The organism is Streptomyces sp. NPDC050433, assembly GCF_044458565.1.
GTDB lineage: Bacteria > Actinomycetota > Actinomycetes > Streptomycetales > Streptomycetaceae > Streptomyces.
Genome location: NZ_JBITIB010000003.1, coordinates 1 through 57,671 on the forward strand (window position 1 = coordinate 1; position 57,671 = coordinate 57,671).

A 57,671-nucleotide genomic window follows, 5' to 3' on the forward strand; every position below is an offset into this window, starting at 1 on the left:
CCAGAACTCAGCACCCAAACCATCAACCACACCCCCACCACGCACACGAGACACCACAGGCCAGAACCGCTCCCGCTGAAACGCATACGTAGGCAACGACAGGAGGGGGTCGCCTGACTGGGTTCCGAGCAGCGTTGCCCAGTCCACGTGGGCGCCGTGCACGTGGGCCCCGGCCAGAGCGGTCAGCAGGGTTTCGGGCTCGTCGCGCTCAGCCCGCAGCAGCGGCAGCCAGACGCCGCTGTCGGCTGTGGCCATGGCACTCAACGTCCCGGCAGGCCCGGCCTCCAGGAACAAGTCCGCACCGTGCTCGCGTAGCTTGAGGACCGTGTCGTGATAGCGAACCGTGTCCCGGACATGCCGAACCCAGTAGGCCAGATCTGTCACATCTGCATCTGGAACACCCGACACGACGGGGATCCGCGGCTCACGCCACGTCACCCGCTCCAGTACCCGCTCAAACGGCTCCAGCATCGGCTCCATCAACGGCGAATGGAAGGCATGACTGACCCGCAACCGCCGTGCCTTGCCACCCCGCTCCCGCCACTTCTCCGCCAGCTCCAACACCACATCCTCAGCACCGGAAATCACCGTCGACTCCGGACCGTTGACCGCCGCGAGTCCCACGCCGGTGTGCTCGCTGATCAAGTCCAGCGCCTCGGCCTCACCCGCCGACAACGCCACCATCGCCCCACCAGCCGGCAACTCCTGCATCAACCGACCCCGAGCCACAACCACCGAAGCCGCATCCGCCAGATCCCACACACCCGCCACATACGCAGCACTCAACTCACCAATCGAATGCCCCGCCACCCACTCCGGCACCACACCCCACGACGAAGTCAACCGGAACAACGCCACCTGCACAGCAAACAACCCAGCCTGCGTATAAAGCGTTTCATCCAGCAGGCCCGCTTCACCATCGATCACATCCCTGACCGGACGCGGCAAATGCCGGTCCAGCTCCCCACACACCTCGTCAAACGCCTCCGCGAACACCGGGAACGACGCATACAACTCCGAACCCATACCAAGGCGCTGACCGCCCTGACCCGAAAACACCACCGCCAACCGCCCAGAACCCACCGACCCGCTCACCACACCCACACCCGACCGACCCTCGGCCAACCCCTGCACACCCTCCACCAAAGCCTGCCGGTCACGGCCCAACACCACCGCCCGATGCTCAAACACCGAACGCGAGGTAGCCAACGCCCGCCCCACCACCACCGGATCGATCCCCGGCTGATCCTCAGCCCACCGACCCAACCGAACAGCCTGATCCCGCAACGCTTCCACCGACTTCGCCGACAACAACCACGGCAGGACCGCCCCACTGGTCGGGGTCGAGGCCTCCTTCGACTCCACCGCAGGGGCAGATTCGGGTTCTTCGAGGATCAGGTGAGCGTTCGTTCCGGAGATTCCGAACGACGACACCCCCGCCCGGCGCGGACGACCATCGGTCTCCCATGGCACCGCCTCGGTCAGCAACTCCACCGCACCCGCTGACCAGTCCACATGCGATGACGGCACGTCCACATGCAACGTCCGCGGCAGAACACCGTGCCGCATCGCGAGCACCATCTTGGTAATGCCCGCCACACCAGCAGCCGCCTGCGTATGACCGATGTTCGACTTCACCGACCCCAACCACAACGGCGCACCCTCCAGCCGGCCCTGACCATAAGTAGCCAACAACGCCTGCGCCTCAATCGGATCACCCAGCTTCGTCCCCGTACCGTGCGCCTCCACCACATCAACATCAGCCGAAGACAACCGCGCACTCGCCAACGCCGCCCGAATCACCCGCTGCTGCGAAGGACCATTCGGCGCCGTCAACCCATTCGACGCACCATCCTGATTCACCGCACTCCCACGCAACACCGCGAGCACCTGATGTCCGTGCCGGCGCGCATCAGACAACCGCTCAAGAACCAGGATCCCGGAACCCTCACCCCAACCCGTCCCATCCGCAGATTCGGAGAAGGGTTTGCACCGGCCGTCGGCGGCCAATCCGCCCTGGCGGGAGAATTCCACGAACACTTCCGGGGTGGACATCACCGTCACCCCACCAGCCAGCGCCATCGAACACTCACCGGACCGCAACGCCTGCGCGGCCAAATGCACCGTCACCAACGACGACGAACACGCGGTGTCCACCGTCACCGCCGGGCCCTCCAAGCCGAGCGCGTACGACACTCGGCCTGTGAGAACACTCCCGTAGTTGCCTGTGCCGTTGAATCCGTCGCTGTCTCCCGGATTCAACGCGGTCTGAGTCGCGTAGTCGTGATACATCAACCCGAGATACACACCAGTCGCACTGCCACGCAGCGAATCCGGCACGATCCCCGCCCGCTCCAACGCCTCCCACGCCGTCTCCAACACCAGCCGCTGCTGCGGATCCATCGCCACCGCCTCACGCGGCGAAATACCGAAGAACCCCGCATCGAACTCCGCCGCATCCACCAGAAATCCGCCGTGGCGGGTGTACGTGGTACCAGGACGAAGCCGGTCCGGGTCATAAAGACCCTCCACATCCCAACCCCGATCAGACGGAAACTCCGCCACCCCCTCACCACCAGCCGCCAGCAACTCCCACAACGCCTCCGGCGAATCCACCCCACCCGGAAAACGACACCCCATCCCCACGATCGCGATCGGCTCATCCAACGCACCGGTCGCCACGCTTCCGTGCGCGGGAACCTCGTCCGCCTGCTCACCCAGTACGCCCGCCAGCACAAACCCGGCCAGCAACCGCGAAGTCGGGTAGTCGAAGGCCAGGGTCGCCGGCAGGCGCAAGCCGGTTACGGCGGTGAGCCGGTTACGCAGTTCCACCGCGGTCAGGGAATCGAAGCCCACATCACGGAAGGTCACATCGGCATCGACCCGAACAGCCGAGTCGTGTCCCAGGACGGTGGCCGCTTGAGCACGTACCAGTTCCAGCACCGCTGAGTGGCGTTCCTCGATCGGCAGTGCGGCAAGACGGGCGGCAAGATCACCTTCACCAGCCGTGGTCGCGGCGGCCCGACGTGCCGGACCACCAGTCAGCCCACTCAGCAACGGCGAGACAGATCCGGCAGCTCGCATCGCCGCCATATCCAGCCGAGCCGCCACCACCAGCGGCCGTTCCACGCGCACCGCCGCGTCAAACAACGCCAGCCCCTGCTCATCCGACAGCGCCCGAACCCCGGCCCGAGCCCACCGGGCCAGATCCGTTTCACCCAGGCGCCCGGTCATTCCCGAGCTCTGCTCCCACAACCCCCACGCCAACGACTGGCCGGCCAACCCAGCCGAACGCCGCTGCTGCACCAGAGCGTCCAGCGCAGCGTTCGCCGCCGCATAACTCCCCTGACCCGCCGAACCCAACGTCGCCGCAGCCGACGAATACACCACGAACAAACCCAAATCCAGATCCAGCTCACGGCTCAGCTCATGCAAATGCCACGCCGCATCCACCTTCGCCCGCAACACCACGGACAGCCGATCCGGCGTCAACGACTCGACCACCGCGTCGTCCAGCACACCAGCCGCATGCACCACACCCGACACCGCGTACTCGGCAAACACCGCAGCCACAGCACCACGATCAGACACATCACAAGCCCGCACCGACACCCGCGCACCCAGGCCGCCCAGCTCGGCGACCAACTCATCCGCGCCTGGAGCTTCCATGCCCCGGCGTGAGAGGAGCAGCAGGTCACGCACGCCGTAGGCACTGATCAGATGCCGGGCGAGCAGCGCCCCCAGCACTCCGGTGCCCCCGGTGATGACCACGGTGCCCTCAGCCACCTGATCCGGCACCGGTTGACCAGCACTGGTAGCTCGCACCAGACGCCGCACACACAACATGCCCGCGCGCAGTGCGATCTCCGGCTCAGCGCTGCGCACCACCGGTGGCAAAACACGCTCGATGTCGACGTCGGCATCGACATCGACGTCCAAGAGAACAAATCGTCCTGGATGCTCGGATTGCGCAGAACGCACCAAGCCGGTCACCGCCGCAGCGGCCAAATCGCTGCCATCAACCGCGCCCTGGGTGAGCAGAATCAGGCGCGAGTCGTCCGTGTTCGGCTCGGCCAGCCACTCCTGGAGCCAGCCCAGTACCGTGGCCGTCACCGTCTGCACCGACTCAAAACCACTGCCAGTCGGTACCTGGGCGACCACCACCGCCGGCACGCCACCATTGACCTGGCCGTGCCAGGCCCAGTCCACATTCATGGGTGTGCCGGGATCGGACAGCGGTAGCCAGTCAACCCCGAACAGCGACCGGGCCGTTTCCCCCGCCGCTGACGCAGCCGGGTCGGTGGTGACCGGTCGCAGCATCAGCGAGTCGGCACTGAACACCGGCTGCCCGGCCGGATCGAACGCCACGACCCCAACCCCGCCGTCCTCACGCCGCAACAACCGCACACGCAGCACCGATGCACCAGTGGCGTGCAAACGAACGCCATTCCACACGAACGGCAAACTCACCCCGTCCCCACCGGGCTGAGCCGTCAAGCCGATCGAGTGCAGGGCCGAGTCCAGGAGCGCCGGGTGCACACCGAAACCGTCAACCTCGGTCCGCTCGGCCAGTGCCACCTCGGCGAAGACATCCGCGCCGGACTGCCACACTCCACGAAGCCCCTGGAAGGCCGGTCCATAGCCGTAGCCGTCCTCGGCCAGGCGCTCATAGGCACCGTCGACCGGCACCGGCCGCGCACCCGGCGGAGGCCATGCCCCCGCCCACACCGGCGCGGGGACAGCGGCCTGGGCACTCAGCACACCGTCGGCGTGCTGAACCCACTCGTCGTCATCGTCGGCGCGCGAGAAGATGCCGATCTCCCGCCGCCCGTCCTCATCGGGCTCGGCGACCCGCACCTGAACCTGCACCCCACCCTGCTCAGGCAACAACAGCGGGGCCTGCAACGTCAGTTCGTCAACCACCGCGCACCCGACACGGTCACCGGCGTGCACCGCCAGATCCAGGAACGCCGTTCCGGGCAACAGCACCGACCCGAGCACGGCGTGGTCGGCCAGCCAGGGGTACGTGGCCAGCGACAACCTGCCGGTCAGCACCACCGCGTCCCCGCCGGCCAGCGCCACCTCCGCGCCGAGCAACCGATGCCCAGGCTCGCCCTGCCCCAATGCCCGAACGTCCCCGGGCCGCACTCCGCCTTGCGTGGGCCAGTACCGCTGCCTTTGGAAGGCGTACGTCGGCAGGGACACCGACCGCCCGCCGGTACCCAGCAGGGAGGCCCAGTCGACTCCGGCGCCGTGCACGTGGGCCCCAGCCACTGCGGTCAGTAGGGTTTCGGGCTCGTCGCGTTCGGGACGGAGAGCGGGGAGCCAGACGCTGCTGTCGGCTGTGGCCATCGCACTCAACGTCCCGGCGGGCCCGGCCTCCAGGAACAAGTCCGCACCGTGCTCCCGCAGCTTGAGGACCGTGTCGTGATAGCGAACCGTGTCCCGCACATGCCGAACCCAATACGAGGGATCACAGACATCCGCATCCGGAGCCCCAGACACCACCGGGAACCGCGGCTCACGCCACGTCACCCCCTCCAGCACCCGCTCAAACGGCTCCAACATCGGCTCCATCAACGGCGAATGGAAGGCATGACTGACCCGCAACCGCCGCGCCTTGCCACCCCGCTCCCGCCACTTCTCCGCCAGCTCCAACACCACATCCTCAGCACCGGAAATCACCGTCGACTCCGGACCGTTCACCGCCGCGAGTCCCACGCCGGTGTGCTCGCTGATCAAGTCCAGCGCCTCGGCCTCACCCGCCGACAACGCCACCATCGCCCCACCAGCCGGCAACTCCTGCATCAACCGACCCCGAGCCACAACCACCGAAGCCGCATCCGCCAGACCCCACACACCCGCCACATACGCAGCACTCAACTCACCAATCGAATGCCCCGCCACCCACTCCGGCACCACACCCCACGACGAAGTCAACCGGAACAACGCCACCTGCACAGCAAACAACCCCGCCTGCGTGAACACCGTCTCATCGAGCAGATCCGAGTCGTTGTTGATCACATCCTTGATCGGACGCGGCAAATGCCGATCCAGCTCCGCACAGACCTCGTCGAAGGCCTCGGCGAACACCGGGAACGACACATACAACTCCGAACCCATACCCAACCGTTGACTGCCCTGACCGGAAAACACCACCGCCAACCGCCCAGAACCCGCCGACCCGCTCACCACACCCGCACCCGACCGACCCTCGGCCAGCAAGCGCAGGCCATCCCTCAACGCCTCCCCGTCCCCACCCAGAACCACCGCCCGATGCTCAAACACCGAACGCGTCGTGGCCAGTGAACGCCCCACCATCACCGGTTCCGTTTCCGGGGTCTCGGCGGTCCAACTAGCCAGTTGAGACGCCTGATCCCGCAAACCTTCCGGCGACCTGGCCGACAGCAACCACGGCACCACGCCAACCACCGGGTTCTCATCGGATTCGGTTGCCGATACCGGCTCGGGTTCTTCGAGGATCAGATGGGCGTTCGTTCCGGAGATACCGAACGACGACACCCCAGCCCGGCGCGGACGACCATCGGTTTCCCACGGCACCGCCTCGGTCAGCAACTCCACCGCGCCCGCCGACCAGTCCACATGCGATGACGGCACGTCCACGTTCAACGTCCGCGGCAACACCCGGTGCCCCATCGCCAGCACCATCTTGATAATCCCAGCCACACCAGCAGCCGCCTGCGTATGACCGAGGTTCGACTTCACCGACCCCAACCACAACGGCCGCCCCTCCGCACGCCCCTGACCATAAGTAGCCAACAACGCCTGCGCCTCAATCGGATCACCCAACCGAGTACCAGTGCCATGCGCCTCCACCACATCAACATCAGCAGAAGACACCCGAGCACTCGCCAACGCCGCCCGAATCACCCGCTGCTGCGAAGGACCATTCGGCGCCGTCAAACCATTCGACGCACCATCCTGATTCACCGCACTCCCACGCAACACGGCCAGGACCTGATGCCCACGCCGCCGAGCATCCGACAACCGCTCCAGCACCAGAACCCCGGCGCCCTCACCCCAACCCGTCCCATCCGCAGCATCCGCGAACGGCTTACACCGCCCATCAGCAGCCAACCCACCCTGACGGGAGAACTCCAGGAACATGTCCGGAGTGGACATCACCGTCACCCCACCAGCCAGCGCCATCGAACACTCACCAGAACGCAACGCCTGCGCAGCCAAATGCACCGCCACCAGTGAAGCCGAACACGCGGTATCCACCGTCACCGCCGGGCCCTCCAGGCCAAGCGTGTAGGCGACTCGGCCCGAAGCCACACTCACCGCGTTGCCGGTCAGCACATGTCCGTCGACCTCGTCCGAACCGGACGCCAGCACCGAACCGTAGTCAGATCCGCCGACACCCACATACACACCGGTGTCCGAACCACGCAGCGAATCCGGGACGATCCCGGCCCGCTCAAGCGCTTCCCACGCCGTCTCCAGCACGAGCCGCTGCTGCGGGTCCATCGCCGTCGCCTCACGCGGGCTGATCCCGAAGAACTCGGGATCGAACATTCCCGCCTCGGCCAGGAAACTGCCATGCCGGGCATAAGTGGTACCCGGACGAAGCCGGTCCGGGTCATAAAGACCCTCCACATCCCAACCCCGATCAGACGGAAACTCCGCCACCCCCTCACCACCAGCCGCCAGCAACTCCCACAAAGCCTCCGGCGAATCCACCCCACCCGGAAAACGACACCCCATCCCCACAATCGCAATCGGCTCATCCAACGCACCGGTCGCCACGGCCGTACTGGATGGCGTCAGATCCGATTCGGACGCTCCTGATATGCGGCGGTGCAGATACGCGGCCAGCCGTGCGGGTGTCGGATAGTCGAACAGCACGGTGGTCGGTAGATCAAGAGCGACATCCGCGATGAGCCGGTTACGCAGTTCCACGGCCATGTAGGAATCCGAGCCCTGTTCCCGAAAGCTCCGATCGGCGTCGACGTCCGATGCGCCACCGTGACCGAGCACCGCAGCCGCGTGCATGCGGACCAGGTCGAGCAGGTACGGCACACTGCCGGCCACGCCAGGCGCCGCAACGACTCCTATACGACCGCGCCGACGCTCATCCCGGCGTGGACCGTCGACAACGGTCTCTCGCAGGTCGCTGCTCAGGTCGGCGACCAGGATGCTCGGGTTGTCGTGTTCAACAGCACTGACCAGCGCCTCGATCTGCAGGGCGGGATCAGTGGGGCGCATCCCCTCGACCGACGGCATCTCCTCGTCGTGCCAGGCCACGAGAGTGCCCGGCAGGCAGTTCGCCCGGCGCAGCCGGATCAGCGCCTCGGCATGACCATTGGAGTCCGGATTCAAGCCCAGTTGCGCACTCGCACGCGACACCACCACGAACGCGGACAACCCGCGGTCGGCACTCTGCTCGTGCAGACGCCAGACGGCCTCGGGATCAGGCGTGCCAGCCGGTTCCGGAAGGTACAGGACCGCTGTGAGGTCCGGATCGGCCGGCAGATCACTGCCCCGGACGACGCGCGCACCGCCACCCTCCAACCAGCGGACCAGCTCGTCGGCCGACTGGCCGGTGCCACCACCGGCGAGCAGTACGGTGCCGGAGGGACGCCAGTCCCGCTGCGGCGCCGTTGTCGGAACCGGCGCTGACCGTACCCGCCAGGCGAACACTCCGGTGGAGCGCAGAGCCAAGCGGTCTTCGCCGTACTCACCGGCCAGAACGGCGCGCAGCCTGCGCGAGGTTGTCGCGTCCCACACAGCAGGAAGCTCAAGACGGCCGCCGACACCGCCCGGAGCCGACGGCCGATCCCAAAGATCACCGGCTACGCGGGTCGTCACGCACCACACCGGAACGTCGGCGACCATGCCGGCTGAAACGTCAGGTGGCAGGAACGACACCACGCCGGCGACCCGTCCCATGTCGCTGAAGGCAGCTTCCGGAAAGGCAGGGTCCACACGAACGAGCAAGGACTCATCCGGGTCGTCCGAGAGCGCGGCGACAACCTGGCCGACCACGTCCTCCTCCGGGCATTGGTCGGCGGGTACCGCCACGACCCATCGACCGGTCAGTGTCCGTTCCAGTACGGGGCCGATCGGCGCCCAGCAGACCTCGTACCGCATCGCGTCGAGTTCGGTGCCTTGAGGCGTTTCATGGGCCGGACTTACGGCTGGTGCATCCGGCAGCCAGTAGCGCTTCCGCTGGAAGGCGTACGTCGGCAGGTCCATGACGCGGCCCGCGTCACCGACCTGTGTGGCCCAGTCCACGTGGGCGCCGGCGACGTGAACACCGGCCAGCGACCGCAACCACCGACCCCGGCCACCGTCATCACGACGCAGCGTGCCCGTCACCGTCAGACCCTCACTGGCCTGCTCAACCGCCATCGCCAGCACCGGATGCGCACTCACCTCAACAAATGACCGATGCCCGGCCTCCACCAAAGTCTCGACCACCTCGGCAAAACGCACCCGCTCACGAAGGTTCCGATACCAATACCCACCATCAAGCCCCGCCGTGTCGACAACCTCCGCGTCCACCGTGGAATGCAGTGGTATGCCCCCGCTCGCCGGGGTGAGGCCGGCCAGATCAGCAGCCAACTGCTCCTCAATCGCCTCCACCTGAGCCGAATGCGACGCGTAGTCGACCGCGATCCGCCGCACACCCTCACCGGAATGCCGGGCGACGAACTCGTCACACGCCACCACGGAACCCGAGACCACCACCTGCCCCGGACCGTTCACCGCAGCCACGGAGAGACCACCGGCCCACGGGGCAATCCACTCCTCAACCTGCGCGAGCGCAGCGGGAACCGACACCATCCCCCCAGAGCCCGCCAACCCCACAATCGCCCGACTCCGCAACACCACCACCCGAGCGCCGTCCTCCAACGACAAACCACCAGCCACCGTCGCAGCGGCGATCTCCCCCTGCGAATGACCCACCACCACGGCAGGCGAAACACCCGCCGAACGCCACAGCCCGGCGAGGGACACCATCACCGCCCACGACACCGGCTGCACCACATCAACCCGCCCCAACAACCCCGCATCACCCAGAGCATCACGCAACGACCAGTCCACCAACGGCCCCAACGCCGCCCCACACCGCTCCATCCACTCCGCAAACACCGGCTCCGAATCCCACAACTCCAGACCCATCCCCACCCACTGCGCACCCTGCCCCGGAAACACAAACACCGGCCCCGACGCAGCCGGCCCCGCCGTACCACGAACCACCGCCGTGGAAGTCTCCAAATCCCGCAACGCCGTCACAAACCCGCGTACGTCCTCCGCCACCACCACCGCACGATGCTCGAACACCGACCGGCTCAACACCAACGCCCGGCCCACCAGACCCGGATCAACCCCCGGACGCTCAGCCACCCACCGACCCAACCGAACAGCCTGCTCCCGCAACGCCTCCGCCGACTTCCCCGACAGCAACCACGGCACCACCCCACCCGCCAAGCCCTCCACCGGCTCCACATCCGGTATCTCAGCTACCTCAGCACTGCCGAAACCGGTCGCTTCGCTCACCACCATGTGGCAGTTGGTACCGCCCATGCCAAAGGAGCTGACCCCGGCCACCAGTGGCCGCTCGCCATCGGGCCACGCGCTGGTCTCCGTCTGCACGCGCAGGTTCAGATCCGTCAGCGGGATCCGCGGATTCGGCTCGCGAAAGTTCAGACTCCGCGGGATCAGACGATGCCTGATCGCCAGCACCACCTTCAGCAGGCCGGTGATCCCCGCCGCCGACTCCAGGTGGCCGATGTTCGTCTTGACCGATCCGACCCGCAGGGGGCCAAGCGCACGCCGAACCTCACCCAACGGGGAACCCACCGGAGCCCCCACCGCCGCACCCAGCGCGACGGCCTCGACCGGGTCGCCAACCGGGGTGCCGGTCCCGTGCAGTTCGACGTACTGCACTTCGGCCGGGTTCACGCCGGCGTGCTCGTGGGCGCGCCGGATGACCTCTTCCTGCGCGGCTGCGCTGGGAACGGTCAGCCCATCGCTCACCCCGTCGTTGTTGACCGCGCTCCCGCGAATCAGGCAGTACACCCGGTCACCGTCGGCCAGCGCCTGCCGCAGCGGCTTGAGCACCAGCACCGCGCCGCCCTCACCGCGGACGAACCCGTTGGCCCTGGTGTCGAAGGTGAAACATCGGCCATCGGGCGACAGCCCACCGAACTTCGACAACTCGACCCCGGCGTGCGGGCTGAGATTGAGGATCACCCCGCCCACGATCGCGCTGGAGCACTCCCCATGGCGCAGGCTTTCGCACGCGAGATGCACGGCGACCAGAGAGGACGACTGCGCGGTGTCCACGGTGATGCTCGGGCCGCTCAACCCGAGCGTGTACGAGACCCGGTTGGCGATCATTCCGCGCTGCACACCGGTGTTGCTGTGTGCGGTGATCGCGTCCAGCCCGCGGCGGTGCAGGAGTGCCGCGTAGTCGTCCTTGTTGGCACCGGCGAAAACACCGACGGGCTCGCCCCGCACCTGATCCGGGACGATCCCGGCGTCTTCCAGGGCCTCCCAGCTCAGCTCAAGCATCAGCCGCTGCTGCGGGTCGATCGCGGCGGCCTCACGTGGTGAGATCCCGAAGAACGCCGCATCGAACAGGTCGACGCCTTCCAGATAGCCGCCGAACTCGGTGCCGGCGGCGTCGGGACTCGGTCCGTCCGCTGTGTCCCAACGAGTGGCGGGAGTCGTCGAGATGGCGTCCACGCCGTCGTGCAACAGGGTCCAGAAGGCCGCCGGATTGGCCGCGTGCGGTAGTCGGCACGACATACCGACAACGGCGATCGGGTCCCGGTCCAAAGAGGATTCAGATTCAGTCATCAGAGTTCTCTCGGGTAGCACTCGTGACAAGGGGACGCGGCAGCATCCGGCCGGCGGCACCGGCCGGCCGGGTCTGCCCGCTGAGAATCGCTTTCGCTTGGAACGTCTAACCGCGGTCCATCGGAACGTCGAATCGCTCGTAGTAGAACTTGAACCGCTCACGCAGCTCGTTCTTGTCGAGCCCGAAGTCGTCCATGGTGAAGCGCTGCTTGCTGCGATGTCCGTCCGCTCTCGCGGTGAAGGCGCGCATTTCTTCCATGGCGGTGTCGTCCGGTTCGTGGCCCACCGCCGACGATATTCGGGTCACCGTGCCCATCGGATCTTTGACCAGCTCACCGAAGGCGACATCGACAAACCGGTCCCCGTTCTCGGTCCCCTCGGCGCTGTCGCGGTAATCCACCATCGAACGCAGGGCTCGTTCGATGTAGTCGGCGCACAACTGGCCGATACGGTGCAGATTGGGGTTCCGCAGCAGCATTCCGGTCGAAAACGTGCTCAGCCCGGCGAGAGAGACCAGTGAGGAGATCGGGTCGCGGTGGGTCTGCACCACTGTCGCGTCGTCGAACACGGTCAGCAAGGGGCGCAGCATCTCCAGGTGTGTGGGTGTTTTGAGCAGCCAGCGGCCACCGTCCGGCCGTTCGGCCTGCATTGCCTGGAGGTATTGACGGAGCAGCCGGTACCCGCCGGAGTGATCGGCGTCGGTGTACCAGCGCGTGTATTCCGGGAAATAGCCGAAACCGAACTGAAGCGACACATGCGCGGCGTCCAGCAGCGGCATTTCCTCTTCGGGCTCGTCGTTGGCTATCTCATGGCTGTCCACGAATCCGGGGAACGACCAGGACATGGCGCGCACGAACCGCTCGCCCGCCCTTACCCGCGGATCGGGCCCGTTGACGCGCCCGTTGCCTCGCTCACTGTCCCGCCGGGTGCCGCCGGCCGGGATCGGCTCCAGCGATTCCCAGAAGGGCATGTGGTACCAGGCGTGGTCCCGCGCCATGGTGCGATGCAGAAAGGTGGTGCCGCTTCGGGGCATGCCCACCACGAACAGCGGTGCGCTGACCGGTTTCTCGAACAGTTCGGGCTGCTGGGCCGCGAGTTCGGTCAACCGCAGCCGGTGGACCATCGGTTGCGTGAGTAGTCGACGGACCATCAGGCGGCCGAAAACGCTGAGGTCGACCTCTTGGTTGGCCGAACGGCACAGGATCTCCAGCGGCGCCTCGAAAGGAGCCAGATCTCCGAAATCGGACAGTCCGGTTTTGGCTCGGGCCTGATCGATGAGTATGGCGGGCTCGACGGGCCACAACCGGGTTCCGACCGGATCGAGCAAGCGGTTGATTGACCGAATCGGCCATGGCAGCCGGTATCCGCCAATGCTTTGGGCTGTCATCGGTGACGTACTGGTACTGCTCTTTGTCGCATCCGAGCGCATTGACCTCAACTGCCTTTCGGGCCGTCATCTGCGGAGAGCAGGGGAAAGTCGATGGGAAGTGGACCGAAGGCCGGGGGTGGGGGTTCCCGAAAACCGATCACCGCCGGGCGCGTCGAACTCGGCGTGCGCGATCCGCACGCCCTCGTCGCCGTCGCCGGCTGAATCGATTTCCGGCCGGTCTAAAAACCGTCCTGCTCGCGTGCCGCTCTCTTACCGTGGCCGTGGGGCAGCTGTGCCGCGTGGGCGGGATCGTACGTCGCTGCGGTCGTCGTCGCGGACATCGTGGGGGGCTCCAGTCCGTATCACGTTCCGGTCTCGGGCCAGTATTACGCGCATTCAGCCCGGTCCCTTGAGTGAGCGGGAAACCTGCTGCCTCGCGCGGTATGAAATCGGGCGTTGGGCACGCACCGCGTGGGATGGCTCCGGGGGCAGGACCAGCTCCGCGCTCAGTCGTGCACGAGCACCGCGTACCCAACCATGCCGATGACCACCAGCAAGGTCAGCACTGCGATCACAATCAGCGGAGCCGCACCCCACCCCTTCGGCGGATCGTTTCTCGGCCCGGCCTCCGACATGCCACCCTCGGCCGGCGGCGCCTCACCTGGCGGCACCCCACCACCACGCTCCGGGTCGGGGGTGTGGTCGGGATCAGAGTCGGGGTGCGAGGGGGGAGTCATGGACTCTGGGTGCCCTTTTCGCGCCCCGGATAATCCATTAGATATAGGCCCAAAGAGACCTCGTGGGTGTCGGGTGCGTTCATCGAGCGCCTGGTGGCTCGCCGATGGTTCACCGGTGGTGCCGGTCGTTGATCTGTCTGTACTCCCGTGCGGTCGGTTTGGGGACCTGCGTGGCTTCGCCGTGGAAACCGCGGCTCATCCTGGCGCGCAGCAACTGCGTACGGGTGGGTGTCGTACCGCTGCCGTTGTCCGCCGCCGTCAGCGGTGTGTACTGCTCGTGCTGGGTGAGGGCGTACAGCTGCGCCTGGCTGAGGGGTTCGTGGATCTCGACATACTCGCCGTGGATGAGACGGGTGAGAGTGCCCGTCTCGCGGCCGTGCAGGATCTTCTCGCGGTCCCGCCGCTGGAGACCGAGCGCCGCCCGTTTCGTCACGACGTACACGATGAGCGGTACGACGAACAGGCCGAAGCGGACTGCCCAGGTCACCACGTTGATGGACACGTGGAGGTGAGTGGCGATCAGGTCGTTCGCCCAACCGACCATTGCCACCGCGTACACGCTGAGCCATGCGGCTCCGAGGGCGGTGCGCACCGGCCGGTTGCGGGGCCGGTCCAGGATGTGGTGTTCGCGGTGGTCGCCGGTGACCCAGGCTTCGAGGACGGGGTAGAGGCCGAGGGCCAGGAAGAAGCCGACGCCGGCCAGTAGCGGGAGGAAGTTGTCCAGGGCGAGGGTGTGGCCCCAGAAGTTGAGCTCCCAGCCCGGCATGACGCGGAGCAGACCGTCGGCGACACCCATGTACCAGTCGGGCTGTGCTCCCGCCCCGACCTGGTTCGGGTGGTAGGGCCCGTACAGCCAGACAGGGTTGATCTGTGCGACGGCACCGAGGATGAAGAGCACGCCGGCGACCATGGCGAGGAATCCCGCCGACTTCACCGCGTACGTGGAGAAGGGGAGCCCGACGATGTTGTTGTTCGTGCGTCCCGGACCGGGGAACTGCGGGCGCTGGAGGCGGGAGGACAGGAATACCAGGGCGGCGAAGAGTGCCGCCATGAGGGCGGGGATGATCAGGATGTGGATCGTGTTGAACCGTGCCACCAGGTCGTCGCCCGGGAACTCTCCGCCGAAGAGGAACATCGACACGTAGGTGCCGACGATCGGCGTGGCGAGGATGGTGCCGTTGACGATGGCGAGCCCGGTTCCGGACAGTCCGTCATCGGGCAGGTCGTATCCGGTCAGGCCGGCGAACATGGCAAGGACCAGGAGCAGGAAGGCACATGTCCAGTTGAGTTCGCGCGGCTTGCGGAAGGCGCCGGTGAAGAACACCCGCATCAGGTTGGCGAGGAGGCTGGCGGCGAGGACCAGGGCTGACCAGTGGTGTACCTGCCGGATGAGCAGGCCGCCGCGGACGTCGAAGGAGATGTCCAGGGTCGAGCTGAACGCCTCCGACACCATCTGGCCACGCAGCGGGGCGTAGCTGCCGTTGTAGACGGTCTGCTCCGACGAGGGGTGGAAGTACAGCGACAGGTACACGCCGGTGAGGAGGAGGACGACGAAAGCGCAGAGCGCGATCTCTGCGAGCAGGAAGGACCAGTGGTCGGGGAAGACCCGGTGCGGCAAGCTCTTGCCGGGGCCTCGCCGGCCGAGGCGGACGGCGGCCCAGCCAGCGACCCGCTCCCCCGTACTCGGGTGCCGCGGCTCGGGCGACCCGGTCTCTTCTGTCGTCATCTTCCACCACTCGCCTCGTGCCGTCGGATGTCGGCAGCGCCCGGGAAAACCCTCAGATGGCCCTCTGGGGAGGGGACCGTTCCCCTCCGTCACCGCTCCACCGGGTGCGCAAAAGGTGCTATCCCACACAGAAATCTCTTGTATAGGACAGACTGCCCGAGATCGCCGGTCCCGCGCGGTTCTCGATCGTGTCGCGGTCCCGAGCGCGGCCCACCACTGGAACGACCTGCGGGCGAGGGAGAATCGTATGACCGAGACGCAGTCCGCACAGGACGAGACCGGCGGGCACGGAACGGCGAACGAGCGACACGCCGTGCGTACTCCCACCCCCGGCCCCTCATCCCCCGCCCCCACCCCCGCTGTGGCCGACCTTCGCCGTGTCGGGATCAATCCCGATTTCTGGTATCCGGTCTCCGAATCACGGAGCGTTCGGAAGAACAGCGCTTTCGCCGCCTCCTTCGCAGGGGAGCGGATCGCGCTGTACCGCGGTGGGAGCGGCACGGTGTACGCACTGGAGGACCGGTGCGCCCACCGCCAGGTACCGCTGAGCATGGGTGTCGTGGAGGGTGAGTCCCTGCGGTGCTGCTACCACGCCTGGGCCTACCGGGGCAACGGCCGGATCTCGCAGATCCCGTATCTGCCCAAGGGAGTGGACCGGCCGCCGCGAGGCGTACGCGCCTACCCGGTCCGCGAGGCGTACGGACTGGTCTTCGTCTTCCCCGGCGACCCGGAGAAGGCCGCCGAGACACCGTTTCCCGAACTGCCCGCGTACGCCTCGGCCAAGCACAGCACCATGACGTTCTCGCGCACCGTGCACTGCCACTACTCGTTCATGCACGAGAACCTGCTCGACATGAACCACCAGTTCCTGCACCGGGGCGTCCTCGGCCGGATCCGGCCGGAACTGCTCGGCTACGACACCGGTCCGCACTCCGTGGAAGCCCGGTACCTGTTCACTCCCGCCGGCGGGAAGAAGGACCGGGGCGCGGGTCTGCTCTCCGCCGAGGGTCTCGGCGGCAGCAAGTCGCCGGACATCGTCACCATCCGTACGGAGTACCCGTACCAGACCCTTCAGGTGGTCCCGGAGAAGGCCGAACTCCCGGCTTTCTCGCTGTGGGTGGCGTACGTACCGGAGGATGCCGAGCAGCGCACCAATCACGTCTACGGCCTGCTCATGATCCAGAAGCCGCCCGTCCCCGGTGCGCTCCGCCTCGCCTGGCCGTTGATCCGGCGCTTCACCGAGCGGGTGTTCGCGGAGGACCGGATGGCGGTGGAATCGGAGCAGCGGGCCTGGGACGAACAGGGCTCGGACTGGAACCAGGAGGTCTTCCCGCTGATCCTCGACGTTCGGAAGGTGCTGCGCTCGAACGGCGTTCCCATTCGGGCGAAAGAGGACCTGTGCCTCGCCGCCACGCTCTGCGGCGACGCATCGCGCTCAGGCCCCGCACCACGTTCCGAGGCCGACAGACGATCACCTTCGTAGCCTCGACCCTCACGCCGGGAATCAAGTGGTCGGCAGAAGCACGACTCCGTCCTGGTCGGCGTGCAGGATGTCGCCGGCCCATCCGTTGACACGCGCCCTCTCGGCCATCAGATCTCCGAGAAGTGCGCTGTGCAGCGAGGCTCCGCCGTCGACAACCGCGACACAGCCCTCGGCGGGTGTCCGGAGCAATGCGCGTGAACGATCTCAGCGGCAGGCCGCGGTGCTCCGCCTCGGCCACCGCCCAACCAGTGGAAGCTCAACCACTCTCCACCACCTCTCTCTGCCTGTGCCGGTGACGCTCCGTATCGATCAGTCGTCGAATGTCAGCACCTCCTCGACGGGGCGACGTGGTGTTTCCGGCCCCCAGGGCCCGTAGCCCAGCCGCAGAACCATCTGGACATGCCCTGAGCCCGAGACCGGATCGCGCAGCAGCCACCGCAGGTCGGACCATTCGAGCGCCTGCGTGGCGAAGGAACTCGCCAGTCCGTGCCGCGTGGCGACGAGGAGCAGGCGTTCCAGCGCCTGTCCCGCTCGCAGCCAGTCGGCCGGTCCGTCCGCCGCCGTGCTGAGCAGCGCCAGTTGGAGCCGGTCCTCGAAATCGGCCGTGGGCCGGCCTCGCACCACGTCGAGCCCGGCGAAGTCGCGAGTGGGGGCGGTTCCACCGCGCTTACGCGGACCAAAGGCGTATTCCGGCACCCCTTCGGTGCTCACGTCGGCCTTCGAGTCCTTGGTCCACCGGGCTCTCTCCGCCTCGCGGGAGGGGTCCATGAGGCTGTAACCCTCGGCGTCCCTGGTCAGGTCGAGCACGGCCTGAAGGTGTGGCGGAGACAGAAACGTCAACTCGGCGTCTTCGAGACGGGCGGCTTGCCCGAGTTCGTCCCGCTCAGCCGTGGGAATCTCCCGCTCCGAGAACGGATATCGGCTCGTGTGCCGTTCGCGAATCGCCGGGTACAGATCGGCGAGCGCATCCACCGTCGTCGGAGAGCCGACGCTCACGGTCGCCAGAAGACGTGGGACGGCCGCATCGGGCAGGAGAGTCGTCCCGGAGCCCCGGCCGAGATGGGCGAGTGCCACCCGAAGGTTGAGGAGCGCGGCCCCGCACCCGACGTGCAGACCCCGTCCGTCCCGGTCCTCGTGCGGCATGGCACGCGCCGAGTCGGCGGACAAGGTGAAGGTGCGCGTGCTCCGGGCGTACCGGAAGAGCCAGGGCTGTGCATTGTGCATCGACGGTGCCCTGGTGGCGTCGGACACGAGCCCTTTCACCGTTCGCTCGTCGAGCGTCTCTACGGACACGATGCCTCCCGGCTTTGTCCTCCTCCCAGCGTGAAGGCTCGACGGCATTCAACGGCAGGGGCCGACCGTCCCCATCGCAGAGCCCGGTCGACCCTTTGGGGGTCCCTGTAGTTCTCGCCGAAAAAACAACGCCAAGGATTGAGCCCCAGGTCAGGCCGTGGGCTGCAGAGTGGCTGCGGCCGTCTGTTCGTCGTGTTCGCGCAGCATGCGCATTACGGTGGCCGGGGCTGGGTGCTGGCCGCGCTTCTTGCCGGTGCGGATAACGAGGCGGGAGGCGATTTCGCGCAGGGACAGGTGTTCCTGGTCGCGCAGTCGGACGGCAGTGGCGAGCATGTCGTCGTCGGAGACCTTGACGCCACCGATGGCCTTGCCGTTCTTGCGGGCGGTGGGTCATGCCCCTCGTACAGCATCCGCTGCCAGGTGGCGACCCGCTGCTGGTGCGCCTCCCACCGGCGCCCCCGCTCCTCGGCGGCCCGCCGCTGCGCGGCGTCCCGCGCGCGGTCGGAACGGTGACGGACACGACGACGATGAACACCCCGGCCAGGATGAGGGAGATCCAGCCGACGGTGATCATCCCAAGCACGGCGATGGCGAACACCACCCCCACGATCTGGCCGGCGCTCAACCGCAGGGAGCTCCGCTCCTCCAGGCGGGCCAGCTCGGGAAAGTACGGCTCGACCCACACGGGCGGATTCCCCGCATCAGGATGCGCCACCACCCCACCCGGCACAACGGACTCCCACCCCCAGCGCTCTACCCCACGAAACACCCCCGTCTGCTATTGCGTCAAAGCGGCCCTCACCTGCGTTCATTCAATCCCCCGCACGCACGCGTGATCGAGACTAGAGTTCCAGCAGATCGTCCAGATATTCGACCAGGTTTCCCGGAAGCGAGCCTTTGTCGATGTCACGGAGGCGCTCCAGGGAGGCAGCCTCCAGCATTCCGCCGGAACCCAGCTCCAGCAGAGCGTTCAGTTGGGATTCGAGGGCGGCCGGATCCTGTTCACAGGCCGCCGCGATCGACAGCGCTCCCGCCAGCAGCATGACATCGGATCGCGAGTAATGACGTAGCCAGTCCACCGACGAGTCGGCGCTGAGCTCTCGCCGGCGGGGATCCGGGTCTGTCACCTGTCGGATCAACTCCACCATCTGAGCAGGCTTCACGCTCATGCTTCGGTTCCCTCACTCGGGTAGGGCAGACTGTGGCCGGCGGGCCATGGTATATGCGTCGCATTGGCCGCAGCAGGATCATAATGAGGACTGTCGGGGTTGGAAACTTGCCGGTGGTAAAGCTTTCCCGATTCGTCCTGATATTTACCGCCGACTTGTATGCGGTAAATATCCCCGCTCGCCGAATTCGACCCCTCGGGGGCCGTTCCGTCGGCCTCGTGAACGCGCAGGCGAGCAGTATTTCCTGTCTCGGGATCCGTCCATTTGTAGTTGACTCCGACCTTCGGTCCACCGTCCGGGTCGGGCTTGAAGCCGAGATTGATTGCGTCAGCCGGGAGGACAGACATCGGATTGTCACCCGCGCTCAAATCCCAGCCCCCTCCGCCAACGCGTTCGGGGCCGTCCACGCGGCCCCCCTCTCCGCCCTCGTCTTCCGTCTCTGAGGCATCAGCAGCGTCCGCGTCGGGAAGCAGATCGGGCTCCGCGTCGGTGGCCTCCGCGTCGGTGGACTCGGTGTCGGGCAACCCATCGGCATCGCGGTCAGGATCGTGGTCGGCCGCTTCGCCGGACTCCGACTCCTGCGGGAGACCGGCCTCGTCCGGCCCCTCCGACGGCGGGCCGTCGACGCCCTGGGAGACCTCGTCGGCGCGGGCGCCGGCGGGCCCTTCCGCGGTGGCCCTGTCCGCTGCGTCGACCGTGGCCCCGATAAGGGCCACGCCGGCTTCGGCCACGGCCACTCCGGCCTTGACCGTGCCTTCGGCCACGGTGCCTACCGTTTGGGCGAGTTCGTTGCCGGGGGCCGGCTCTTCTCCTGTCTCCGCGGCCTGTTGGTCGGCGCCCGTCGGGTCGTCGTGGTCCGTGCGTTCCGCTTCGGGTGAGGTCGCGGAGTCGGGCGGGGGCGTGTCCTGCGCAGCCGTGTCCTGAGCAGCGTCGGGCTCGGCCTCGGAGTGCGGTTCCCGTTCGAGGTCGGGTCGGAGTTCGCGTTCGCGTCCGAGTTCCCCTTCGGGTTCGGGGTCCTGTTCCGCGGCCGGCTCCGGCTCAGCTTCGGATTCCGGTCCGGCGTCCGCGTCACGCTCCCGGTTGGGGTCGGGCACCGATTCCGGTTCCGGTTCGGACTCGGGCTCCGCTTCTGGCTCAGGTTCGCGCTCCGGTTCCGGGTCAGCCTCCGGCTCGGGCTCGCGCTCCAGTTCCGCCTCGGGCTCCGCTTCCCGCTCGGGCTCTGGCTCCCGTTCCTGCTCGGGCTGCTTCTCGGGCTCAGGCTCCGGTTCTGGTTCTGGTTCTGGTTCCGGTTCCGGTTCGGGCTCCGGCTCCGGTTCGGGTTCTGACTCCTGTTTCTGGGGCTCCGGCTGTTCCGGGGTTTGCTCCTCGGGGGTCGGCTCTTCCGGTGGGGTGTCGGTCGGCTCCGGGGAGGGGGTTTCGGGCTGTTGGGGGGTGGGCTCGTGCGTTTCGGGCGTGGCCGGGTCCGGGGGGGTGCCGGGCGTGGTGGGTTCCTGGTGGGCCGCGGGCGGCTTCGCTTCGGACGGGCTCCCGGGCTCGGCCTCCTGCGGTGCGTCCATCGGCGGCGGGTCCGGGACGTGGTCGCCGTCCAACGGCTGTTCGGCGGCGTGCGGGACGGGGTCCGTCTCCGAGTCCGTGTTCGTGTCCGTGGCCGCTTCGGCGTCCGCCGCCCCCGCCTCCTCCTCCGGTTCGTCGCCGTCCCGGGGCGCGTCCGTCGGCGGCTCCGGGGGCGGAGGGGGCGGGGGTGGGGGCGGGGCGTCGGTCGGGCCGCCGAGTTCGCTCATGGGCGGGTCCCCTTCTCGCGGGCGCACTCCAGCGCCACCCGTACCGCCGTCTCCGCCACCACCGCGCGCAGGCGCGGTCCCGCCGCGCAGGCCATCGCGAAGGCCCGCGTCACGTGCTCCTCCGTCGTGCCGCCCGTCATCGCCGCCACCGCGTCGCGGAGCCCGCTGCGTTCCACGTCCCCGACCCGGGCGTGGACCCGCTTCTGCCGGTACCCCGGCAGGGCGTGGATCTGGAGGCGGTGGTCCGCCCCCGAGGTCCCGGTCAGGACCAGGCCCCGGGAGGCCCACTGGGCCTCGTGGTCCGGGTAGGTGTGCGGGCCGTCCGGAACGGAGGTCCTGGTCTGGTGGATGACCCGGATCACGTCCCGGAAGCGGTAGTTCGCGTACGTGTAGCGCCGCGGGTCGCCGCCCGGCGGGTCGGTGCCCAGCAGTTCGGCGCGGAGCACGGCGAGCAGGCGCCGGGCGAAGTCGCCCGGGTCGACCTCGTCGCGCATCAGGGACTCGCGGGCGGACACCGCACGTTCCACCCCGTACACCAGGGTGCATTCCAGATCGCGGTCCGGGAGCGCCGTCAACGCGGCCCGGACCGGGTCGGACGGGCCCGGCGCGTCCTTGCCCATCGCCTGGGCCGAGGCCGCCACGTCCGTCCAGATCAGCTGGAGGGGCTCCACGGAGCGGTGGTGGGAGTCGTTCATCGTGCGCAGGGTGCACGGCTCGCGGCGGCAGGAGGTCCCGCACAGCGGGCTGCGGCTGCTCAGCAGCGGCGGCTCCGTCGACGCGTCCTCGGCGCTCTCGGCGTGCTCCCCGTGCGGGATCGCCGTCAGGACGGGCCGGTCCATGCCGTCGGCGGCGACGGCGGCCCGTCCGGGCGGCAGGGCGACGACGTTCTCGCTCTGCTCGGGCTGGAGGTTCATCGTCGCGCCGACCGCCCGCCGGTCGTCCTCCGCGGGCAGCCGGTGCATGATCTTCAGCGCGCTGTTCTTGATGACGTCGGGCAGGATCTTGCTGGGGATCTGCTCGACGATCACAACACCCTCGCCGTACGCCCGGATCTCCGCCAGCAGGGAGGCGAAGAGCTCGACGGCGGCGGCTGCCGGCCCGTCCTCCACGTTCTTCAGGAGCCGGTGCGCCTCCTCCACCACCAGGACGTGGCGCAGCGGGACCCCGCCGGCGCCGTGGTGCACCCGCAGGTGTTCGACCAGGCGGATGAGCACCGCGCCGATGAGGAATGCCTTGTCCTGGTCGTTGGTGATCGTCTCCAGTTCGAGGACCACGTTCCCGGCGAGCAGCCCGGCGATGTCCAGGGGATGGCCGCCCTCGAAGAACCGGCCCGGCGCGCCCTCCCGCAGCGAGCCCATCCGGACGTCGACGAAGCCCCGCACGTCCGCGGTGACCTCCTTGCCGTACCCGATCATCTCGACGACCTGCCGGGCGGTGGCCTGGAGTTCGCCCAGGGTCGGATAGCGGGCCGTCCGCGGCTCGTCCGGCTCCTCCAGTACGTACTTCGGCTTGTGGGCCGGGCGCGGTTCGCCGGTGACGAGGTCCCATCCGGCGGCCGTGTAGCACTGGGACAAGGCCCGTGACAGCACCTGCGGGAAGGGCTCGTGCCCCTCGAACGCCGCGAGGAACAGGGCCCGTACGAGGTCCACGTGGCTCTGCAGCGGAAAGCCCGGCTCCGGCTCCAGCGGGTTGAGCGAGGCGGGGGCCACGCCCACGTCACCGGGCCGGATCACGGTGACGCGCCGGGCGCGCTCGGGTCCCCCCGCCGCGGCGAGGCGGCCGGCGATGCGCGCGTACTCGGCCTTCGCCGGCTCGACCGCCAGCCAGGGGATCGGCCGGTCGTGCGTGGACAGGGCGGTGAGCAGGCTCCGTACCGTCTGGGACTTACCCGAGCCGGTCGCCCCGCAGACGAAGGCGTGCCGGTTGAGGGTGGAGCGGGAGACGTGGAGCCGGTCGGCGGGCATGAGGGCCTCGTCGAGGATGTCGCCGATCAGGAAGGCGTCGGCGTCGTGTCCCGTGTCGTCGGAGGTGACGTCGAACCGGTTCGGGGCTACCGTACGGATGCCTGGGAGCTCCCGCGCGGGCGGCCGGGCCAGCGCCGCGACCAGTTCGGCGGGGGCGACGAAGGGCACGCTGCCCGGCGGCCCGGCGGCGCCCGCGGCCGGGGCCGCCGCCGGTTGCGGCGTGACGGTGGTCAGCGCCTCGGCGAAGGGCATCGGCCGCCGCGCCGGTACGAGCACGTACGGCAGCTCGTCGAGGTCGCCGGCGCCGCACAGCAGGGCCGCCGAGGCGAGCGCCGACTCGGGCCGCTCGGCGCCGACCAGCACGCGCACGTTCCACACCCCGGTGGCCAGGGCCCGGGTCAGCTCGCGGTAGCGGGCCTCGGCCCGGTCGGCCGCCACCCGGTCGGCGGCGGAGTTCTCGCGCTGGCGCAGCCGGGGCAGCTGGACGGCGAGTGCCGCGCGCTCCTGGTCCAGTCGCTCGTACGGGACGGGCTCGGCCAGCACGAGCCAGGCGAAGGAGTCCGGGAGGTGGGCGACCGCGTCGTCGAAGGAGCCGCGGCGTTCGCCCGGCAGGGCGCGCTCGTCGTCGCCCAGGCGCAGGGCGTCGTGGGAGCCGGGGCAGGGGATCCAGAACGGCAGCCGTTCCAGCAGGGCGACCGTCTCGCCCGCCGGGACGTCGCGGGCGGTGGAGCCGGGCGGGTAGCGCAGGGGGCGCTGCGCACCGTCCGCGGCGGGCTCGTCGCCCGCGGGCGGGAAGCCGGGCGCTCCGCCCACCAGGAAGTGCAGCGGCCGGTGCCGGCCCGGGCGTATCCATGCCGCGGCCAGACCCGCCGGGCGGTGCTCCCCACCGGCCGAGGGCGCGGACAGTACGGCGTGGGCCGCCGTGACGGCGGCGGTGAGCTGGGCGGCCGTACGGTCCTCCGTACGGCCGTCCTCGGGCCGCCGGGGCACGGTGATCAGGCGGTGGAAGCGGTACGCGCCGAGTCCGGCGGGCCGGGCCGCGCCCCCAGACCCGGCACCGGGGCTCACGTCAGGCTCGCGCGGGGGCGGGCGGAGAGCCGGGGCAGGAAGTTGATGCCGGGATTGCAGTCCCCGAACACGACGCGGCGGCCCGCCGGCCCGGTTTCGACGAGGACCAGGCCGGTCGCCGGGAGGGCCTGGAGCTGGGTGGGCTCGATCGTGAACTCGTAGACGCGGCTGAGGTTCTCGCCGGTCGTCGTGGACCGGGCGGTGGAGCTGTTGGTCGAGTCCTGCCAGCTGCGCGAGAGGGAGGTCGAGAAGGACCTGGAGCTCCCCCAGCTGCTGCCGGAGGTGCCGCCGCCCCGGTTGGAGCCGTCCGTGTCCGAGACGCCCCGCTGGCCGCCGTAGCTGCTGCCGCGGCCCTCGGTGAGGGTCTCCCCGACCTGCCGGGTCAGCTGGTTGACGAGGAACTTGTGCTCCTGCCCGATGAACTGCGCGGCCGCCTTGGCCTCCTCGCCGTTGCCCATGCGCATGAACACCGTCGCGCTGTCCGATCCGCCGGCGACCTGGACGGTGCCCTCCCGCAGGTGTTCGAGCAGGAACACGAGCCGAACACCGGCCGTGCGGGCCTCGCGCGCCATCGATTCCAGGGCGTCACGGCCGAGGTGGTCGGCTCCGGCGACGACGAGGGTCCCCGAGCCGTGCGCCACGGCGCGGGTGCGCAGCGCGTGGACCAGCCGGAAGAAGACGAAGCGGTCGGTGAGGTCCTTGCGGCGGCGCACGGAGTCCTCGGTCGTGACGATCGTCAGTCCGCCGGGCCGCCACCAGTCCGCGGCGCGGCCGCCGCCGGGGACGGCGGCCTCCTGCCCCCTCGGCGTGAGCAGCTCCGTCTGCGCCCGGACGTAGCGCAGTTCGTTCTGGACGCGCTCGCCCTGGCCCAGTAGGTCGACGGCCCGGGTGATCGACTCGACCTCGGTGGGGCCGAGCGGCCCGGGCGCGCCGGGGGCGGGATCGTAGACGCGGAGCAGGACGCGCAGCCCGGCGGCGAGCCGGGCGAAGGTGACGGGCCCTTCGAGCAGTTCCGCGACGGTCTGGACGAGGTCCACGTCGATGGTGTGGAGGTCCACGTCCGCGCCGGGCGGCCGCATGGTGCCCAGCGCCTCGGCCATGGTCTCGGCCAGCTCCTCGGGAGTGAACTCCGCGCTCAGGTCGGCGTCGAGCAGGGCCCCGGGCATGGGTACGTGGGCGACGGCGATGTCGCGGCGCGCGGCGAGGCCGGCGAGTTCGAGGGCGACGGCCTGCTGGGTGAGGTCCAGGACGACGAGCGGGGCGCCACCGCCGAGGAGCGGCCCGCCGACCGTGGCGAGCAGGCTGGCCCAGCCGTTGCCCGTGCCGCCGAACACGTCGATCCGGCTGGGACCGGAGGCGAGGGAGAGCGGGAACCAGGTGTCCAGCGTGTCGTTGTGCCGCAGGTGCTCCGCGTGGTGGGCGTCGATCCGGCTCTGCCAGGCGCGCCGGCGCTGCTCGTAGTCTCGCTGGGCGCTGGTGCGGGCGGCTTCCAGGCGCCGGCGGGCGGCCCTCAGCCTGGCGGCCGGGGAGGTCGCGGCCATGAGGACGATGACGAGGACGACGACGATCACGACGGCGGACGGGCCGCCGGCCGCGTAGGCGATGATGCCCGCGAGCAGGAGGAGACAGCCCGTGCCCCTGTTCTTCCGGGCGGTCATGGCGCGCTCCTCCATGGCGCGGACCTCGTCGCCGGAGGGTTCGGAGTAGACGGGCGGATGCTGGGCGTCCCGGTGTGCCGGGGGCGCGGACGGCTGGACGAACTCCCAGCCCCAGCGCTCCTGGCCGGTGAAGACCCGCCGCGCCAGTTCCGCTCCGGCGTCCGGATCCTCCCCGCCCCGAGGTTCGGTTGCCGGTGCGCTCTCAGCAGTGCTCATGACGCCCCCCTGTGGATGTCGGAGCATCCTGACCTTCCGGAGCGCCCCTGTCAGCTCCCGGGAGCCGCGCGGGAGACCTCTTTGACCAGAAGTCATCTACGAATGACCGAAGTTGATGCGCCGTCATATATCCAGACCAGCGCACTCCGCCGCGAGGTCCGCGATCCGGGCCGGGCCGATGCGGCAGCAGCCGCCGATGAGGCGGGCGCCCGTGCGGCGCCAGGCGGCGACGGGCCAGCGGGGCCCGGTCCGCGGGGGGTGCCAGGTGGCGGTGGCCGGCTCCCGGACGGAGCCGTCGTTCGGGTAGGCCACGAGGGGTTTGGAGGTGACGCCGGCCGCCGCTTCGAGGGCGGGCAGCACCTCGGCCGGGTCGCAGCAGTTGACGCCGACGGCGATGACCTGCGGGGAGGCGGCGGCGAGCGCGAAGGCGCCGGGGAGGGGGGCGCCGGAGCGGGTGCGGCCCCCGGCGACGGTGTGGCTCAGCCAGGCGGGGGCGCCCGTGTCCGCGAGGACGCCGAGCAGGGCCTCGGTCTCGTCCGGGTCGGGGACGGTCTCCAGGACGAGGACGTCGGGCCCGGCGGCGAGCAGGGCCTCGACGCGGGGCCGGTGGAAGTCGGCGAGCTCGCGCACGCTCAGCCCGTAGCGGCCCCGGTACTCGGAGCCGTCCGCGAGCACCGCCCCGTACGGGCCCACGGAGGCGTCCACCCACACCTCGTGGTCGGCCGCCTCGGCCGCTCGGGCGGCGGCTTCGACGCTGCGGCGCAGCAGCGCGGCGTCACGGCCGATCTGGTAGCTCGCGGTGATCAGCACCTCGGCGCCCGCCCGGACGTAGGCGGCGTGCGCAGCCTCCACCTGGTCGGGGCGCTCCGCGAGCGCCCGGCCCGTCCACAGCCCGCCGGACAGGTCGCAGCCCTGGGCGGCGAGCTGGTTGCTCAGCCTGCCGTCCAGGAGCACGGTCCTGCGGGACAGGGCCTCGGCGAGGGGGCCGGACGCGCGCGGCACCGGGGCGCTCCCGCCTCAGCCGAGCTGATGTCCGAAGTGGTGCGGGGGCCGGGCACCTCGCCGGCGCCGATCCGCTGCTCTACAGCCCGGCTCCGGGCTCGTCTGTGGCCACGGTCCGCAGCGGCCGGTGGCCCTGGTCGTCGAGCTGGGCCAGTTCGTGCTCGTAGTCGACGGTGATGGAGCCGTAGTAGTTCACCACCGAGCTGCGGGCCGGGGAGATGTGCGCCAGGACCTCGGCGTCCACCTCGCGGCCGGCGCTGCGCAGTTCGCCGACGGCCAGGCCCATGTACTCGGTGTGCCAGCAGACCACCGCGTTCGTCACCACCGTCAGGCACCACGCCTGCTCGTTCTGCTGCTCGGGCTGGCGCCGGGTGATCTTGCCCTCGCGGGCGTAGTGCAGCTGACGGCGCAGGGCGTGGAGGGACTCGCCCTTGTTCAGCTGCCGGGCGATCTTGCGCCGGTAGCCCTCGTCCGACAGGTACTTCGCCGCGTAGATCGTTCTGCGGATCGCCCCGTACTCCTTGAGCGCGGCGGCCAGCGCATTCTGCCGGGAAGACGCCGAAAGCTTGCCGACGATCAGGGAGGCGGTGGCGTGCCCGTACTTCAGCGACCCGGCCAGACGCAGCAGGTCGTCCCAGTGATCGGCGACCAGGTCGAGGTTGGCCTTCTTCGTCAGCAGCGGTCCCGCTTTCGGGAACCGCTCCTCGTAGTCGCTCTTGGCGCCCATCCGGTACAGCGTGATCTTGCCCAGATCGCGGATACGGGGCGAGAGCTGCTTGCCGACCAGGTCGAAAAGGCCGAAGTTGACCAGGGTGACGCCGTGCGTGTCCGTGGCGTGCTCGGTGATCGGCAGGTCGGTGGCGTTGCCCAGGATCTCGTCCAGCACGGGTAGTTGACCAGGACGATGTTCGCCTCGCGGAGCGTTTCCTCGCGGATGTACCACTCCGCGGTCCACGCCAGCACGTCATACGGGATGCCGCAGGACGCGGCCATGCCGTGCAGACCGAGATTCGTGGAGAGCCCGATCAGGCAGGCGATCAGGTTCCTTTTGAGCCGCGGGGAACAGGCCTGTTTGCCGCCGGCGTGGACGAAGCAGTCCAGGAAGCCGGTGTGCCGGTCCATCTCCACCAGCAGCGAGGCGATCGGAACGTTCGGTAGCATCCGCTCCAGCTCGGCGTGCAGCTCCTCGGCCTCGGACGGGATGTCCTCCGCCGTCAGCGGCGAGATGACCAGCTCCCCGGCGGCGTTCAACCTGACCGGCCCGTCACCGCGCCCCAGTACCTCCTCCAGCTCCGTCAGGGCCTCGTCCAGTTCGTCCATTACCAGTGGCAGGGCCTGACAGGCATCGGGGCTCTTGCCGGCCAGGCGGCAGAACTCCGTGCGGTGCGTCTCCCACTGGGCGGGCTTGAACAGGTAGGCGGCCGGGTTGTCGTAACGGCGCGAGCCCGGCACGAACACGTCCCCCGATCGCAGCCCGTCACGCAACGCGAGCAGCGTGCACAGCTCCCAGTAATGCCGGTACGCAGTCGCATCACCCTTGGCCGCGGCCTCGTCCAGGTAGCCCTGCCACCGGGTCGGCACGAACAGCGTCGGCGCGTTGTCGGGGACGTTGCGGGCGCCGGTGGCGTTCAGCTCCCGCAGGATCGTGAGCGCCTCGATCAGAGGCTGCGCGTCGGTGCCGCCGGCGAACCGCACCGCCTGAAGCACCTTCGGCGCGAACTGCCGGATGTAGGTGTAGGAGCCTCCCGCTCGGCGGCCTCACGGGCGGTGGCGACCTTCTCCAGAAGCGAGACGACACCCGGCCGGATCACCTTCGCCGAACGCAGGTACTCGCAGCCCAGCCGGAACAGCAGACTCGGGGCATCGTGTTCCATCGCACGGGCCAGCAGGAACTCGTCCAGCTCCTTGAGCTCGATGGTCTTCGCCGGTTTCCACCCCAGATACCCGGCGATCTCCCGCAGATGATCGGTACGGGTCTGCTCACGCTCGCCGTAGCCCACCAGATCAGTCACTGCGAGCCCGAGCTGGCGGGCCAAGCGGCCGACCGCCGCGGGCGGAGCGGCGGGCAGAGCGGCGGGCAGAGCGGCGGGCACCGCGTCGGGGACGAAGCCCAGCCACGGCTGGGCAGACAGCTGAACAGCGGCGCCGAGCACGTTCTGGGCCCGGCGGAACTTCCGCAGGAACGCCTCGTCGGCCGGGGTGAGAGTGCAGTAGCGGATCAGCTCGTCCTTGCCGATCGACGGGAACGACCGCAAGGCCTCCAGCTCCTCATCACTGAAAACCCTCGTCGCCATCCCCCCACCCCTCCCGTCAGCGCCACTCGTTCAGCCCGACGAGCCACCCTGCGCCCGGCAACGGGCCACCGCCCCGCCTCCCCCGAAATCACCCCAGATCAGGGGCAGCCTCGCGGGCTTAGCGTTGTTTTTTCGGCGAGTGCTACTGGGACCCCCTTTGGTCGACCCCGGTGAGCGGCGGTCCGAGGGCCTGTCGCCGCCCGATAGGGCTGAGTGGCACATGCCATGCCGTGCCGACGGGAGTCAGGCTTGGATGTGTGGCTGCGGCTGGGCGGCCACGGCCCAGGAAGGAGTTCAGGACATGGACCAGCGCAGCGTCGGTGAGCTCATGACCCGCGATGTCGTGAGCGTGCGGCTCGATACCCCGTTCAAGGAAATCGCCAGGGCCCTGTCGGATCACGGCGTCAGTGCCGTGCCTGTGCTGGATGACGCGGGCCGGCCGGTCGGCGTCGTCTCCGAGGCCGACCTGCTGCGCAAGGCGGCGAACAGATCCGACAGGTCCGGCAGGCTGCCGCTGCCTCATCTTGAGGCATGGGAGCGTGCCAGGGCCGAGGGCGTGGTCGCCGCGGAGATCATGTCCGCGCCGGCACTGTCCGCGCGTCCTCAATGGACCGTCGTGGAAGCAGCGCGCGTGATGGCGCGGCAACACGTCAAGCGTCTGCCAGTGGTGGACGAGACGGACAAGCTGCTGGGCATCGCCAGCCGGTCCGACCTGCTACGCGTGTTTCTCAGGCGGGACAGCGCCATCCACGAGGAGATCTCACGGGACATCCTGGCGCGGACTCTGCGGCTGGCACCGTCGGCCGTCACCGCCGAGGTGGAACAGGGGCAGGTCACCCTCCACGGCGCCGTGGACGACGAACACACTGTCGCCGTACTGGTGCGGCTGTGCGGCAGCGTGGACGGTGTCGTGGCAGTTTCCGAAGACCTCGAACATCCGTCGGAAGAGACCGGCCTGGCCGAATCAGCGGGACGGCGGGGGGTCTCATGAACCGTGTGATCACCGTGGGCCTGGACGGCACGCCCGACGTGCTGGCGGCAGCCGTACACCACGCGCCGTGCCCGGTGGCGATCGTCGCGCACGGCTGACGGGCGCCCTCAACGGGGCCGGGGCGGCCCCGGTGACACGGCCCTGAAGGTCGTCCTGGAGAAGGCGGCGGCGTTCAGGATGCGGTGACGGACGCAGTCGCTACCGTGGAAGTGCGGTCTGGTGCAGGCCGACAGCAGGGACTGCCCGACGGAGGCCTCGTGGGCGACGACACGGGCGGGTACGGCGATGGCGTACCGGAACGGCAAGACGTTTTGCCCGCAGAGCTGCGGGCACAACTCGGCGCCGTACAGCACGGCAATCCCGAGGCGGTACAGATCCTGCTCCAAGCGGTGCTGTCCGTCGGACGGGAACTGGACCTCCCCCAGGTTCTGCGACGCATCGTGGAAGCCGCGGTGGTGCTGGTGGACGCCGGGTACGGAGCCCTGGGTGTCGTGGAAGAGGACACACACCTCTCCCAGTTCCTGACAGTCGGCGTCGACGCGGACCGGGCAGCCGCCATCGGACACCTTCCCCGAGGACACGGAATCCTGGGTGAACTCATCCGCCACCCGGAGCCGTTGCGGCTGTCGGACTTGACGAGTCATCCGGCGTCCTACGGATTTCCGCCGAACCATCCCCCCATGCACTCGTTCCTCGGCGTCCCGATCATGGTCCGCGACAACGTGTTCGGCAACCTCTACCTGACCGAGAAACGCGGCGGCGGAGACTTCGACGATGACGACCAGACCGTCCTGTCCACTCTCGCCGTGGCCGCCGGCGTGGCGATCGAGAACGCACGGCTCTACGAGACCGCGCGGGACAGACAGAGCTGGCTGCGGGCCAATGGTGACGTCGTCGCCGACCTGCTGTCCGGAGCGGACGAGACACAGGTGCTGCGGCTGATCGTCGACCGGGCGCGTCACATTCTCTCCGCCGACCTGGGGGTTCTCGCCCTCCCCGACAAGGACGGCACGTCTCTGCGTGTCGCTCTCGCCGCCGGAGTCGACGCCGATGCCCACCGTGGTCTGCAGCTGCCCCAGGAGGGTTCGTTCGTCGGTGCCGCGCTGCACGCCGGGAGGCCGCTCATCAGCGCCGATGTGGAGCGCGATCCCAGGATTACCGCCGGCCCGCAGCGGTGGGGCGGTCTGGGACCGGCCGTGGCGGTGCCGATGATCGCCAGCGAGGAGGTGCGGGGCGTGCTTCTGCTGGCCAGACTCCGTTCGGGCGCGCTGTTCACCCGGACCGAGACGGCGCCGCTGCAGACGTTCGCCGCGCAGGCGGCACTGGCCATGGAACTCGCCGAGCGCCGGCGCGACTCCGAGCTGATGACCGTGCTGGAGGACCGTGACCGTATCGCCCAGGATCTGCACGATCTGGCAATCCAGCGACTCTTCGCCACGGGGATGACCCTCCAGAGCGTCGTCCGGTTCGTCGACCACCCTCGTGCGCAGGAGCGACTGCTGCGCGCCGTGGACGACCTCGACGAGACCATCAAGATCATCCGGTCGACGATCTTCGGCTTGCGTGCCCGTGAAGCCGGGCGTTCCCACCGCGGGCTGAGGGGTCGCGTCACCGACACGGTCCAGCAGGCGGTGCGCCCCCTCGGGTTCACGCCGTCCCTGCGCATGGAGGGTCTGCTCGACACCGACGTCCCTCCGGAGGCCGCCGAGCATGTCGTCGCCGTCCTCGCGGAGGCTCTCAGTAACGTGGCGCGGCACGCTCGGGCCACCTCCGCGTCGGTGTCGCTGGTGGTCCGCAGCGGCGTCCTGACACTGTCGGTCTCCGACAACGGAGTGGGCATCGGGGCGGACAGCCGCAGAAGCGGGCTGCGGAACCTTGCCAAGCGGGCGGACAGGCTGGGCGGCACCATGGCGGTCGAAGCACCCGGCGACGGAGGTACGCGGCTCGTATGGACGGTGCCGGTCGTCCCGCGGTGATCCCGTTCTCCGGATCCTGGGGCCGGAAACGGCAAACGGGCCATTCGGGCCACCACGGATACCGGTCGGCCCCTGCCCGTGCCCGGCCACGGCAGGCAGTCTTGGATACCAAGACCTGTCCGGCGGGGTGGTGGGTCACCGCCGGATCGGAACCGGGAGGTACGGCCATGGCCATGACCCTGCTGAACGCTCTGCCCAGCCAGGGACGGGAGCGTCTGATGGAATTCTCCCGTCCGGTGTGCTTCCCGGCGGGCACCCGAATCTTCGAGGACCAACAACCTGCGGACCGGTTCTGGGTCATCCGCACAGGCGCGGTCAATCTCGATCTGCACGGGCATGGGCGGAACGCGGGCACTCTGGAGATGCTGGGCCACGGTGATCTGCTGGGATGGTCGTGGCTGGTACCGCCGTACACCTGGCGTCTGGGTGCCGAAGCCTTCAGCATGGTCCGCGCGGACGAGTTCGATGCCCGTGCCGTACGTGCCCTGTGCAACGAGGACCCTGTCCTCGGGCTGGCGCTGACCCGTCACGTGCTGGAAGTGGTGGCGGGCCGACTGCAGGCGACCCGGATCCGGCTTCTGGGCGTGTACGCCACGCACGAGAGCGAAAGCTCGTTGCCCATCGAGTGAGGGCGGGCACGCCGCGCCGGTGCAGTCCCGTCCCGGGGCGGCGCATTTCCACTGATCAGTGGGCTGATCAGTGGAAATCGGCCGCCCCGGGGTGGTCGGACCGGCCGGCGTGGCTGTCCGGCCGGGAAGCCGCTTGCGTGGCCAGCACGGCGGCCTGGATGCGCCGCTCGACACCGAGTTTGGCAAGCAGACGCGAGATGTGATTCTTGACCGTCTTCTCGGACAGGTAGAGCCGTCTGCCGATCTCACGGTTGGTGAGCCCTTCCCCGATCAGCGCGAGGATCTCCTGCTCACGCGGGGAGAGCTGCGACAGGGCGTCCGGCTCGGACGCCGTCTCGTCCTCCTCCCCGCGAAGACTCTTCATCAGCCGGGTCGTGGTCGCCGGGTCGAGCATGGATTCGCCGGAGGCGACCGTCCTCACCGCGGCGACCAGGTCCGACCCGTTGATCTCCTTCAGCACGTATCCCGCGGCCCCGGCCATGATGGCGTCGAGGAGCGCGTCGTCGTCGTCGAACGACGTGAGCATCAGGCAGGCGAGGCCGGGCATGAGGGAGCGCAGCTCCCGGCAGACCGTGATTCCGTCACCGTCAGGAATCCGTACGTCGAGCACCGCGACGTCCGGGCGCAGGGCAGGGCTCCGGGCCAGCGTGTGGGCAGCCGTGCTCGTGTCACCGACCACTTCGATATCCGGTTCGGCGTCGAGAAGGTCCGTAACGCCGCGCCGCACGACCTCGTGGTCGTCGAGCAGGAAGACCCGGATCGGATTCGACGGCGAGAACTCCCGTGCCTCGGTCATGTTCGACCCTTTCGCCGTTGGTGGACCAAGCCCCGGTTTCATCCTCACCCACCTTTGGGAGCCGGGCCAGGGCCGAACGGGTCCATGCTTCGGCCGGAGGGCTCCGGCTCCGCCCCTGGTCGGCACCGGTGGCCGCGAGGCTCCAACGACGGTCCGCCGCCCGTCCGGCTCCCCACGCCCCGGCCGACGGGTCCCGGACAGGCCAGTGGTCCGTTGGCCGGGAGCGCCTGTCGGGGGGAGGCTGGAATTCGCCGCCCGGCTTCACGGCGGCCCGGAGGAAGCGATGCGGGAGGATGCGATGCGAGACGCGAGTACGTCGGCGCCTGACCCGGTCACCGACACGACACCGGAACTGGCGGATCTGGTGGCGCACTGGCGGGCCGCCAACTATCTGGCTGTCGGCCAGATCTACCTCATGGGCAATCCACTCCTCGGCGGGCCGCTGCGCGCGGAGCACATCAAGCCCCGACTACTCGGCCACTGGGGCACCTCCCCAGGGCTGAACCTCGTCCACACCCATCTCAACCGCGTCATCAAGGCGCGGGACCAGAACGCCCTGTGCGTCTGGGGGCCCGGCCACGGCGGCCCGGCGGTGCTGGCCAACGCCTGGCTGGAGGGAAGCTACTCCGAGACGTATCCGGACATCGGGCGGGACGCGGACGGAATGGCGCGCCTCTTCCGTCAGTTCTCCTTCCCCGGCGGGGTACCCAGCCATGTGGCGCCCGAGACGCCCGGGTCGATCCACGAAGGAGGCGAACTCGGCTACTCCCTCTCCCACGCCTACGGCGCCGCGTTCGACAATCCGGACCTCCTGGTCGCATGTGTCATCGGCGACGGCGAGGCGGAAACCGGCCCGCTGGCGGCGTCGTGGCACTCCAACAAGTTCCTCGATCCGGTCCGCGACGGCGCGGTTCTCCCGATCCTGCACCTCAACGGCTACAAGATCGCCAATCCGACGGTACTCGCCCGTATTCCCGAGCAGGAACTGGACGAACTGCTGCGCGGCTACGGTCACGAGGTGCTGCACGTCACGGGAGACGAGCCGTACGCCGTCCACCGCGCCATGGCCGAGGCCATGGACACCGCGCTGGACACGATCGCCCTCATCCAGCGCACCGCCCGGGAGGACGGTGTCACCGAACGCCCCCGCTGGCCGGTGATCGTCCTGCGCACGCCCAAGGGCTGGACCGGACCGGCCACCGTGGACGGATTGCCGGTCGAGGGCACCTGGCGGGCCCATCAGGTGCCGCTGCCCGCCGTACGCGAAAACCCCGAGCACCTGCGGCAGTTGGAGGCGTGGCTGCGTTCCTACCGGCCGGAGGAGCTCTTCGACCGTGACGGCCGCCCGCTCCCGCATGTGCTGGCGTGCGTCCCCGAGGGCGCGCGCCGGCTCGGTGCGAACCCGCACGCCAACGGCGGCCTGCTGCTGCGGGATCTGCCCGTACCGGCCCTGGAGCCGTATGCCGTGAAGGTCGACCGTCCCGGCGCGACCACGCACGAACCGACGCGGGTGCTGGGCGACTTGCTGGAATCGGTCATGGAGGCCACAAGCGAGCGCCGCGACTTCCGCGTCGTCGGTCCGGACGAGACCGCGTCCAATCGGCTCCAGTCGCTGTACAAGGCCACGGGAAAGGCATGGCAGGCCACCGCACTCCGCGTGGACGAACACCTCGACCGGCACGGCCGTGTCATGGAGATCCTTTCCGAACACACCTGCCAGGGCTGGCTGGAGGGCTACCTCCTCACCGGGCGGCACGGATTCTTCTCCTGCTACGAGGCCTTCGTGCACATCGTCGACTCGATGGTCAACCAGCACATCAAGTGGCTCAAGGTGTCCCGCGCCCTGCCCTGGCGCCGGCCGATCGCCTCCCTCAACTACCTGCTCACCTCGCACGTCTGGCGCCAGGACCACAACGGCTTCTCCCACCAGGACCCCGGCTTCGTCGACCACGTACTCAACAAGAGCCCCGAGGTCGTTCGGGTCTACCTGCCGCCGGACACCAACACGCTGCTCTCCGTCGCCGAGCACGTTCTGCACAGTCGTGACTACGTCAACGTCGTCGTCGCCGGCAAACAGCCCACCTTCGACTGGCTCACCATGGACGAGGCACGCGCGCACTGCGCCCGCGGGGCGGGTGTCTGGGAATGGGCCGGCACCGAGCGGGAGGGGGGCGAGCCGGATGTGGTGCTCGCCTGTGCCGGAGACGTCCCGACGCAAGAGGTGCTCGCCGCCTCTCAGTTGATCCGTCGCCATCTTCCCCAACTCGCGATCCGCGTGGTGAACGTGGTCGACCTGGCCAGGCTGCTTCCGGAGACAGAACATCCACACGGGCTCTCGGACAGCCAGTACGACGCGCTGTTCCCGAGCGACAAGCCGGTGATTTTCGCCTACCACGGCTATCCGTGGTTGATCCACCGTCTCGCCTACCGCCGTACCGGCCACCCGAATCTGCACGTGCGCGGCTACCGGGAGACCGGTACCACCACGACCCCGTTCGACATGGTGGTGCTCAACAACATGGACCGGTACCAGCTCGTCATGGACGTCATCGACCGTGTCCCCGGGCTGGCGGTCCGGGCCACCCCGACGCGACAGGCCATGGAGGACGCCCGGCTCCGGCACCACAGCTGGATCCGGGAACACGGGACCGACCTTCCCGAGGTGACCGACTGGACATGGCAGCCCGTGATCGAGGGCGGCAAGGGACGGCCCCCACGATGAGCACCTCACGAGGCGGTCGGTGTACACGGCGGAGGAGGACGGCGACCGCCGACCGCACGTGGAACAGTGCCGACTGGTCCATATGGGAGAGCCACATCTGGCCGCGCAGCGCACCTCGTTCACCGCCGAGGGCTGGGCGGGCGAAGTGGAGGTCGAAGCGGCCCTGGACGGCGATGTACGGAACGTCCGACATCCGTATCGCGCCGGCCTCACGGGTGCGGGTGGTTGGCCGCCCCGGCATCTACTCCGACACTCGGCTCACCGCCCGGCAGGCGGTTCAGACCCTGACGATCCCCGTCGAGTGTGGCGACACGGTGGTCGTCGACAAGACGGTCGCTGGGACGAACTGACCGACGCGTATGCCACCGCCGCCTTCGCGAAGGGAGAGCCGGCACGGGACTGGCTGGAATCACTCGACGGCTACGAAGGGTTCGCGGTGCTGCCTGACGGCCGGTCGTGGCAGACCGACGGCTTCCCCGGTGGGAGGGTCCCGGAGCGCGACCCGGCCTGATCCGTGCGGGCTCGCGGGTGGCAGCCCACGTCACAGGCCGGCATGGTTCCGGGACGCGGTTCGGGCGACGTGAAGTCCCTCACGCGGTCCGCGGTCCCACCAGGTCACACTCGACGTCCACCACACCCTCGACCGCGCGGACCAGACGGGCCGCCACCGGGACAAGGGCCGTGTCACGGACAGTGCCGCTGAGCGTGACCACCCCGGCGGCGACCGTAACTCGCACGTCTCCCCCGGATTCGCGGAAGAGAGGCTCGACCACGTCGCCGCGTACTTCCTCCGCGAGGTCGTCGTCGGACCGGAGAAACACCTTGAGCAGGTCGGAGCGGCTGACGATCCCCCGAAGCATCCCCGAGGCGTCGACCACCGGCAGCCGCTTCAGCTTTCCCCTCGCCATGGTCCGGGCCGCCTGAGCCAGCGTGGCGTCCTCCAGGACCGTCACGGCGGGCGCGGACATGACCTCACCCGCCGTCACCGCTCCCGCCTTGCGCAGATCGTCGAGGCGGCGCATCTGCTCCAGACGATTGGGGTGACCTGGCCGAGGCCGTGGGCCGGGCGGGTCCACGGCGAGTGCTGACCAGCCGCTTGGGCACGTGGAAGGGCTACTCGGCCCTACGCAACGGGGGCAGTGGCCGCGCACCATGGAAGTGGTCAAGCCCCGGCCTCGGTGTGGGGCCGGCTGTCGCGGGAGAGGCACGTGATGTCCTCGAATTCCGTAGAAACGACAAGCGGAGTAGGCGTCTCGCCGACCGCCGCTGTCGCCGAGACGCACACCGCGGTCGTGGTGTTCTTCGGTCACCACGCCTACAAAGTGAAGAAGCCCGTCGACCTCGGCTTTCTCGACTTCAGCACCACCCGTGCCCGGCGCGCGGCGTGCCAGCGGGAAGTTCTGCTCAACCGGCGCTTCGCTCCCGACGTGTACGACGGGGTCGCCGAGATGGCCCTGCCGTGGGGCGGTTCGCCCGAGCCGGTCGTGGTGATGCGCCGGATGCCGGCCGAACGCAGGCTCGCGCATCTGGTCGCCGTCGGTGCCCCCGTCGATGACGCGCTGCGCCGGACCGCTCGGATCCTCGCGGCCTGCCACGCCGCCTCCCCGCACACTGCCGCGATCTCCCGCGAAGGAACCAGGGACGCGCTGCTCGCCCGCTGGGAGGCGAGCTTCGAACAGATCCAGGCGCTGCAGGAGCAGCAGCCTCCCTTGCCGTACGGCCGCGAGATCGCGGATCTCGTTCGCCGCTATCTGGCGGGCCGGAAAGATGTCTTCGACACCCGTGTCGATGAGAAGCGGGTGGTGGACGGACACGGCGACCTGCTGGCCGAGGACATCTTCTGCCTCGACGACGGGCCCCGTGTCCTGGATTGTCTTGAGTTCGACGACACGCTGCGCTACGTCGACGGCCTCGACGACGCGGCTTTCCTCACCATGGACCTGGAACAGCTGGGGGCACCGGAGGCCGCCGCGTACTTCCTGGCCCGATACAGCGAATACTCGGGCGACCACGCACCGCCGTCCCTGCGTCACCACTACGTCGCCTATCGCGCCTTCGTCCGTGCCAAGGTCTCGTTGTTCCGCGAGCGACAGGGCGTCCCCACCGCCCGGTCGGAGGCAGAACGGTTCGCAGACATCGCCGTCCGCCACCTGCGGACCTCCGCGATACGGCTCGTCCTCGTCGGCGGCCTGCCCGCCAGCGGCAAGTCCACGGTGGCCGGTGCGCTGGCCGACCGGTTCGGGTTCACCCTGCTGAGCAGCGACCGGCTGCGCAAAGAACTGGCGGGCCTTCCGCCGGAGCGACCCGCGCCCGCCGAGTACGAGAAAGGCGTCTACACCCCCACTTGGACGCGACGCACCTACGACGAACTGGTCGGCCGGGCCTCGGCGCTCCTGTCCGCCGGGGAATCCGTGGTGCTCGACGCGACCTGGAACGTCCGGGAGTACCGGAACGCCGCCGCCGAGGCCGCCCGGCGCCATGGTGCCGATCTGGTCTCCCTGCGCTGTGAGGTCCCGCCTGAAGTCGCCGCACACCGGCTCGCCACCCGTCCGCCGGGCCCGTCCGACGCCGGTCCCGATGTGGGCGAGGCGATGGTGGCGGCAGCGGAACCGTGGCCCGAGGCTGTCCCGCTCGACACGAGCGGGGCCCTGGAAGCCGCGGTCGCGCAGGCGGCCACGGCAGTACGCCCCGACGGCGCCGAGCGGACAAGAATCTTCCGGCGGCCGTACATGACACCCGACTGAGCGGCCCGCTGGGGAGCCGTCCCACCTCGCCTGCGTCGACGCCCTTGCGGGCGACGTAGACGATCGCGGCCGGCCACGCCGTGCAGTTCGCCCGGAACAGATCCTGCGCACGCGTCTTGAGGTCGCCGCCTACTCCAGCGAGGTTGGCGGCGGCCGGGTGCGGTGTGAAGAGCTGGCCACGCTCGCCGGAGTCAGCATCGACTACTACACGCGCCTCGAACGCGGCAAGGAGACCCGGTCCAGCCCCGGCGTCGTCGACGCCCTCGCGCGTGCCCTGAAACTCAGCCACGACGAACACCAGCACCTGCGCAGCATGAGGTCAAGGGCCGCCGTATGGACGGGCAGAAGACCTTCCACCACCCGGACGTAGGCACGACCACGTTGAGCTACCAGTCCATGCAGATCGAGGGGTCCACCGGCCAGCGCCTCGGTGTCTTCACCGCCGAGCCGGGCACGCAGGACTACGAAGCGATCGGCCTGCTGGACGACATGGCCGAGCACCGGTCCGAGCGCTCGGCCGTCGAGCCGACAGGCTGACGACCGACGAGCTGACGCGCACAGGACGCGGGGACGTACTCGATTCGGCTACTCGTTTCCGCCGTGGTGCCGGTGACGGCTATCCTGCCTCACGCCGCGCGCTCGGCTCGGTCGACGGGGTGCGGTCCACGGGCTCCGCACTCATGTCGAGCAGGAGCATCGCGTCGTGGTCCGGCGTGCCCGGCTCGGCCGTGTATGTGCTGAGCCGTTGGCCCAGAGTGCCGTCGAGGTGCATGCCCTGCCAACTGAGGGTAAGGACGCCGACCGTCGGGTGGTGGAAGGTCTTCTGGATCTTCTTGCGTCCGACGACTTCGTAACGCTCCCACAGCTTCGCGAAGTCCGGGCTTTTCAGGAGGAGTTCACCGACGAGGTTGGTGAAGTCGGGTGCGTCGGGGTTGGTGCCCGCCTCGGCGCGCAGCCGGGCCACGCAGGAGCGGACCAGGTTCTCCCAGTCGGGGAACAGCTCGCGTGCCGTCGGGTGGAGGAACAGGTAGCGGGCCAGGTTCCGCTGCTTGGCGGGCCAGTCGGAGAGCCCGGCGTACAGGGCGAGGCCGCCGGGGTTCCAGGCGAGCATGTCCATACTGCGGCTGAGGATGTACGCCGGGTTGGGCCGCATCGTCTCCAGGACCAGCTTGAGGTGCGGGCGGACCGTCCGGCTCGGCGGTGGTGGCGGCTCGGGAGCGTACCGCGCCGCGCGGGCTGCGAGTTCCCGCAGGTGGTGGTGCTCGTCGTCGTCGAGTTGCAGCGCGCGGGCGAGGGCGTCGACGACGCCGGGGCTGGGCCGGGTCTCCTTGCCGCGTTCGAGGCGCGTGTAGTAGTCGATGCTGACTCCGGCGAGCGTGGCCAGCTCTTCGCGGCGCAGGCCGGGCGTACGGCGTGCGCCGGGTCCGGGGGTGAGGCCGGCGCTCTCGGGGCTGGTCTGGGTGCGGCGGGCGCGCAGGAAGCGCGCCAGTTCGTCGCCGCCGGTGTGCTGCTCGGGTGCCATGCGTCCAGTCTCCCGCCGGCGTCACCCGTACGGCACTGCTGAGGGGGGCCCTGTCACACCCCGGCTGCGTTCCCCCTGTCCGACTCGGCCTGCCTGTGCGACGCGGGTGACGGCAGAGTGGAGGACATCGGCTGTTCGTCGTCCTCGCAGCCTGAGCGCCCCCGGTGCCGTGTACCGCACGGCTGCCGGGTTGCGGCAGCACGTGCGGAGCGAGGCAATAACCGGAGAGCCGCTCCCCCGGCTCGCACCGTCTCCACCGAAGGAACGTCATGCAGAACGTCCCTCAACAACGGCGTCGAGATGCCGGCCCTCGGCTTCGGCGTCTACCAGGTCCCGCCGGAGCAGACCGAGCAGACCGTCTCCGAAGCCCTCGCCGCCGGCTACCGCCTCCTGGACACGGCCGCCTCCTACGGCAACGAAGAAGCCGTCGGCCGCGCCATCAGGAACAGCGGCATCCCGCGCGAGGAACTGTTCGTCACCACCAAGCTGTGGGTGCAGGACGCTCCGGCCCAGGACAACACCCTGCGCGCCTTCGAGGCCTCCCTGAACAAGCTCGGTCTTGACCACGTCGACCTGTATCTGATGCACCAGCCCTACGGCGACGTGTACGGCCAGTGGCGTGTCATGGAGGCTCTTCAGCACGAGGGGCTCGCCAAGGCCGTCGGTGTCGCCAACTTCTACCCCGACCGGCTCGTCGACCTGATCGTGAACAACGAGATCACCCCCGCGGTGAACCAGATCGAGACCCACCCGTTCTTCCAGCGTGGCGAGTACCAGGAACTGATGCGCGAGCACGGTGTACAGATCCAGTCCTGGGGCGGGTTCGCAGAGGGCAAGAACGGTCTGTTCACCAACCCGGTGCTGAGCGAGATCGGCGCCGAGCACGGCAAGTCCGTGGCCCAGGTCGTCCTGCGGTGGCTGATCCAGCGCGGGGTCGTCGCGATCCCCAAGTCGGTACGAGCCGATCGCATGGCGGAGAACATCGACGTCTTCGACTTCGCGCTCACCGACGAGCAGATGGCCCGGATCGCCACCCTGGACACCGGATCCACCCTCTTCTTCGACCATCACGACCCCGAGATCGTCAGCTGGCTCGCCAAGCGGCGCCTGACCTGATCGACGCCGGGAGGTCTCGAAGACCCGGCGGACCTCCCCGTCGCAGCGAGCCGCCGGGCAACCCGCCCACTCAGGTACGGGCGCGCCCCGGTGCGTGCCAAAGGGGCCGTGTCGCACCCTGGCCGGCCATTCCCCCGCACAACACGGCCTGTTGCGCGTTTCCTCGGCCCTCCACGCCGGACATGAGCGGAAGTTGCTCCGCGAGACCAGGCGCCCCCCACCACCGACGAGCGAGCCCCTTCTTCCCCGTGTTCGAGAGAGTGAGCATGTCCACCACCGAGCCTTCCGGCACAGCCGGTCCTCACACCGAGACAGCTGAATCTCCGCCCGTACCGGCCGCGCCCGCACCGTCGCGCCGTACGTTCGTCGCCTGACCACCACTGCCCACCCGCGTTGCTCCTGCCTACGGTGCGCCGGTCAGCGCCTGGCCTCGTCCTTGATCTCCTCAAGCGCGTCGTTGAATCCCTTGGGCGTATTGCTGTTGCCGGCCACGCGGTCGAGACGCACGTCGTCGATGTCACGTCCGACCACGAGCTGCGGCACCGCGTCGGCGAATCGCTGCTGCAGCCCGCGGGAGGTCTCATTCGTCGCGTGCGGGATGACGTCGACGGTGGTGATCTCTCCGCCCTCAAGGGTGAGGCGCACACCGATGCTCGACCCTCGTACGCCGTACTCGCCGTCGACGGTGTACTCACCGTCCGCGTACGGGCCACGACGCGATGCCGAACTCGGCGCTTCTTCAGGCGTGTTGGATTCGCCGGCACCCGTGGTCGAGCAGCCTGCGATCACGGCGGTGGTGGAGAGGCTCACCAGCACTGGCGCGAACCGATTCCTCACAGATGCCATGTCGTCTGCACTTCCTTGCTTGTTGGCTCGGTTCATTTGTCGGTGAACAGCTCGCCCGTGAAGTCCGGCGAGATCTCGGCGCGCCCGTCGGACCGCATCCGCACGTACGTGAAGTCGAAGGATTCCGCGAGCCGCTGCGGCTCGGCGAAGAAGAGCGCGGTCGCCAGGCCGTCGGCGATGGCCGCGTCCTGCGCCACGACCCAGGTGGCGACAACCTTGTTGACGGGCACGCCTGTGCGTGCGTCGAGGACGTGGTGCAGTCCCTCTCCCCAGGACCGGCGGCTGACACCGGAGGCGCACAGGGCCTGGCCGCGTACTTCGGCCACCCCGATCACCTGACGTCGGTCGAAGGGGTGCTCCAGACCGACTCGCGTGGCGCGTGGGCCACTGTGGCGGAGGTCGCCGCTGCCGTCGACGACGAAGCCGGTGTGCCCGGCCTCACGCAGCTGGGCCGAGACGAGGTCGACCAAGTACCCCTTCCCAACCGCTCCCACGTCGATCACCAGGGCGCGCCGCGTGACGACGGTTCGGCCGTCCCGTCGAATGTCGGCGGCCCACGCCGGTCGTCTCCGCGCGTGTTCAACGGCCCTTACCGCGTCGGGGGCGGGTCGGAGGGTGTAGGTGGCGTCGTAGCCGAGGAGCTCCAGCTCCCGCCCCACAAGCGGGTCCACGGCACCGTCGGTGGCGGCGTGCAGGCGGTCGTAGAGGCCGAACAGGGCGAGCGAGTCGTCCGGGAACTCGAAGCGCCCGCCGTCGGTGGCCGAGGCGATGCGGGAGACAAGGGAGTCCGGACGGAAGCGGGAGTAGGTCGCGTCGAACCACGCGATCCGGTCGAGGACATGGCGCCGCAGATCCTGGCTCAGGGGTTCGTCGGTCTCGATCAGCCACTGCGTGCCGATCGCGTCGAAGCCGAAGCGGCTGACGGTCTCCACGTTGCTCACTGGTGCTTCTCCTGCCTCGTGCGGCGGGCTCTCACGGTGCGGGGCCAAGGCTCGGCTCCGGCGGCCGGCGAAGCGGGACCAGGACCCTGGGACGGTGGGCGAACAGCCGTCGAGGGCCGGTTCGCCATGTCCTGTGCGGCCAGGGGTCTGAGCAGGAAGCTCACCGCGGTGGTGATGAGCACCACGGCCGCGGCGATGGCCAAGCTCGTATGCAGGCCCTCGGTGAACTGAGCGCGGTCTGCGACCAGGGCGCCGAAGACGGCGACGGCGAGAGCACCGCCAACCTGCCGGGACGTGTTGAGCACGCCGCTGGCGGTGCCGGCCCGCTCGGCGGGGACCTGGTCGAGCAGCAGCGACGTGAGGGCGGGTACGGCGAGCGAGCCGCCGGCTCCCACCGGGACCATCAGCACGATCAGCAGCCAGGTGGGCGCGGACGCCGGTACGAGGGCGAGCAGGACGAGGCCCACGATCATCGCCGCCTGCCCCGCGATGACGGGCATACGAGGACCGAAGCGTGCGGCGAACCAGGCGGCGGTCGGGGAGACGAACGCGGTGAGCACCGTCATCGGCACGAATGCGAGGCCGGTGGCCAGGGCGGTCATGCCCTTGGCCTGCTGCAAATAGAGGCTGAGCAGGAAGATCATCCCGTAGAAGCCGACGTTCAGCGCGAAGCCGATCCCGGCGGCCAGGGCCATGGTGCGCGAGCCCAGCAGGCTCAGCGGCACCATGGGGTGCTTGCCGCGGGCCTGGGCCACGACGAACACGACGGCCGCGAGCACGGCGAGCGCGTAGGAGAACAGCACGTGGGGGGCGGTGATACCGACCGCTCCGGTCTCGATCGCGGCGAAGGTCAGGGCGCCCATCGTGACGACGGCCGACAGTTGTCCGGTCCAGTCGAACCCGGCCCGCGTCTGGCGTTGCGAGCGCTTGGTGCGGGCGAGGAGGAACAGGGCGATCACGCCGACGGGCAGGTTGACGAAGAAGATCAGCCGCCATTCGACCTGGCTGAGGAACCCGCCCGCGACCGGGCCCGCCGCGGAGCCCGCCGAGCCGCCGAGCGCCCACAGCGAGATCGCCTTGGCCCGCTTGCCCGCGTCGGGGAACGCCTCACGGATCAGGGCGAGGGAGGACGGCACGATCACGGCCGCCCCCGCGCCTTGTACGAGCCGGGCGATGACGAGCACGCCCAGGTTCGGCGCGAGACCACAGGCCGCGGACGCGATGGCGAACAGGGCCAGGCCGGTGCCGAAGGTGCGTCGGGCGCCGAGCCGGTCCGTGAGAGATCCGGCCGACAGGAGCAGCGCGGCGAACATCAGCGTGTAGCCGTCGACGACCCACTGCAGTCCGGTGATGCCGCCGCCCAGGCTGTCCCGGATCGAGGGCAGGGCGACACTGACGACGAGCGCGTCCAGGGTGATGACGAAGAACCCCAGCAGCGCGGCTCCGAGCGCGGCGGTGCCGGGACGGAGACGGTGTACCGCCGCGGGCTGGTCCGTGGCGAGAGACGTGGTGGCGGTGGTGGGCACGGGGGCGATGCTCCTGCTCGGCGAGCGGTGGGGGATGACGATGTGATCCACCTTCGCCGGTTCCGTCTGTCGCAGGCAGGCCGAGTGTTGCCGGGGAGCCGCCAACGGGGGTGTGACAGGGCCCCTCTCCCAACCGGTAACGGCGACCGGCTAGCCGACGCTCCTGAGCCACTCGCGCACCTGTCCTTCGGTGTCGTCCATGTCGTCCCGCGAGATGGTGAACCCATTGCTGACCACGGTGGCGTCGGAAAGCTTCTCGGTGACCGTCTCGACGGTTCCCGAAAGCCCGTTTCCGCCGTGGGTGGTGAACAGAATGACGGTCTTTCCCTTGAAGTCGTGCTCCTCGAGGAACGTGTGAACCGGCATCGGCATCGCGTACCACCAGATCGGGTAGCCGATGAAGATCGTGTCGTAGTCAGTGAAATTCCGGATCTTCGACTTCAACTTCGGCCGCTCGTCGGCCTCCTGCCACTCAAGTGCGAGATCTTCGAGCGCACCGTGATTCCGGGGAAGCTTCTCCGCCGTCTCGACACGGAACAGCTCCGAACCCGTGCGCTGCCCGATAATCTGTGCGACGTACTGCGTATTCCCCAGGACCTTTCCGTCGACGACGTGCGTGCTGTTCGCCTCGTCCTCGGTCATGCCGTCCGGTTCGTCCGTTTCCGGCATCGAGAAGTACGCGACAAGGGTACGAGCCTTGTTGATCGGCTTGGGCGCCTTGGCGGGCCCCGAAGCGGTGGAGGAATCACCACCGATCCCGAGCGTCGAGCAGCCCGCGATACCGGCCCCGGCCAGAGCGGCTGCACTGAGTGCGAGGAAATCACGGCGTGTGCGTGTCCGTGTCGTATTCGTCATGTCAGGGTCTCCGTTTCGTGGATGGTGCATTCCATTCCGGGACGCAGGGTGAAAGGGCGTCCCGACCTGCTGTCGGCACGCCGTCTACATGGTCAGGCGCTCATCGTGGATACGTCGTACGCCGACTCCGATACGCCGCAGCATGCGCCGACTGGCGATGACGGCGGGATTCGGTCCCACGATGAAGAACTCGCCCTTCTCGACCTCCTCGGCGGTAAGGACTCCGGCCAAGGCGTCACGGCGGAATCGACCGACGCTCGTGGCGACCTGCAAACGCCCCTCGGACGCCGCTCGGTATTTCTCAAGCTCTTCCAGGTAGTACGCGTCCTGCGGCTTGCGCACCGCCCACAGCAGGTGGATGTCGCGCGTGGCGTGGTGGGCCGCCGTGAGGCTGAGCAGCGGCGCAACGCCGGCTCCCATGCCGAGAAGGACGAGCGGAGCGTCCGGATCCCGGCCCTCGACGATCGATTCAAACCGTCCGAACGGCCCTTCAAGGCGCACCAGGGCCCCCGGATCGACCCTCCCGAGCCGGCGCGTGAAGTCGCCGTGCTGACTGATGGTGAAGGTCAGCGTCTCCTGGCTGTCGTCGGTCACGGAGAAGGGGTGCCACTCCTTGCTCACAGCCGAGGTGCCCTCGAAGCGGAGGAACAGGGAGTCACCCGGCCGCAGTTTGGCGGCTGTGCCGTTGAGCGCCACGGACACCTTGCGGGTGGACTCGCCACGCGCCTCGTTTCCGATGACAGTGCCCGTGAGATACGTGTCGGGCGCAATCCACTTCTTCCACACATGAACACCGAGGACGACCACGGTGTACAAGTCGAAGAGCACCATGAGGGAAAGGTGCTGGTTCACACGGAGAAGGAGGTGGGTGTGCAGCCAGATCATGGCCACGATCAGCAGATTGAGCCGGTGGATCCACACGGAGAGCTGATGCCGGAAGACCTTCTCAAGCATCCGCTTCACCGAGAGCAGCAGCCTCGACCGGTCGGTGAGCCACCCGCTCATGAAGAACACGGAGTAACTGAGCACGGTGAGCGCCCCGTAGAAACTCCAGTCCCCGAGGTCTCGCGCCAACTGGCTCGGCGAGTACGAATTCTCGCTGTGGAGATAAGCGGCGCAGATCGCGAGAACGCCGAGCATCCCGTGCAGGCCGTAGATCGACTTCAGTCCTACGAGCCGGTCCAGCCAAGGTGGTCGCACGCTGAGCGCGATGGCCAACAACCACCAGCTGTAGGCGACCAGGCCGAGGAAGATGTAGAACCGCAGTTGTTCCGGCTCCGTGGCCACAGAATCGTAAGTGAGCACCAGCGGAAGCGGAAAGACGACCGTGACGCTCCAGAACATGAGTTTACGAAGCACCGCTGAGACTCCACCCGGATATGCCACCGGACGAAACGGCTCCGCGCGGTCCTGTGTCCCGTACATGTTGCAGGTTGACGTAGAAGAGAGCCGACATGGCCAGAACGGCGAGGGCAATCAGCACGATCAGCTTGTGTTTCGACTTCTTACTCATCGAGGTTCTTCCTGGTTTCGTGAAGCGGGATGCCTGGGGGTGCGCCGGTTCGCGCTGGACTCTCCTCCGTACGAGACAGGCCGGAGGCACGATCGGCGCACGGGTCCGGGCCCGTCCGCACTCCGGACTTCAACGCCGAGAGGGGTACGGGCAAGGGGCGTTCCGCATGCGCGTGGGGGCCGGACACTGGCCCAAGTACCGATGGGACACCGGTGTTTCAGAGGGCGGGCGGCGCAACTGCCGCCGTGGCCCTTCTCAACAGCGGAACACCTGAAGTGCCGCAGGCGACTGGGCGGCTGATGCGGCTCCATATGAGACGCGCGACGCCGGGAGCCCGCCTGGCGGCAGCTCGGTGTACTCGTTCCCCCGGAGTCCCCTCGCGGAAGCCTTGGTGTCGGGTTCGGCGACAGACCGGTGGCGATCACGGCCTGTCGGCCAGGCGTCCGGGTCCACGATCTCCTCTGCGTTGCCGCAGGTGGCCATCGCGTCAGCCCTGTCTTCGACAAGCAAGGTGTTGGACGTCTCCGCGACCGAGATCGACGCTCTCGCAGGCGCGAGTGTGAGCACACCGATGAACGGCAGGATCACCAGGAGGACGACAAGCATCAGCACGACCAACTGCTTCCGGTCTCCCGCCACCCGTCTCCTCCCGCCAGCTCTCGTTCACTCGCCCCGCACGTGTGGCCCAGTGTGCTGGGAAGTCCCGCATCGTGGCAGGCCGCGCTGTGCCAGGGTGCGCGGAGCAGGGTTGTGACAGGGCCCCCTGGAACGAGCGCGGGCAGAGGGGTTGTCTGCTAGGGCCTGTCGTTTGGATCTTGCCGGGCTCGCGGTCCCTGGCACGCACGCTCGCCGCGTTGTCGTCGGCCGCCAACACCCACGACGGTCTCGCGCTGAAGCCGATGGTCGGGGGTCACCAAACGCGCGCCCTTCCTCGCGGTTTGAGGGGCGTCGGAGGCAGCTCGGGAGCCGACAGACGATCACCTTCGTAGCCCGTCACGTCGCCGAAGCGGGTGCTCTCCATCCAGTCCTTGCGGGCCGCCTCGATCTCCTCGTGCGAGCGCCCGATGAAGTTCCACCACATCTAACACCGACGCCCTCGCCGCAGGCGGACCGAGGGCCTTCACCGCGATCCGCACGGCGCGGGCCGAAGCACCCACGCAGGTCTGGGACTTGGCCGGTGCGAACGCTCCGGCCGCCGAGGGTCACGTGATCGTGGACATCGACGACGTGCTCGTCCTTGCGCACTCCCAGAAGCAGGACGCCACACCGACCTGGAAGAAGACCTTCGGCCATCACCCGCTCGTCGCGTTCGTCGACCACGGCCAGACCGGTTCCCCGGAGCCGGTGGCCGCCCTGCTGCGGCGGGGACACCGGACACTGTTCCGTGTCCGGAGCGCGATGGCCAGGGCCGCCTCAGCCGGATCCGGGTCTGGGCGCTGAATGATGTTCGCGAAATCAATGGGGACGTCGCTGTCGTCCCCAGACGTATATGTGTTACACGACAATGAGGGAGGACGGTATGGAGCCATTGCAACTCCGCCGCGCAGTTGAGGCCGGACGGGCGACCGCTTCTGAGCTGGGTCTTCAGGTCGACGATGTGGTCGTCATCCACAACTCGGATCGCGTCGCGCTGCGCCTGGTCCCTTGCGATGTTCTGGCTCGGGTTGCGCCTTTGGGGCAGCTGGCTGATTCCGAGTTCGAGGTGGCGGTTGCTCGCCGTCTTGCCGACGTCGGCGCTCCGGTGGCCGAGCTCGATCCTCGGGTGGAACCGCGAGTCTCTTTGCGTGATGCCTTCGCCATCTCGCTCTGGACCTACTACGAACCTGCGCAATCAGAGATCGCGCCGGCCGCATACGCAGACGCGTTCCTGCGGCACCATGCCGCCCTGCGCCAGATCGATCTGGACGCACCGCATTTCACCGATCGAGTCGCCGTGGCACTCGGAGAGGTGAACGACCGGGAGAAGTCCCCCGAACTGCCCGAGTCTGACCGGGAACTCCTCAGCGGCACACTCAGTGGACTGAGCGCCGCGATCAGCACCGAGAATGCCAGAGACCAGCTGTTGCACGGCGAACCGCATCCGGGCAACCTCCTCAACACGCGGAGAGGGCCGCTCTTCGTAGACCTCGCTACATGCTGCCGCGGGCCGATCGAGTTCGACCTCGCCCATGCGCCCGAAGAAGTGGGGAAGCACTATGAGGGGGCTGACCACGGCCTGATTCACCAGTGCCGCGCCCTGAACTGGGCGATGTTCTCGGCCTGGCGCTGGCGCGAGGCCGACCAGATGCCTGACCGGGACCACTGGAGAGTGGCGGGGCTCAACCATGTTCGTGCTGCACTCGATCGCTGCGGGCTGGACTGAACTCGGGACAGAAGGCTGCTGATTCCCACGATCCGCTGCGCCGTGTGCGGCATCCCGGCACGACGTCCATGCGGGTGATGGCCCGCATCTCCCAGTCCGCCCAGTAGGCATGACGTGGTTCTTGATGCTGGAGGCGTCGCCGCGCAGTGTGTGCGGTTCGGCCACGCGGGCGTTCCACCACCGGTCGTGCCACTCGGTCCGCAAGGCGGCCCGGGGACCGGGGATCGTGGTCAGGTACCGTCGTCGGCTATGACGGCCTCCGGCGGCCCGCATCAACCTGGCGACGCGACGGCGGCCGCATCCGGCGCCTTCCCGCTTGAGCACGGCATGGACGCGCGGGGCTCCGGCAGCGCGGCCAGTTCCTCGCGTTCGCTGCTCGTCAGGCCGTCGCGCTCGCCCGCGTCGACCTCGGCCTGCTTCAGCCAGTCGCGCACTGCGGCTCGGTCAGATCGAAGTCCTTGGCGATCTGACCGGCCGAGCGGTCACCGCGCCGGCACAGCTCGACGATCTCGGCCTTGAACTCTGACGTGAACGAGCGGCGAGGGCGAGACTTCTTCTTCCCCATGCTCTCCATGATGGACATCCTCCCGGGGCTGAACCCCTGATCTCGGATGTCCGTCAAAGCGGATCAAGCCCAGAAGTGGCCGGGCCGGGTGCGCGTGCAGCCGGGGATCTTGGCAGATGTCCACGACACGGTTGTCCAGGAGCGGAGCGTGGACGGGCCGGGCGGCGTCCGGGCCGCTGACGTGCGACAACGGCTCCGTGCGGACCGGAGTCGTAATCAGCGGGAAACGCGGCGCCGTCCCGACTTGAAACATGCACGGTGCACGTTGTTCCTGCCTGCCACCAAGGCGGCAACCAGCGCAAATCGCACCAGGAGCACGATGGCTGTGAGCACATCACCTCCCCCTCCGTTCGCTCCGCCGCGAAACACGCAGGTGCCGCCGCCGCGTCACGCGAGGCCCCATGTCCTGGGTCGATGTCGTGCATGACGCGCTATGGCTGGCCGGTTCGGTGGGCGGCGCCCTGTGTCTCGCCGGGCACCTGCCGACGCCCGCGCGACAGTGGGGGCCGCACGCCCTCGCCCTGGCGGCCATGCTGCCGATGGGGCCCTGGGCCGGGGGGCGGTGGTCGCTGACGGCGGGAGTCGCCGCGCTGGCCGTCGCCTGCCTGTGGACCGCGCGCTCGGGCTGCTCGTTCCGCCGAAGCGCCGAGGTGGTGAACCTGGCCGCGATGGCGCTGCTGGCCGCGATGGCGGCCCTGCCGCCGGGGCGGCACGGTGCGGCCGGGCACGATGCCCCGGAGCGGGCCATGACGGCACCGTGGCCGGCGCTGCTCCTGGCCGGATGCTGGGCCCTGGCCCGCGCGGGTGCCGTGCTGGTGTCCCAGGCATGGCCGCCGCCCGGAGTCCCTTCAGGGGTTCGGCCCGGCGCTCCCTCGGCCCACCCGGGAAGCCGTGCGGTCCTGCTCCAGGAGTCGGGCGCCCTGCTCATGGTCGCCGCCATGGCCGCAATGGTCGACGGAGCGTGAGGGGCTTTCGGCCGGTCACCATGGGCTCTTCCATTCTGGGATCTAAATATGCAAAGATTGGATCCAATGCAGGAGTGATCGCATACAAGAGGAGAGCGATGCTCAGACGCGAAGAGAACGAGCGTGTGACACGCAGCGGCCCTGGCACACCGCTGGGCGGGCTCCTGCGTGCCTACTGGCAGCCCGTCGCCCTTGTCTCGGAGATGCCCGAGGACCGCCCGGTCAAGGCGCTCCGAATCATGAGCGAGGATCTCGTCCTCTTCCGTCGGGACGAGATCCACGACGAGGGCGACGACGGATCCCCCATGGTGGCCTCCACACGTGAATGGGGTCTGGTCGGCCGCTACTGCGCACACCGCGGGGTCGACCTCTCGTACGGCAGGCGGGAGAACGGCGGTCTGCGCTGCCTCTACCACGGATGGCTGTACGGGCCGGACGGCCGGTGCCTGGAACAACCGGCGGAGCCCGAGCACAGCTCCTTCGCCGCGAAGGTGCGCATCCCGAGCTACCCGTGTGCGGAACGCAACGGCATCGTCTTCGCCTACCTTGGCGCCGGAGACCCGCCACCGTTTCCGGCCTACGACTGCTTCCGCGCCCCCGAGCCGTACACCTTCGCCTTCAAAGGCCGCTGGGAGTGCAACTGGCTCCAGGGGGTGGAGGGCGGGATCGACCCGAGCCATGTCTCCTTCCTGCACCGCTTCGTCGGAGAGGACCCCCGCGAGACATACGGGCAGCAGTTCAGCGAGGAGGTGGCCGGCACCGGGAAGAAGCTGTCGGAACTGGTCGGCGACAACTTCCGCCCGGACATCGAGGTGGAGGGCGCCGAGCACGGTCTCCGGGTCTTCGCGCTGCGCGATCTCACCGAGGACGTACGGCACGCGCGGATCACCAACCTGGTGTTCCCGAACGCCTTCGTGGTGCCCTTCGGCAACAGCAAGTCGTTCTGCCAGTGGCACGTCCCCATCGACGACGAGAACCACTACTGGTTCATGATCCTCTACGACTTCGAAGAGGTCACGGACCAGGAGAGACTGCTGGCCCAGCGGCTGAGGGAAGTGTCGTTGCCCGACTACCGCCCGCTGCGCAACCGGACGAACGACTGGGGCTTCGACCCCACGGAGCAGCGGGAACTCACCTATACGGGCATGGGGCTGGACATCAACGTCCACGACCAGTGGGCCGTGGAGAGCATGGGGCCCGTCCAGGACCGCACCGTTGAGCGGCTCGGTGTGTCCGACCGTGCCGTCACGGCCAACCGTCGGCTGCTGCTGAAGGCGATCGACTCCTTCGAGAACGGCAATCCGGTGCCGGCTCTGCCGCTCGACCCGCACTCCGCCGAGAAGTTGACCGGCCCTCCGGCCATCGACACCCTCACCCCCGTCGAAGGCTGGGAACAGGCCTGGCGGGAGCGGGAGTCGGAGCGGCGCGGACGGTCTCCGTGGGCCGGGCGGGACGTGCCTCGTGCGCAGCGCTGACGAACGGCCACTGGCCGAGGGCGGCGAGGGCTCGGGGGCGCGCCCGCTGACGGACGCCGGAGCCGACGGATTCGTGGATCGCCACGGGCTGTGGGACGACCGGCAGCGCGCCGCCGCCGGTCAGATCCGCCGTGTGATCGACGAACTCGGCCTGGACATGGTGCGGTTCTCCTTCGCCGACCAGCACGGTGTGCTGCGCGGCAAGACGCTGACGCGCGACGCGGTGCCCGGCGCGCTGCGCTCCGGGGTCACCACCCCCTCCTCACTGCTGCTGAAGGACACCTCCGGCAGGACCGTCCTCCCGGTGTTCTCGGGCGGCGACCCACGGGTCTCGCGGCACTTCGCCGGCGCCGGCGACATCGTCCTGGTGCCCGACCCGACGACGTTCAGGGTGCTGCCCTGGGCCGAGCGCACCGGCTGGATCCTGTGCGACGTGTTCCACCCGGACGGCACGCCCGCGCCGTTCTGCCCGCGCGGAATGCTGCGCGGCAGGCTGGACGCGCTGGCAGGGGCGGGATACGACCTCACGGTCGGCGTGGAGCTGGAGTTCCATGTGTTCCGCCCGGCGGCCGGTTCCCTACGGGTGGGCGTGGGCAGGCCCGGCGCGCCCGGCCCACCGCCCGAGGTGGAGCCGGTGAGCGGCGGCTCGCAACTGCTGCACGAGGAAGGACTTGACCGGCTGGACGGGTTGGTGGCCCTGCTGCACCGCGGACTCACCGGCCTGGATCTGCCGCTGCGCTCCCTCGAACTCGAATTCGGTCCCAACCAGATGGAGTTGACGCTGGACGCGCGGGGCGCCGCGCGTGCCGCGGACGACGCGTTGCTGACTCGGGCGGCGGTGCGGCAGATCTGCCGGAGGAACGGCTACCACGCCACGTTCATGTCCCGACCGGCCGGTGCGGAGACCGCGTCGACCGGCTGGCATCTGCACCAGTCGCTGCGCTCCCGGGAGACCGGCGAGGCCGTCTTCGCCCCGTCGGCGGCGCGGGCGGGGGACGGTGAGGTGCTGTCGGCGCAGGGCCGGCACTACCTGGCCGGTCTGCTGGAGCACGCCGCGGCCGCCACCGTGTTCACCACCCCCACCGTCAACGGGTACAAGCGGTACCTGCCGCTGTCGCTGGCACCGGACCGAGTGGTGTGGGGGGTCGACAACAAGGGGGCCATGGTGCGGGTCGTCGGCGGTCCGGACACCGGTGGCGTACGGCTTGAGAACAGATCGGGCGAACCGGCGGCCAACCCGTACCTCTACGTGGCGTCGCAGGTGATCAGCGGGATGGACGGAATGGCCCGGAAGCTGGATCCCGGCCCGCCGGTCCTCGATCCGTACGACGCGAAGGCCCCACGACTTCCGGGGTCGCTGGCTCAGGCATTGGACGCGCTCGACGCGGATCCGGTCTTCACCCGGGCATTCGGCCAGGACGTCGTGGCCTGGCTCACGGGGATCAAACGTGAGGAGTTCGCACGCTACTTGGGCCACGTCTCGGACTGGGAGCAGCGCGAGTACTTCGACCTCTTCTGACCGGCCGGCTTCCTCAACCGGCCCTCCCGGGCCACCCGACACCCTTACGGAAGATCTCATGACGATGTTCACCGCACAGCCCATGGACCTGGAACCCTTCTTCGTCGACGGCCGGTGGATCGCCCCCGGAGACCGGCTTACGTTCCCGGTCCTCGACCCGGCCTCGGGCGAGGCCCTGGCCCGTGTCGCGCAGGCCACCTCCGACGACGTGGACAGCGCCGTGGCTGCCGCGGCCCGTGCGCACGAGGACGGCCGCTGGCGGGGCCTGCCCGCCGCGGAGCGGTCCCGCGTGCTGAACCGTGTCGCCGAGCTGATCGAGGAGCACGCCGAGGAGCTGGCGGTGCTGGAGACGCGGGACAACGGCAAACCGGTCGAACGGTCGCGCGCCGACACGGCGATGAGCGCCAGGACGTTCCGGCACTTCGCGGGGGCCCCGGCGCGCCTGACCGGCACCGTCGTTCCCGTCGACAGTGGGCACCACATCTTCACGGTGCCCGAGCCGGCCGGCGTGGCGGCGTTGATCCTGCCGTGGAACTTCCCCATCATGACCGGCTGCTTCAAGCTGGCCCCAGCGCTGGCCGCAGGCTGCACCGTCGTCGTCAAACCCGCCGAGCAGACCCCGCTGACCATGCTGCGCGTCGCCGCCCTGTGCGAGGAGGCGGGCCTGCCTGCGGGCGTACTCAACGTGCTGACCGGAGACGGCGCGGTGGGCGCCGCCCTTACCGCGCACCCCGGCGTGGCAAAGGTGTCCTTCACCGGCTCCACCGAAGTCGGCCGACAGGTCATGGCCGCTGCGGCCCCCTCCGTCAAGCGCCTCACCCTGGAACTCGGCGGCAAGAGCCCCAACATCGTCTTCGCCGATGCCGACCTCGGCGCAGCCGTCGCCACCGCCATGCGGGCCGGGTTCGGTCACTCGGGGCAGATGTGCACGGCCGGCAGCAGGCTGCTGGTCCAGCGCTCCGTCCTCGCGGAGATGGAAGAACGTCTCGTCGAGGCTGTGCGCGGGGTCCCGGTGGGCAACGGCCTCGACGGCGGCGTCACCGTCGGACCGTTGGTCTCCGAGGAGCAGCGCGCCCAGGTTCTCGGATACGTCGAAGCCGGCGTCGCCGAGGGAGCGACCCTCGCGGTCGGCGGCGGTGTGCCGGACCGGGCGGGGTTCTTCGTCGAACCCACGCTCTTCACCGGCGTCACCAGCGGTATGCGGATCGCGCGTGAGGAGATCTTCGGCCCGGTGATCGGGGTCATCCCGTTCGAGGACGAGGAGGAGGCCGTCGCCATCGGCAACGACACCGCCTACGGCCTCGCGGCAGGGGTCTGGACCAGGGACCTGTCCCGGGCCCACCGGATGGCGGCGCGGCTGCGGGCCGGGACGGTGTGGATCAACACCTACAACGTCTTCGACCCGGCGCTGCCCTTCGGCGGCTTCGGCGACTCAGGACTGGGCCGGGACCTGGGCGACGACGCCCTCCTGTCCTACTGCGAGCGCAAGGCGGTGGTCGTCGCACTATGAACGCCAACACAGTCGACACCGCGGCGCACCCGGCCGCCGCCCGGCACGGAGCCCTCGACGTCGCCTCGCTGCGCGCCGCGACCCCGGGCATGCGGCACGCCCGCCATCTGAACGCCGCGGGCGCCGCGTTGCCCAGCCTGGCGACGCTGTCCGCCGTCACCGAGCACCTGCGCCTGGAGTCCCTGCTGGGTGGTTACGAGGCGGCCGAGGCTCTGAGCGCCCGCATGGAGGAGGTGTACGGTGCGGCGGCGCGGCTGCTCGGCGCCGGGCCCGAGGACATCGCACTGGTGGAAAGTGCGTCGGTGGCCTGGCAGCGCGCGCTCGGCGCACTGCGGCTCAGGGCGGGGGACCGGGTCCTGGCCACCTCGTCCACGTACGTGAGTTCCGCCCTGCACCTGCTGGAACTGCGGGAGTCGCACGGCATCGTGCTTGAGGTGCTGCCCGCGGACGCGAGCGGACAGGTGGACCTCGGCGCGCTGGAGACGGCCCTGCGCAGGCCTGCGGCGCTTGTCACGGTCGCCCATGTGCCCACCTCGTCGGGGCTGGTGGAACCGGTCGCCGAGGTCGGCGCGCTGGCCGCCCGTGCGGGCGTGCCGATGCTGCTGGACGCGACGCAGTCGCTCGGGCAGCTCCCGGTCAGCGTCGACGAGCTGCGCTGCGGTGTCGTCGTCGCCACGGGCCGGAAGTTCCTGCGCGGCCCGCGCGGGACCGGGCTGCTGTATGTCGGCCCGGAGCTGCGGGACAGGAGCCGGCCCGCCGCCCCCGATGTGCGGGGCGCCCAGTGGTCGGCGGCCCACCGCTACGAACTCGTGGCCGGGGCGCAGCGGTACGAGACGTGGGAAGCCTCCCACGCGCTGCGGCTGGGGCTGGGTACGGCCGTTCAGGAGACGCTGGACCTCGGGGTGGAACGGATCCGGGACCACGTGACCGCGCTGGCGGGACGAACGCGGGCCGGGCTGTCCGGCGTGCCGGGAATCCGGGTCGTCGATCCTCCGGCGGCGGCGTCGGGGATCGTCACCTTCCTGCGGGAGGGCGAGGACCCGCGCGAGACCGTACGGGAGTTGCGGGCCACCGGCTGCCGTCTGACGACGGTGCCCGCCTCGCACGGGCAGTGGGATCTGGGGAGACGCGGGCTGGCACGCGTCGCGCGGGCCTCCTTCCACGTATACAACAGCAAGGATGACGTGGACGCCCTCATTGCCTTCCTGACGGAACGGGAACGGCGACGTCACACCGCGGCGGCACTCGCCCTGCCCCACGCCGACCGGGCGCCGCTCACCGGGTTCGCCCCCGGCCCGGCCGCCGTCGTGGAGAACCCCGCCACCGGCTCCGCCGCCGTCGTGGAGAAGCACCAACCCGGTCCCGCGCGTCGCACCGGGCACGGTGGCGGTGGCGGTGGCGGACGGGCCGATGTGATCGTGGTCGGGGCCGGGATTCACGGGTCCTCCGCCGCCTGGCGACTGGCGGCCCGGGGCGCGCGCGTCATCCACCTCGACCGGTTCCCGG

The 57,671-nt window shown here is 69.2% G+C and carries 39 protein-coding genes and 5 pseudogenes (1 of these 44 running past the window's edge); 18 read left to right on the forward strand and 26 right to left on the reverse strand.

Annotation, left to right across the window (positions count from 1 at the left end; translation table 11 throughout):
- From ACIBLA_RS04915 to ACIBLA_RS04930, 4 genes are all read right to left on the reverse strand, one after another.
- Positions 1-11,832: type I polyketide synthase (locus ACIBLA_RS04915; RefSeq protein WP_399197753.1), on the reverse strand; the 11,832-nt coding region annotated here is incomplete at its 3' end.
- Positions 11,833-11,938: 106 nt separating this feature from the next.
- A complete protein-coding gene (locus ACIBLA_RS04920) occupies positions 11,939-13,219 on the reverse strand; it encodes a sulfotransferase family protein (RefSeq protein WP_399197754.1) in 1,281 nt (426 codons plus the stop codon).
- A 488-nt stretch (positions 13,220-13,707) separates the two neighbouring features.
- Entirely contained in the window at positions 13,708-13,938 is a 231-nt protein-coding gene (locus tag ACIBLA_RS04925; protein ID WP_363246588.1) for a DUF6480 family protein, read from the reverse strand.
- Between the two features lie 109 nt (positions 13,939-14,047).
- On the reverse strand, positions 14,048-15,664 hold the full coding sequence (locus ACIBLA_RS04930) for a cytochrome bc complex cytochrome b subunit (RefSeq protein ID WP_399197755.1): 1,617 nt from the start codon (positions 15,662-15,664) through the stop codon (positions 14,048-14,050).
- Positions 15,665-15,911: 247 nt separating this feature from the next.
- Here ACIBLA_RS04930 and ACIBLA_RS04935 point away from each other — a divergent pair, with 247 nt between their 5' ends.
- Complete coding sequence (locus tag ACIBLA_RS04935; protein ID WP_399197756.1) at positions 15,912-17,147, forward strand: Rieske 2Fe-2S domain-containing protein; 1,236 nt, start codon at positions 15,912-15,914, stop codon at positions 17,145-17,147.
- Positions 17,148-17,168: 21 nt separating this feature from the next.
- On the opposite strand, the gene ACIBLA_RS04940 is transcribed toward ACIBLA_RS04935, so the two are convergent.
- The 11 genes and pseudogenes from ACIBLA_RS04940 to ACIBLA_RS04990 all read right to left on the reverse strand — a co-directional run bounded on the left by ACIBLA_RS04940 (position 17,169) and on the right by ACIBLA_RS04990 (position 29,592).
- A complete protein-coding gene (locus tag ACIBLA_RS04940) occupies positions 17,169-17,336 on the reverse strand; it encodes a hypothetical protein (protein WP_399197757.1) in 168 nt (55 codons plus the stop codon).
- A gap of 120 nt (positions 17,337-17,456) precedes the next feature.
- A complete protein-coding gene (locus ACIBLA_RS04945; RefSeq protein ID WP_399197758.1) occupies positions 17,457-18,440 on the reverse strand; it encodes an Acg family FMN-binding oxidoreductase in 984 nt (327 codons plus the stop codon).
- A gap of 150 nt (positions 18,441-18,590) precedes the next feature.
- Positions 18,591-18,773, reverse strand: a complete 183-nt coding sequence (locus ACIBLA_RS04950) for a hypothetical protein (protein ID WP_363246593.1) — start codon at positions 18,771-18,773, stop codon at positions 18,591-18,593.
- 509 nt (positions 18,774-19,282) lie between these two features.
- Entirely contained in the window at positions 19,283-19,609 is a 327-nt protein-coding gene (locus tag ACIBLA_RS04955; RefSeq protein WP_399197759.1) for a hypothetical protein, read from the reverse strand.
- Complete coding sequence (locus tag ACIBLA_RS04960; RefSeq protein ID WP_399197760.1) at positions 19,606-21,390, reverse strand: polymorphic toxin type 30 domain-containing protein; 1,785 nt, start codon at positions 21,388-21,390, stop codon at positions 19,606-19,608. Before ACIBLA_RS04960 ends, ACIBLA_RS04955 begins: the two co-directional genes overlap by 4 nt.
- Positions 21,387-24,422: a DUF853 domain-containing protein gene (locus tag ACIBLA_RS04965; RefSeq protein WP_399197761.1), complete on the reverse strand. Its 3,036-nt coding sequence runs from the start codon at positions 24,420-24,422 to the stop codon at positions 21,387-21,389. The genes ACIBLA_RS04960 and ACIBLA_RS04965 overlap by 4 nt, the downstream gene beginning before the upstream one ends.
- Positions 24,419-26,296 (reverse strand): hypothetical protein, encoded by a 1,878-nt coding sequence (locus ACIBLA_RS04970; RefSeq protein ID WP_399197762.1) that lies wholly within the window; start codon positions 26,294-26,296, stop codon positions 24,419-24,421. Before ACIBLA_RS04970 ends, ACIBLA_RS04965 begins: the two co-directional genes overlap by 4 nt.
- Before the next feature lie 123 nt (positions 26,297-26,419).
- Positions 26,420-27,298 carry a homocysteine S-methyltransferase gene (gene mmuM, locus ACIBLA_RS04975; RefSeq protein WP_399197763.1) on the reverse strand — a complete coding sequence of 293 codons (879 nt, stop codon included), beginning with the start codon at positions 27,296-27,298 and terminating at the stop codon, positions 26,420-26,422.
- A gap of 79 nt (positions 27,299-27,377) precedes the next feature.
- Positions 27,378-28,253, reverse strand: coding sequence for a Tn3 family transposase (locus tag ACIBLA_RS04980; RefSeq protein ID WP_399197764.1), 876 nt, complete (start codon positions 28,251-28,253; stop codon positions 27,378-27,380).
- Positions 28,199-28,618: pseudogene (locus ACIBLA_RS04985) on the reverse strand (Tn3 family transposase); the annotation flags it as partial. The pseudogene ACIBLA_RS04985 and the gene ACIBLA_RS04980, both read right to left, overlap by 55 nt.
- Before the next feature lie 338 nt (positions 28,619-28,956).
- Positions 28,957-29,592, reverse strand: coding sequence for a DUF4158 domain-containing protein (locus ACIBLA_RS04990; protein WP_399197765.1), 636 nt, complete (start codon positions 29,590-29,592; stop codon positions 28,957-28,959).
- Positions 29,593-29,893: 301 nt separating this feature from the next.
- Between ACIBLA_RS04990 and ACIBLA_RS04995 the strand changes: the two genes are divergently transcribed.
- The 3 genes from ACIBLA_RS04995 to ACIBLA_RS05005 all read left to right on the forward strand — a co-directional run bounded on the left by ACIBLA_RS04995 (position 29,894) and on the right by ACIBLA_RS05005 (position 33,188).
- Complete coding sequence (locus ACIBLA_RS04995) at positions 29,894-30,583, forward strand: CBS domain-containing protein (RefSeq protein WP_399197766.1); 690 nt, start codon at positions 29,894-29,896, stop codon at positions 30,581-30,583.
- Between the two features lie 257 nt (positions 30,584-30,840).
- Complete coding sequence (locus ACIBLA_RS05000) at positions 30,841-32,559, forward strand: GAF domain-containing protein (RefSeq protein ID WP_399197767.1); 1,719 nt, start codon at positions 30,841-30,843, stop codon at positions 32,557-32,559.
- A 167-nt stretch (positions 32,560-32,726) separates the two neighbouring features.
- On the forward strand, positions 32,727-33,188 hold the full coding sequence (locus ACIBLA_RS05005; RefSeq protein WP_363242929.1) for a cyclic nucleotide-binding domain-containing protein: 462 nt from the start codon (positions 32,727-32,729) through the stop codon (positions 33,186-33,188).
- Between the two features lie 67 nt (positions 33,189-33,255).
- Here ACIBLA_RS05005 and ACIBLA_RS05010 read toward each other — a convergent pair whose 3' ends face one another.
- Positions 33,256-33,984: a response regulator gene (locus tag ACIBLA_RS05010; RefSeq protein ID WP_399197768.1), complete on the reverse strand. Its 729-nt coding sequence runs from the start codon at positions 33,982-33,984 to the stop codon at positions 33,256-33,258.
- A gap of 298 nt (positions 33,985-34,282) precedes the next feature.
- Here ACIBLA_RS05010 and ACIBLA_RS05015 point away from each other — a divergent pair, with 298 nt between their 5' ends.
- The 3 genes and pseudogenes from ACIBLA_RS05015 (at position 34,283) to ACIBLA_RS05025 (ending at position 37,056) form a co-directional block, all read left to right on the forward strand.
- Entirely contained in the window at positions 34,283-36,706 is a 2,424-nt protein-coding gene (locus ACIBLA_RS05015; protein WP_363242931.1) for a phosphoketolase family protein, read from the forward strand.
- Positions 36,707-36,788: 82 nt separating this feature from the next.
- A pseudogene (locus ACIBLA_RS05020) lies at positions 36,789-36,869 on the forward strand (hypothetical protein); the annotation flags it as partial.
- 10 nt (positions 36,870-36,879) lie between these two features.
- Positions 36,880-37,056 carry a hypothetical protein gene (locus ACIBLA_RS05025; protein WP_399197950.1) on the forward strand — a complete coding sequence of 59 codons (177 nt, stop codon included), beginning with the start codon at positions 36,880-36,882 and terminating at the stop codon, positions 37,054-37,056.
- A 240-nt stretch (positions 37,057-37,296) separates the two neighbouring features.
- Here ACIBLA_RS05025 and ACIBLA_RS05030 read toward each other — a convergent pair.
- Positions 37,297-37,758: pseudogene (locus ACIBLA_RS05030) on the reverse strand (CBS domain-containing protein); the annotation flags it as partial.
- Between the two features lie 159 nt (positions 37,759-37,917).
- Here ACIBLA_RS05030 and ACIBLA_RS05035 point away from each other — a divergent pair.
- The 3 genes from ACIBLA_RS05035 to ACIBLA_RS05045 all read left to right on the forward strand — a co-directional run bounded on the left by ACIBLA_RS05035 (position 37,918) and on the right by ACIBLA_RS05045 (position 39,987).
- A complete protein-coding gene (locus tag ACIBLA_RS05035; protein WP_399197769.1) occupies positions 37,918-39,450 on the forward strand; it encodes an AAA family ATPase in 1,533 nt (510 codons plus the stop codon).
- A 157-nt stretch (positions 39,451-39,607) separates the two neighbouring features.
- Positions 39,608-39,820, forward strand: a complete 213-nt coding sequence (locus ACIBLA_RS05040; protein ID WP_399197770.1) for a helix-turn-helix domain-containing protein — start codon at positions 39,608-39,610, stop codon at positions 39,818-39,820.
- The gene (locus ACIBLA_RS05045) at positions 39,784-39,987 is read left to right on the forward strand and encodes a hypothetical protein (RefSeq protein WP_399197771.1); all 204 of its coding nucleotides are present in this window, start codon (positions 39,784-39,786) and stop codon (positions 39,985-39,987) included. Before ACIBLA_RS05040 ends, ACIBLA_RS05045 begins: the two co-directional genes overlap by 37 nt.
- A 79-nt stretch (positions 39,988-40,066) precedes the next feature.
- Here ACIBLA_RS05045 and ACIBLA_RS05050 read toward each other — a convergent pair whose 3' ends face one another.
- Positions 40,067-40,972 (reverse strand): helix-turn-helix transcriptional regulator, encoded by a 906-nt coding sequence (locus ACIBLA_RS05050; RefSeq protein WP_399197772.1) that lies wholly within the window; start codon positions 40,970-40,972, stop codon positions 40,067-40,069.
- A gap of 300 nt (positions 40,973-41,272) precedes the next feature.
- Between ACIBLA_RS05050 and ACIBLA_RS05055 the strand changes: the two genes are divergently transcribed.
- Positions 41,273-42,088, forward strand: a complete 816-nt coding sequence (locus tag ACIBLA_RS05055; RefSeq protein WP_399197773.1) for an aldo/keto reductase — start codon at positions 41,273-41,275, stop codon at positions 42,086-42,088.
- A gap of 417 nt (positions 42,089-42,505) precedes the next feature.
- Here ACIBLA_RS05055 and ACIBLA_RS05060 read toward each other — a convergent pair whose 3' ends face one another.
- The 7 genes and pseudogenes from ACIBLA_RS05060 to ACIBLA_RS05090 form a co-directional block, all read right to left on the reverse strand.
- Positions 42,506-42,934: a hypothetical protein gene (locus tag ACIBLA_RS05060; RefSeq protein WP_399197774.1), complete on the reverse strand. Its 429-nt coding sequence runs from the start codon at positions 42,932-42,934 to the stop codon at positions 42,506-42,508.
- Between the two features lie 32 nt (positions 42,935-42,966).
- The gene (locus ACIBLA_RS05065) at positions 42,967-43,875 is read right to left on the reverse strand and encodes an FAD:protein FMN transferase (RefSeq protein WP_399197775.1); all 909 of its coding nucleotides are present in this window, start codon (positions 43,873-43,875) and stop codon (positions 42,967-42,969) included.
- Entirely contained in the window at positions 43,872-45,401 is a 1,530-nt protein-coding gene (locus tag ACIBLA_RS05070; RefSeq protein WP_399197776.1) for an MFS transporter, read from the reverse strand. Before ACIBLA_RS05070 ends, ACIBLA_RS05065 begins: the two co-directional genes overlap by 4 nt.
- Positions 45,402-45,551: 150 nt before the next feature.
- Positions 45,552-46,286, reverse strand: coding sequence for a flavodoxin (locus ACIBLA_RS05075; protein ID WP_399197777.1), 735 nt, complete (start codon positions 46,284-46,286; stop codon positions 45,552-45,554).
- A gap of 54 nt (positions 46,287-46,340) precedes the next feature.
- A complete protein-coding gene (locus ACIBLA_RS05080; RefSeq protein WP_399197778.1) occupies positions 46,341-47,615 on the reverse strand; it encodes an FAD-binding oxidoreductase in 1,275 nt (424 codons plus the stop codon).
- Between the two features lie 409 nt (positions 47,616-48,024).
- Positions 48,025-48,381: a hypothetical protein gene (locus ACIBLA_RS05085; protein WP_399197779.1), complete on the reverse strand. Its 357-nt coding sequence runs from the start codon at positions 48,379-48,381 to the stop codon at positions 48,025-48,027.
- A 298-nt stretch (positions 48,382-48,679) separates the two neighbouring features.
- Positions 48,680-48,850 (reverse strand): annotated as a pseudogene (locus ACIBLA_RS05090) (pirin family protein); the annotation flags it as partial.
- A gap of 8 nt (positions 48,851-48,858) precedes the next feature.
- On the opposite strand from ACIBLA_RS05090, the pseudogene ACIBLA_RS05095 reads away from it, so the two are divergent.
- A pseudogene (locus tag ACIBLA_RS05095) lies at positions 48,859-49,140 on the forward strand (transposase); the annotation flags it as partial.
- A 148-nt stretch (positions 49,141-49,288) separates the two neighbouring features.
- Positions 49,289-50,131, forward strand: coding sequence for a phosphotransferase family protein (locus ACIBLA_RS05100; RefSeq protein ID WP_399197780.1), 843 nt, complete (start codon positions 49,289-49,291; stop codon positions 50,129-50,131).
- Between the two features lie 418 nt (positions 50,132-50,549).
- On the opposite strand, the gene ACIBLA_RS05105 is transcribed toward ACIBLA_RS05100, so the two are convergent.
- Positions 50,550-50,705 (reverse strand): transposase, encoded by a 156-nt coding sequence (locus ACIBLA_RS05105; protein ID WP_399197781.1) that lies wholly within the window; start codon positions 50,703-50,705, stop codon positions 50,550-50,552.
- Between the two features lie 392 nt (positions 50,706-51,097).
- Between ACIBLA_RS05105 and ACIBLA_RS05110 the strand changes: the two genes are divergently transcribed.
- The 5 genes from ACIBLA_RS05110 to solA all read left to right on the forward strand — a co-directional run.
- Complete coding sequence (locus tag ACIBLA_RS05110) at positions 51,098-51,661, forward strand: hypothetical protein (RefSeq protein ID WP_363242954.1); 564 nt, start codon at positions 51,098-51,100, stop codon at positions 51,659-51,661.
- A 98-nt stretch (positions 51,662-51,759) separates the two neighbouring features.
- A complete protein-coding gene (locus ACIBLA_RS05115; protein ID WP_363242955.1) occupies positions 51,760-53,136 on the forward strand; it encodes an aromatic ring-hydroxylating dioxygenase subunit alpha in 1,377 nt (458 codons plus the stop codon).
- Positions 53,123-54,655, forward strand: coding sequence for a glutamine synthetase family protein (locus ACIBLA_RS05120; protein ID WP_399197782.1), 1,533 nt, complete (start codon positions 53,123-53,125; stop codon positions 54,653-54,655). Before ACIBLA_RS05115 ends, ACIBLA_RS05120 begins: the two co-directional genes overlap by 14 nt.
- A gap of 58 nt (positions 54,656-54,713) precedes the next feature.
- A complete protein-coding gene (locus ACIBLA_RS05125) occupies positions 54,714-56,165 on the forward strand; it encodes an aldehyde dehydrogenase family protein (protein ID WP_399197783.1) in 1,452 nt (483 codons plus the stop codon).
- A protein-coding gene (solA, locus tag ACIBLA_RS05130; RefSeq protein WP_399197784.1) for an N-methyl-L-tryptophan oxidase crosses the window boundary here: on the forward strand, positions 56,162-57,671 show its 5' portion. The gene runs 1,043 nt beyond the window's last position; the window shows 1,510 of its 2,553 coding nt (coding positions 1-1,510); it begins with the start codon at positions 56,162-56,164; the stop codon falls past the right edge of the window. The genes ACIBLA_RS05125 and solA overlap by 4 nt, the downstream gene beginning before the upstream one ends.

Excerpts from the sequence above, each read along its gene's own strand:
- ACIBLA_RS04935 (WP_399197756.1), top strand. The coding sequence starts at position 15,912 with ATGACCGAGACGCAGTCCGCACAGGACGAGACCGGCGGGCACGGAACG.
- ACIBLA_RS05055 (WP_399197773.1), top strand. The coding sequence starts at position 41,273 with ATGCCGGCCCTCGGCTTCGGCGTCTACCAGGTCCCGCCGGAGCAGACC.
- ACIBLA_RS05050 (WP_399197772.1), bottom strand. The coding sequence starts at position 40,972 with ATGGCACCCGAGCAGCACACCGGCGGCGACGAACTGGCGCGCTTCCTG.
- ACIBLA_RS04960 (WP_399197760.1), bottom strand. The coding sequence starts at position 21,390 with ATGAGCGAACTCGGCGGCCCGACCGACGCCCCGCCCCCACCCCCGCCC.
- ACIBLA_RS05060 (WP_399197774.1), bottom strand. The coding sequence starts at position 42,934 with ATGGCATCTGTGAGGAATCGGTTCGCGCCAGTGCTGGTGAGCCTCTCC.
- ACIBLA_RS04995 (WP_399197766.1), top strand. The coding sequence starts at position 29,894 with ATGGACCAGCGCAGCGTCGGTGAGCTCATGACCCGCGATGTCGTGAGC.
- ACIBLA_RS05125 (WP_399197783.1), top strand. The coding sequence starts at position 54,714 with ATGACGATGTTCACCGCACAGCCCATGGACCTGGAACCCTTCTTCGTC.
- ACIBLA_RS04970 (WP_399197762.1), bottom strand. The coding sequence starts at position 26,296 with ATGAGCACTGCTGAGAGCGCACCGGCAACCGAACCTCGGGGCGGGGAG.
- ACIBLA_RS04920 (WP_399197754.1), bottom strand. The coding sequence starts at position 13,219 with ATGACAGCCCAAAGCATTGGCGGATACCGGCTGCCATGGCCGATTCGG.
- ACIBLA_RS05045 (WP_399197771.1), top strand. The coding sequence starts at position 39,784 with ATGGACGGGCAGAAGACCTTCCACCACCCGGACGTAGGCACGACCACG.
- ACIBLA_RS05010 (WP_399197768.1), bottom strand. The coding sequence starts at position 33,984 with ATGACCGAGGCACGGGAGTTCTCGCCGTCGAATCCGATCCGGGTCTTC.
- ACIBLA_RS05035 (WP_399197769.1), top strand. The coding sequence starts at position 37,918 with ATGTCCTCGAATTCCGTAGAAACGACAAGCGGAGTAGGCGTCTCGCCG.
- ACIBLA_RS05075 (WP_399197777.1), bottom strand. The coding sequence starts at position 46,286 with ATGCACCATCCACGAAACGGAGACCCTGACATGACGAATACGACACGG.
- ACIBLA_RS04925 (WP_363246588.1), bottom strand. The coding sequence starts at position 13,938 with ATGACTCCCCCCTCGCACCCCGACTCTGATCCCGACCACACCCCCGAC.
- ACIBLA_RS04955 (WP_399197759.1), bottom strand. The coding sequence starts at position 19,609 with ATGAGCGTGAAGCCTGCTCAGATGGTGGAGTTGATCCGACAGGTGACA.
- ACIBLA_RS05005 (WP_363242929.1), top strand. The coding sequence starts at position 32,727 with ATGGCCATGACCCTGCTGAACGCTCTGCCCAGCCAGGGACGGGAGCGT.
- ACIBLA_RS04990 (WP_399197765.1), bottom strand. The coding sequence starts at position 29,592 with ATGGCGACGAGGGTTTTCAGTGATGAGGAGCTGGAGGCCTTGCGGTCG.
- ACIBLA_RS05025 (WP_399197950.1), top strand. The coding sequence starts at position 36,880 with ATGTACGGAACGTCCGACATCCGTATCGCGCCGGCCTCACGGGTGCGG.
- ACIBLA_RS04930 (WP_399197755.1), bottom strand. The coding sequence starts at position 15,664 with ATGACGACAGAAGAGACCGGGTCGCCCGAGCCGCGGCACCCGAGTACG.
- ACIBLA_RS05110 (WP_363242954.1), top strand. The coding sequence starts at position 51,098 with ATGTCCTGGGTCGATGTCGTGCATGACGCGCTATGGCTGGCCGGTTCG.
- ACIBLA_RS05105 (WP_399197781.1), bottom strand. The coding sequence starts at position 50,705 with ATGGAGAGCATGGGGAAGAAGAAGTCTCGCCCTCGCCGCTCGTTCACG.
- ACIBLA_RS05115 (WP_363242955.1), top strand. The coding sequence starts at position 51,760 with ATGCTCAGACGCGAAGAGAACGAGCGTGTGACACGCAGCGGCCCTGGC.
- ACIBLA_RS04950 (WP_363246593.1), bottom strand. The coding sequence starts at position 18,773 with ATGCTCGCCACTGCCGTCCGACTGCGCGACCAGGAACACCTGTCCCTG.
- ACIBLA_RS05015 (WP_363242931.1), top strand. The coding sequence starts at position 34,283 with ATGCGAGACGCGAGTACGTCGGCGCCTGACCCGGTCACCGACACGACA.
- ACIBLA_RS05100 (WP_399197780.1), top strand. The coding sequence starts at position 49,289 with ATGGAGCCATTGCAACTCCGCCGCGCAGTTGAGGCCGGACGGGCGACC.